The sequence below is a fragment of the Pseudomonas sp. NFPP12 genome (assembly GCF_900103205.1).
Classification (GTDB): Bacteria; Pseudomonadota; Gammaproteobacteria; order Pseudomonadales; family Pseudomonadaceae; genus Aquipseudomonas; species Aquipseudomonas protegens.
Genome location: NZ_FMWW01000005.1, coordinates 619,949 through 676,143 on the forward strand (window position 1 = coordinate 619,949; position 56,195 = coordinate 676,143).

The 56,195-nt window shown below is 63.5% G+C and carries 53 protein-coding genes and 1 pseudogene (1 of these 54 cut by a window edge); 19 read left to right on the top strand and 35 right to left on the bottom strand.

What is annotated here, in order from left to right:
- Positions 1-599 carry the 5' portion of an N-acetylmuramoyl-L-alanine amidase gene (locus BLS75_RS24005; protein WP_072451908.1) on the bottom strand. The gene continues 625 nt to the left of window position 1, outside the view, so the window shows 599 of its 1,224 coding nt (coding positions 1-599); its start codon is at positions 597-599; its stop codon lies beyond the left edge, outside the window.
- 129 nt (positions 600-728) lie between these two features.
- On the opposite strand from BLS75_RS24005, the gene folE2 reads away from it, so the two are divergent.
- Genes folE2 through thrS form a run of 8 tightly spaced genes read left to right on the top strand, consistent with a single transcriptional unit; the run spans position 729 to position 8,292 of the window.
- The gene (folE2, locus tag BLS75_RS24010; RefSeq protein WP_015637546.1) at positions 729-1,622 is read left to right on the top strand and encodes a GTP cyclohydrolase FolE2; all 894 of its coding nucleotides are present in this window, start codon (positions 729-731) and stop codon (positions 1,620-1,622) included.
- Positions 1,622-2,287 (top strand): metal ABC transporter ATP-binding protein, encoded by a 666-nt coding sequence (locus BLS75_RS24015; RefSeq protein WP_015637547.1) that lies wholly within the window; start codon positions 1,622-1,624, stop codon positions 2,285-2,287. Before folE2 ends, BLS75_RS24015 begins: the two co-directional genes overlap by 1 nt.
- Positions 2,287-3,153 (top strand): metal ABC transporter permease, encoded by an 867-nt coding sequence (locus tag BLS75_RS24020; protein ID WP_041120481.1) that lies wholly within the window; start codon positions 2,287-2,289, stop codon positions 3,151-3,153. The genes BLS75_RS24015 and BLS75_RS24020 overlap by 1 nt, the downstream gene beginning before the upstream one ends.
- A gap of 11 nt (positions 3,154-3,164) precedes the next feature.
- Positions 3,165-4,049: a metal ABC transporter substrate-binding protein gene (locus BLS75_RS24025; protein WP_019093406.1), complete on the top strand. Its 885-nt coding sequence runs from the start codon at positions 3,165-3,167 to the stop codon at positions 4,047-4,049.
- Entirely contained in the window at positions 4,046-4,489 is a 444-nt protein-coding gene (gene hisI, locus BLS75_RS24030) for a phosphoribosyl-AMP cyclohydrolase (protein WP_072451909.1), read from the top strand. The genes BLS75_RS24025 and hisI overlap by 4 nt, the downstream gene beginning before the upstream one ends.
- Positions 4,479-5,039, top strand: a complete 561-nt coding sequence (locus tag BLS75_RS24035; RefSeq protein WP_011064347.1) for a gamma carbonic anhydrase family protein — start codon at positions 4,479-4,481, stop codon at positions 5,037-5,039. Before hisI ends, BLS75_RS24035 begins: the two co-directional genes overlap by 11 nt.
- A gap of 2 nt (positions 5,040-5,041) precedes the next feature.
- On the top strand, positions 5,042-6,376 hold the full coding sequence (locus BLS75_RS24040; RefSeq protein WP_072451910.1) for a dihydroorotase: 1,335 nt from the start codon (positions 5,042-5,044) through the stop codon (positions 6,374-6,376).
- Positions 6,377-6,402: 26 nt separating this feature from the next.
- Positions 6,403-8,292: a threonine--tRNA ligase gene (gene thrS / locus BLS75_RS24045; RefSeq protein ID WP_072451911.1), complete on the top strand. Its 1,890-nt coding sequence runs from the start codon at positions 6,403-6,405 to the stop codon at positions 8,290-8,292.
- A gap of 35 nt (positions 8,293-8,327) precedes the next feature.
- Here the strand turns inward: thrS and BLS75_RS24050 are convergent, their stop codons facing one another.
- Positions 8,328-8,852 (bottom strand): DUF3617 domain-containing protein, encoded by a 525-nt coding sequence (locus tag BLS75_RS24050; protein WP_011064350.1) that lies wholly within the window; start codon positions 8,850-8,852, stop codon positions 8,328-8,330.
- 131 nt (positions 8,853-8,983) lie between these two features.
- Between BLS75_RS24050 and cls the strand changes: the two genes are divergently transcribed.
- Positions 8,984-10,423 carry a cardiolipin synthase gene (gene cls / locus BLS75_RS24055; protein WP_011064351.1) on the top strand — a complete coding sequence of 480 codons (1,440 nt, stop codon included), beginning with the start codon at positions 8,984-8,986 and terminating at the stop codon, positions 10,421-10,423.
- A gap of 9 nt (positions 10,424-10,432) precedes the next feature.
- On the opposite strand, the gene cfaB is transcribed toward cls, so the two are convergent.
- The 8 genes from cfaB to BLS75_RS24095 all read right to left on the bottom strand — a co-directional run bounded on the left by cfaB (position 10,433) and on the right by BLS75_RS24095 (position 19,689).
- On the bottom strand, positions 10,433-11,620 hold the full coding sequence (gene cfaB / locus BLS75_RS24060; protein ID WP_011064352.1) for a C17 cyclopropane fatty acid synthase CfaB: 1,188 nt from the start codon (positions 11,618-11,620) through the stop codon (positions 10,433-10,435).
- Between the two features lie 84 nt (positions 11,621-11,704).
- Complete coding sequence (locus BLS75_RS24065; protein ID WP_019093402.1) at positions 11,705-12,493, bottom strand: HvfC/BufC N-terminal domain-containing protein; 789 nt, start codon at positions 12,491-12,493, stop codon at positions 11,705-11,707.
- Positions 12,484-13,329: an MNIO family bufferin maturase gene (locus BLS75_RS24070; protein ID WP_072451912.1), complete on the bottom strand. Its 846-nt coding sequence runs from the start codon at positions 13,327-13,329 to the stop codon at positions 12,484-12,486. The genes BLS75_RS24065 and BLS75_RS24070 overlap by 10 nt, the downstream gene beginning before the upstream one ends.
- 65 nt (positions 13,330-13,394) lie before the next feature.
- Positions 13,395-13,646 carry a BufA2 family periplasmic bufferin-type metallophore gene (locus BLS75_RS24075; protein WP_011064355.1) on the bottom strand — a complete coding sequence of 84 codons (252 nt, stop codon included), beginning with the start codon at positions 13,644-13,646 and terminating at the stop codon, positions 13,395-13,397.
- A 118-nt stretch (positions 13,647-13,764) separates the two neighbouring features.
- Complete coding sequence (locus tag BLS75_RS24080) at positions 13,765-15,669, bottom strand: cation-translocating P-type ATPase (protein WP_015637557.1); 1,905 nt, start codon at positions 15,667-15,669, stop codon at positions 13,765-13,767.
- Positions 15,669-16,724 (bottom strand): protease modulator HflK, encoded by a 1,056-nt coding sequence (locus tag BLS75_RS24085; RefSeq protein WP_072451913.1) that lies wholly within the window; start codon positions 16,722-16,724, stop codon positions 15,669-15,671. The genes BLS75_RS24080 and BLS75_RS24085 overlap by 1 nt, the downstream gene beginning before the upstream one ends.
- Positions 16,721-17,743, bottom strand: coding sequence for a protease modulator HflC (locus BLS75_RS24090; RefSeq protein WP_072451914.1), 1,023 nt, complete (start codon positions 17,741-17,743; stop codon positions 16,721-16,723). Before BLS75_RS24090 ends, BLS75_RS24085 begins: the two co-directional genes overlap by 4 nt.
- The gene (locus tag BLS75_RS24095; protein WP_072451915.1) at positions 17,740-19,689 is read right to left on the bottom strand and encodes a protease modulator HflK; all 1,950 of its coding nucleotides are present in this window, start codon (positions 19,687-19,689) and stop codon (positions 17,740-17,742) included. The genes BLS75_RS24090 and BLS75_RS24095 overlap by 4 nt, the downstream gene beginning before the upstream one ends.
- A 245-nt stretch (positions 19,690-19,934) precedes the next feature.
- Here BLS75_RS24095 and BLS75_RS24100 point away from each other — a divergent pair, with 245 nt between their 5' ends.
- Genes BLS75_RS24100 through BLS75_RS24125 form a run of 6 tightly spaced genes read left to right on the top strand, consistent with a single transcriptional unit; the run spans position 19,935 to position 25,684 of the window.
- Positions 19,935-20,558 (top strand): CDP-alcohol phosphatidyltransferase family protein, encoded by a 624-nt coding sequence (locus tag BLS75_RS24100; protein ID WP_011064360.1) that lies wholly within the window; start codon positions 19,935-19,937, stop codon positions 20,556-20,558.
- 10 nt (positions 20,559-20,568) lie between these two features.
- Complete coding sequence (locus BLS75_RS24105; RefSeq protein ID WP_011064361.1) at positions 20,569-22,326, top strand: bifunctional alpha/beta hydrolase/class I SAM-dependent methyltransferase; 1,758 nt, start codon at positions 20,569-20,571, stop codon at positions 22,324-22,326.
- Complete coding sequence (locus tag BLS75_RS24110; protein ID WP_011064362.1) at positions 22,326-23,672, top strand: phosphatase PAP2/dual specificity phosphatase family protein; 1,347 nt, start codon at positions 22,326-22,328, stop codon at positions 23,670-23,672. The genes BLS75_RS24105 and BLS75_RS24110 overlap by 1 nt, the downstream gene beginning before the upstream one ends.
- A complete protein-coding gene (locus BLS75_RS24115; RefSeq protein ID WP_015637562.1) occupies positions 23,662-24,117 on the top strand; it encodes a hypothetical protein in 456 nt (151 codons plus the stop codon). Before BLS75_RS24110 ends, BLS75_RS24115 begins: the two co-directional genes overlap by 11 nt.
- A 9-nt stretch (positions 24,118-24,126) precedes the next feature.
- A complete protein-coding gene (locus tag BLS75_RS24120) occupies positions 24,127-24,750 on the top strand; it encodes a lysophospholipid acyltransferase family protein (RefSeq protein ID WP_053160534.1) in 624 nt (207 codons plus the stop codon).
- A 1-nt stretch (position 24,751) separates the two neighbouring features.
- Complete coding sequence (locus BLS75_RS24125) at positions 24,752-25,684, top strand: phosphatidate cytidylyltransferase (protein WP_011064365.1); 933 nt, start codon at positions 24,752-24,754, stop codon at positions 25,682-25,684.
- Positions 25,685-25,689: 5 nt separating this feature from the next.
- Here BLS75_RS24125 and BLS75_RS24130 read toward each other — a convergent pair whose 3' ends face one another.
- The gene (locus BLS75_RS24130; protein WP_011064366.1) at positions 25,690-26,163 is read right to left on the bottom strand and encodes an Lrp/AsnC family transcriptional regulator; all 474 of its coding nucleotides are present in this window, start codon (positions 26,161-26,163) and stop codon (positions 25,690-25,692) included.
- Between the two features lie 144 nt (positions 26,164-26,307).
- Here BLS75_RS24130 and BLS75_RS24135 point away from each other — a divergent pair, with 144 nt between their 5' ends.
- Positions 26,308-26,937, top strand: coding sequence for a LysE family translocator (locus BLS75_RS24135; protein ID WP_011064367.1), 630 nt, complete (start codon positions 26,308-26,310; stop codon positions 26,935-26,937).
- Between the two features lie 169 nt (positions 26,938-27,106).
- Here BLS75_RS24135 and BLS75_RS24140 read toward each other — a convergent pair whose 3' ends face one another.
- The 6 genes and pseudogenes from BLS75_RS24140 to BLS75_RS24165 all read right to left on the bottom strand — a co-directional run bounded on the left by BLS75_RS24140 (position 27,107) and on the right by BLS75_RS24165 (position 34,776).
- Positions 27,107-29,257, bottom strand: a complete 2,151-nt coding sequence (locus BLS75_RS24140; protein ID WP_072451916.1) for a hypothetical protein — start codon at positions 29,255-29,257, stop codon at positions 27,107-27,109.
- Complete coding sequence (locus BLS75_RS24145) at positions 29,244-30,446, bottom strand: DUF3142 domain-containing protein (RefSeq protein ID WP_072451917.1); 1,203 nt, start codon at positions 30,444-30,446, stop codon at positions 29,244-29,246. The genes BLS75_RS24140 and BLS75_RS24145 overlap by 14 nt, the downstream gene beginning before the upstream one ends.
- Before the next feature lie 217 nt (positions 30,447-30,663).
- Positions 30,664-32,703 carry a 2Fe-2S iron-sulfur cluster-binding protein gene (locus BLS75_RS24150; RefSeq protein ID WP_072451918.1) on the bottom strand — a complete coding sequence of 680 codons (2,040 nt, stop codon included), beginning with the start codon at positions 32,701-32,703 and terminating at the stop codon, positions 30,664-30,666.
- 23 nt (positions 32,704-32,726) lie between these two features.
- Positions 32,727-33,356: pseudogene (locus BLS75_RS24155) on the bottom strand (glutathione S-transferase).
- Between the two features lie 126 nt (positions 33,357-33,482).
- Positions 33,483-34,385: a LysR family transcriptional regulator gene (locus tag BLS75_RS24160; protein ID WP_072451919.1), complete on the bottom strand. Its 903-nt coding sequence runs from the start codon at positions 34,383-34,385 to the stop codon at positions 33,483-33,485.
- 70 nt (positions 34,386-34,455) lie between these two features.
- Positions 34,456-34,776, bottom strand: coding sequence for a hypothetical protein (locus BLS75_RS24165; RefSeq protein ID WP_011064373.1), 321 nt, complete (start codon positions 34,774-34,776; stop codon positions 34,456-34,458).
- Positions 34,777-35,127: 351 nt separating this feature from the next.
- Between BLS75_RS24165 and BLS75_RS32765 the strand changes: the two genes are divergently transcribed.
- The 3 genes from BLS75_RS32765 to BLS75_RS24180 all read left to right on the top strand — a co-directional run bounded on the left by BLS75_RS32765 (position 35,128) and on the right by BLS75_RS24180 (position 37,489).
- Positions 35,128-36,354: a PAAR domain-containing protein gene (locus BLS75_RS32765; RefSeq protein WP_015637569.1), complete on the top strand. Its 1,227-nt coding sequence runs from the start codon at positions 35,128-35,130 to the stop codon at positions 36,352-36,354.
- 5 nt (positions 36,355-36,359) lie between these two features.
- Positions 36,360-36,821, top strand: coding sequence for a hypothetical protein (locus BLS75_RS24175; protein ID WP_011064375.1), 462 nt, complete (start codon positions 36,360-36,362; stop codon positions 36,819-36,821).
- 281 nt (positions 36,822-37,102) lie between these two features.
- A complete protein-coding gene (locus BLS75_RS24180) occupies positions 37,103-37,489 on the top strand; it encodes a hypothetical protein (RefSeq protein WP_015637570.1) in 387 nt (128 codons plus the stop codon).
- A gap of 93 nt (positions 37,490-37,582) precedes the next feature.
- Here the strand turns inward: BLS75_RS24180 and glmS are convergent, their stop codons facing one another.
- The 18 genes from glmS to BLS75_RS24270 form a co-directional block, all read right to left on the bottom strand.
- Entirely contained in the window at positions 37,583-39,415 is a 1,833-nt protein-coding gene (glmS, locus tag BLS75_RS24185; RefSeq protein WP_072451920.1) for a glutamine--fructose-6-phosphate transaminase (isomerizing), read from the bottom strand.
- 10 nt (positions 39,416-39,425) lie between these two features.
- The gene (locus tag BLS75_RS24190; RefSeq protein ID WP_169892547.1) at positions 39,426-40,196 is read right to left on the bottom strand and encodes a DeoR/GlpR family DNA-binding transcription regulator; all 771 of its coding nucleotides are present in this window, start codon (positions 40,194-40,196) and stop codon (positions 39,426-39,428) included.
- A 160-nt stretch (positions 40,197-40,356) separates the two neighbouring features.
- On the bottom strand, positions 40,357-41,724 hold the full coding sequence (glmU, locus tag BLS75_RS24195) for a bifunctional UDP-N-acetylglucosamine diphosphorylase/glucosamine-1-phosphate N-acetyltransferase GlmU (RefSeq protein ID WP_072451921.1): 1,368 nt from the start codon (positions 41,722-41,724) through the stop codon (positions 40,357-40,359).
- A 115-nt stretch (positions 41,725-41,839) separates the two neighbouring features.
- The gene (locus BLS75_RS24200) at positions 41,840-42,265 is read right to left on the bottom strand and encodes a F0F1 ATP synthase subunit epsilon (RefSeq protein ID WP_011064380.1); all 426 of its coding nucleotides are present in this window, start codon (positions 42,263-42,265) and stop codon (positions 41,840-41,842) included.
- A gap of 45 nt (positions 42,266-42,310) precedes the next feature.
- The gene (gene atpD / locus BLS75_RS24205; RefSeq protein ID WP_011064381.1) at positions 42,311-43,687 is read right to left on the bottom strand and encodes a F0F1 ATP synthase subunit beta; all 1,377 of its coding nucleotides are present in this window, start codon (positions 43,685-43,687) and stop codon (positions 42,311-42,313) included.
- Between the two features lie 27 nt (positions 43,688-43,714).
- Entirely contained in the window at positions 43,715-44,575 is an 861-nt protein-coding gene (gene atpG, locus BLS75_RS24210) for a F0F1 ATP synthase subunit gamma (protein ID WP_011064382.1), read from the bottom strand.
- Between the two features lie 50 nt (positions 44,576-44,625).
- Entirely contained in the window at positions 44,626-46,170 is a 1,545-nt protein-coding gene (gene atpA / locus BLS75_RS24215) for a F0F1 ATP synthase subunit alpha (RefSeq protein WP_011064383.1), read from the bottom strand.
- Between the two features lie 21 nt (positions 46,171-46,191).
- Positions 46,192-46,728 carry a F0F1 ATP synthase subunit delta gene (locus BLS75_RS24220; RefSeq protein ID WP_011064384.1) on the bottom strand — a complete coding sequence of 179 codons (537 nt, stop codon included), beginning with the start codon at positions 46,726-46,728 and terminating at the stop codon, positions 46,192-46,194.
- 12 nt (positions 46,729-46,740) lie between these two features.
- A complete protein-coding gene (locus BLS75_RS24225) occupies positions 46,741-47,211 on the bottom strand; it encodes a F0F1 ATP synthase subunit B (RefSeq protein ID WP_011064385.1) in 471 nt (156 codons plus the stop codon).
- 57 nt (positions 47,212-47,268) lie between these two features.
- Positions 47,269-47,526 carry a F0F1 ATP synthase subunit C gene (atpE, locus tag BLS75_RS24230; RefSeq protein WP_002555987.1) on the bottom strand — a complete coding sequence of 86 codons (258 nt, stop codon included), beginning with the start codon at positions 47,524-47,526 and terminating at the stop codon, positions 47,269-47,271.
- A gap of 132 nt (positions 47,527-47,658) precedes the next feature.
- The gene (atpB, locus tag BLS75_RS24235; protein ID WP_011064386.1) at positions 47,659-48,531 is read right to left on the bottom strand and encodes a F0F1 ATP synthase subunit A; all 873 of its coding nucleotides are present in this window, start codon (positions 48,529-48,531) and stop codon (positions 47,659-47,661) included.
- Positions 48,532-48,547: 16 nt separating this feature from the next.
- The gene (locus BLS75_RS24240) at positions 48,548-48,955 is read right to left on the bottom strand and encodes a F0F1 ATP synthase subunit I (RefSeq protein ID WP_015637573.1); all 408 of its coding nucleotides are present in this window, start codon (positions 48,953-48,955) and stop codon (positions 48,548-48,550) included.
- A gap of 148 nt (positions 48,956-49,103) precedes the next feature.
- A complete protein-coding gene (locus tag BLS75_RS24245) occupies positions 49,104-49,976 on the bottom strand; it encodes a ParB/RepB/Spo0J family partition protein (protein ID WP_011064387.1) in 873 nt (290 codons plus the stop codon).
- 9 nt (positions 49,977-49,985) lie between these two features.
- The gene (locus BLS75_RS24250; RefSeq protein WP_011064388.1) at positions 49,986-50,783 is read right to left on the bottom strand and encodes a ParA family protein; all 798 of its coding nucleotides are present in this window, start codon (positions 50,781-50,783) and stop codon (positions 49,986-49,988) included.
- Positions 50,784-50,801: 18 nt separating this feature from the next.
- Positions 50,802-51,437 carry a 16S rRNA (guanine(527)-N(7))-methyltransferase RsmG gene (gene rsmG / locus BLS75_RS24255; protein ID WP_015637574.1) on the bottom strand — a complete coding sequence of 212 codons (636 nt, stop codon included), beginning with the start codon at positions 51,435-51,437 and terminating at the stop codon, positions 50,802-50,804.
- Between the two features lie 5 nt (positions 51,438-51,442).
- Positions 51,443-53,335 carry a tRNA uridine-5-carboxymethylaminomethyl(34) synthesis enzyme MnmG gene (gene mnmG, locus BLS75_RS24260; RefSeq protein WP_011064390.1) on the bottom strand — a complete coding sequence of 631 codons (1,893 nt, stop codon included), beginning with the start codon at positions 53,333-53,335 and terminating at the stop codon, positions 51,443-51,445.
- Between the two features lie 546 nt (positions 53,336-53,881).
- On the bottom strand, positions 53,882-54,703 hold the full coding sequence (locus BLS75_RS24265; protein WP_015637576.1) for a phytanoyl-CoA dioxygenase family protein: 822 nt from the start codon (positions 54,701-54,703) through the stop codon (positions 53,882-53,884).
- Positions 54,704-54,706: 3 nt separating this feature from the next.
- Positions 54,707-56,119, bottom strand: coding sequence for an amino acid permease (locus tag BLS75_RS24270; RefSeq protein ID WP_072451922.1), 1,413 nt, complete (start codon positions 56,117-56,119; stop codon positions 54,707-54,709).
- Positions 56,120-56,195: the final 76 nt, after the last annotated feature.

Genomic DNA, 56,195 nt, shown 5'->3' on the forward strand with positions numbered 1-56,195 from the left:
AGCCGCTTGGCCAGCAGGCGGGCGATGGCCAGCACCACATCCTTCTCCCGTTCGCCCCTGGCCCCCACGGCGCCCGGGTCCTTGCCGCCATGGCCGGGGTCTACTACCACGATGATGTCGCGCTTGGGATGGGGCTTGCCTGTCGTGGCCTCGGGCTTGGCCAGCGGCGCGGCGGCCGCAGCGATCGGCAGGGGCAGCCTGGTGGCATTGGACAGATCCAGCACCAGCCGATGGCCCTGGCCATCCTGGGGCGGCAGGAGAAAACTGTGGAGCTGCACCGGCTCGCGCAGGTCGAGGACGATCCGCGTATCGCCCTGGCCGAAGTGCCCGGAACGAATGGCGCGGATCACCGTGTTGGCCAGGGCCAGCTGGCTGAAATCACCGCTCAGGCGCGCGCCGTTCAGGTCGATGATCAAGCGCTCCGGGGCACTCAAGCTGAAGGTCTTGTATTGCACCGGGCCGCTCAGATCGAGCACCAGCCGCAACTTTTCTGCGTCCTTCCACAATCGTGCGTTGCGAATCTGCGCGGCGCGGACACTCCAGGGAAACATCAGGGCCGTACCGGCCAACAGCAGGTTGAGCAATTGACGTCTGTGCATGGCAAATACCGCGAAAAAAGGAGCGTCCCTACTCACAAGACAAGATAAACAACCGTCGAGGAAAAATTTCCCATCGAACGTATTGTTATAATATAACATGTGAAATCACTTCCCACGACGGACCTGTTCATGAACGCGCTGACTCTGCCGGATATCGCCGCGCAGGCCTCACGCCAAGCCTTGCCCCTGGAATGGGTGGGCATGTGCGGCATTGCCTTACCTGTAGTGATCAACAACCAGCCAAGCGCAGCCAAGGCCGATGCCGGTGTCAGCCTCGACGATGGCGAGGCCCGGGGCATTCACATGTCGCGCTTGTATCTGGCCCTGGAAATGCTGGAACAGGAGAACCTCACCCCCGCTCTGCTCCGGCGGATCTTGCAGCGCTTTCTCGATAGCCATGAAGGCCTGGCCCACAGCGCCTACCTGCGCATTCAGTTGGATCTGCTGTTGAAACGCCCGGCCTTGGTCAGCCCGTTGGCCGGCTGGAAAAGCTACCCGCTGAGTATCGAAGCGCGGCTGAAAAACGCGATGTTCCACGTGGAACTAAAAATCGACGTGCCTTATTCCTCCACTTGCCCCTGTTCGGCGGCGCTGGCGCGGCAGTTGATCCAGCAGCAGTTCATCGAAGATTTTGCCAACCGGCCGTTGCAACACGCCGACGTCCTGGCCTGGCTGGGATCGCCCCAGGGCATCGTCGCGACGCCCCATAGCCAGCGCAGCAACGCGGCATTGCATCTGCGCCTGGATGATTTCATCGACGAACTGCCGTTGATTGCCCTGATCAACGATGCGGAAAACGCCCTGGGCACCGCCGTGCAAACCGCGGTCAAGCGTGCCGACGAGCAGGCCTTCGCCCTGGCCAACGGGCAGAACCTGATGTTTTGCGAAGACGCCGCCCGCCGCTTGAACCTAGCCCTGCGCCGTTCCCCCGGAATCAACGCCTTTCAATTGCGGGTCGTGCACGCCGAAAGCCTGCATGCCCATGACGCCGTGGCCGAAAGCCGCTGGAACTGGGAGGCCTGATGATCCGCTGCGAACACCTGCGTTGGGGCGCTCCGGGGCAACCCCTGACTCCAGCCCTGGATCTGCACCTGCCCAGGGCCAGCCTGAGCGCGATCATTGGCGCCAACGGGTCGGGCAAGAGCAGCTTGTTGAAAGTCATCGCCGGGCTGCAGAAACCACTCGCGGGCAAGATCCACCTCGGCACTGCCCGAGGCGGCTTGTCCTTCTTGCCGCAGCAGCAACACCTGGATCGACAGTTCCCCATCAGCCTGGAAGAACTGGTGGCCGGCGGCTTCTGGGGCAAGCGTGAACCGGCCAGGGTCAGGGCAGAAAAGCTGCGCACGGTCCTCGAAGACTGGTGCCTGAGCGGCCTGGAAAAGCGCCCGTTGATGGCCCTTTCCGGTGGTGAATTACAACGTGCCCTGCTCGCCCGATTGAGCCTGACCGAAGCCCCCTTGCTGCTGTTGGACGAGCCCCATGCCGCCCTCGACGAAACCGGCCAGGCCCTGCTCTGGCGTCACTTGTACAACTGGCACGCTCAGGGCCGGACCCTGGTGGTGGTCTGCCATGACCTGGCCGCCGTGCGCCAGCACATCCCCCAGACCCTGCTGGTAAAAAGCAGTGGCTGCGTATTCGGCCCCAGCCTGGAGCTGATCGCCCCACAATCCTGCGCGCAGGTGGCTTGATGCACTTCGCCGCACATTTCTGGCAGCCGTTCAGCGAATTCATGTTCATGCGCCGGGCCCTGCTCGGCGGCCTGCTGCTGGCCTGCAGCACCGCGCCCTTGGGGGTGTTCCTGATCTTGCGGCGCATGAGCCTGATCGGTGACGCCGTGGCCCACGGCATTCTCCCGGGCGCCGCCCTGGGCTTCTGGTTCGCCGGGCTCAGCCTGCCGGCGCTGACCCTGGGCGGCCTCGGTGCCGGGTTGGGCATGGCCGGGCTGGCCGCCTGGATCACCCGGCGCACCGGCCTGCGGGAAGACGCCAGCATCGCCGCCATCTACCCCATTTCCCTGGCCAGCGGCGTGCTGATCCTCGGGCTGGCGGGCAAGCGCCTGGACCTCTTGCACCTGCTGTTCGGCTCGGCCCTGGCGGTGGATGGCCCGACCCTGAACGGCATGCTGCTGGTCTCGCTCTTCAGCCTGCTGGCCATGGCGCTGATCTACAAAGCCCTGCTGCTGGACACCCTCGACCCGCTGTTCCTGCACAGCGTCAGCCGCCTCGGCCCCCTGGCCCACGGCCTGTTCCTGACCCTGGTGGTGCTCAACCTGGTGATAGGTTTCCAGGCCATCGGCGCGCTGATGGTGGTGGGCCTGATGATGCTGCCGGCCGCCGCCTCGCGTTTCTGGAGCCGACGCCTGCCCGCCCTGATCGGCATCGCCGCGCTGTTTGGCTGCCTTTCGGTGTGGCTCGGCCTGCTGCTGTCGTTCCACTACTCGCTGCCCAGCGGCCCGGCCATCGTGCTGGTGGCCGGCGGCCTGTACCTGCTGTCCGTGGTGTTCGGTCCGGTGCACGGCTTGCTGCACCGCCCACCTTTGCTCACATCCCCATGAGGTGTTTCCCGATGCGCGCTCTACTCGTGCTGTTCAGCCTGCTGTTGCCCTTGTCGCTGCCTACTGCCCAGGCGGCGGACAAGCTGGCGGTGGTCACCAGCTTCAGCATCCTCGCCGACATGACCCGCCAGGTCGGCGGTGAGCATGTGCACATCACCAACCTGGTGGGTGCCGACGAGGATGCCCACACCTACGAGCCGAGCCCGGATGACGCCAAGGCCCTGCTCAAGGCCCGGCTGATCATCAAGAATGGCCTGGGTTTCGAACCCTGGCTGGACCGCCTGGTGGCCAGCACCGCCACCCAGGCGCAGGTTGTCACTGCCAGCCGCGGGGTTATTCCACGCACCCTGGAGGAAGACGGCGAAAGCGTTCCCGACCCTCATGCCTGGCACAACCTGGCCAACAGCGAGCTCTATGTGAGCAACATCACCAAGGCGCTGATCGCTGCCGACCCGGCCCACCAGGCCGACTACCAGCGCAACAGCCAGGCCTACCTGAAACAGATCTATCGCCTGCTGGCCGAGGCCAAGGCCAAGCTCGGTTCCCTGCCCCCGGGCAACCGCAAGATCGTCACCTCCCACGACGCCTTCGGCTACCTGGGCCAGGCCTACGGTATCGACTTCATGGCGCCCCAGGGCCTGTCCACCGAGCGTGAACCTTCCGCCGCCGAAGTGGCTGCGCTGATTACCCAGATCCGCAACGCCAAGGTCAAGGCAGTGTTCATGGAGAATATCAAGGACGCCCGCCTGCTCAAGCAGATCGCCGACGAAAGCGGCGCCCATATCGGCGGCACCCTGTACTCCGATGCGCTCTCGGCCAGCGGTCCGGCCAGTACCTTCACCGGCCTGTTCGAGTACAACCTCGACACCCTGTACCAGGCCCTGAGCCGACCATGATCCGCCGCCCACCGCTGTCGCTGCTGGATCTGGAAGCCGCGCCCCTGGGCAGCCGCTGGGCCTTGACCGCGGTGCTCGACGCCCTGCCCTGGAACAGCGACGGCCTGATCGCCGCCATTGCCCAGCAGCACGACAGCGGCGAGGTGCTGATGCTGGCCTGGATGAACCGCCAGGCCCTGGGCGAAACCCTGGCCAGCGGCCAGGCCTGCTACTGGTCGCGCTCGCGTCGGTGCCTGTGGCGCAAGGGCGAAAGCTCCGGGCATCGCCAGCGCCTGATCGAAGCGCGCCTGGACTGCGACGGCGATACCGTGCTGCTGCTAGTGGATCAGCAAGGACCGGCCTGCCACACCGGGCGCCCCAACTGTTTCTACAACGCCATTCGCGATGGCGCGGTGGAAGTCATCAGTTCCCCCTTGAAGGACTCGCGCCATGATTCGTAAAAACCCCTCCGGCGATCTGCCCGTGATCGCCGAATCCGCCTACGTCGACAAGACGGCCATCATCTGCGGCAAGGTGGTGATCGGCGACAACGTCTTCGTCGGCCCCTACGCGGTGATCCGCGCCGACGAAGTGGACGCCAGCGGCCAGATGCAAGCCATCACCATCGGCGCCAACTCGAACATCCAGGATGGCGTGGTGATCCACTCCAAATCCGGCGCGGCGGTGACCATCGGCCAGCACACTTCCATCGCCCACCGCTCCATCGTCCATGGCCCCTGCGTGGTCGGCGACCGAGTGTTCATCGGTTTCAACAGCGTGCTGTTCAACTGCGAAGTGGGCGACGGCAGCGTGGTTCGACACAACTCCGTGGTGGATGGCCGCGACCTGCCGCCGGGTTTCTACGTGCCCTCCACCACCCGCATCGGGCCCAAGACCGACCTGGCGCAGTTCCCTCCCGTGAGTGTCAGCGCCTCGGAGTTTTCCGAAGACGTGGCGCGCACCAACGTCGACCTGGTGCGTGGCTACAAGGCCCTGCAGAACGAGTTTTGAGCATGAGCCGAATCCTCATCCGCAACGCCCGCCTGGTGAACGAAGGGCGCGAATTCGACGCCGACGTGCTGGTGGCGCACGGGCGCATCGACACCATCGGCAGCCTGGACCACCTCAGCGCCGAGATCGAAATCGACGCCCGCGGCCAGTGGCTGCTGCCGGGCATGATCGACGACCAGGTGCACTTTCGCGACCCCGGCGCGCCGGACAAGGGCAGCCTGTACAGCGAGTCGCGGGCGGCGGTGGCCGGTGGCATCACCAGCTTCATGGACATGCCCAACACCTCGCCGGCGACCCTGGATCTTGCCGCCCTGAACGACAAGAAGCGCCGCGCAGCGAGCGTTTCGGTGGCCAACTATGGCTTTCACTTCGGGGTCAGCAACGACAACCTCGACCTCGTCGCCGCCCTGGACCCCACGGAGGTGGCCGGGGTCAAGGTGTTCATGGGGGCCTCCACCGGCAACATGCTGGTGGACGATCCCGAGGTGCTGGACCGGCTGTTCCGCCAGGTGCCGACCCTGCTCCTGGCCCACTGCGAACACACCCCCAGCATCCAGGCCCGGCAACAGCGCTGGCTGCAACTCTATGGCGAGCAGATTCCCGCCGCCGCCCACCCGCACATCCGCGATGCCGAGGCCTGCTTTCGCTCCTCATCCCTGGCGGTGGAACTGGCGAAGAAACACGGCACTCGCCTGCACGTACTGCACCTGACCAGCGCCCGGGAGCTGGCGCTGTTCGAGGACCGGCCCCTGGCGCAAAAGCGCATCACCGCCGAGGTCTGCGTGCATCACCTGCTGTTCGATGACCGCGACTACCCGCGCCTCGGCCACCTGATCAAATGCAACCCGGCGATCAAGACCCAGGCCGATCGCGATGCCCTGCGCCAGGCCCTGAACAGCCAGCGCCTGGATGTCATCGGCACCGACCACGCGCCCCATACCTGGGAGCAGAAACAGCTGCCTTACAGCCGCGCGCCCTCCGGCCTGCCGCTGGTGCAGCATGCATTGCCAGCGCTGCTGGAACTGGTGGCCGACCGGGTGCTGCCCCTGGCCACCCTGGTGGAAAAAACCAGCCACCGAGTCGCCGACCTGTTCGCCATTCCCGATCGCGGCTACCTGCGCGAAGGCTACTGGGCCGACCTGGTGCTGGTCCGCGCCGAGCCCACAGGCCTGGCCGTGGACAGCCAGCCGATCCTCGCCCACTGCGGCTGGACGCCCTTTGCCGGCCAGCGCTTTCGCCACAGCGTCAGCAGCACCCTGGTGTCGGGCCAGCTCGCCTGGCACCAGGGCCGCCTGTACGACGACTGTCAGGGCCTGCCCCTGCGCTTCACCCGTTAATAGCCCGACACCAAGGACCACCGAAGATGATCCGCATCACCCTGCCTGATGGCGCGTGCCGTGAGTACGACCAGCCGTTGTCCGTTTTCGAGGTGGCCGCCAGCATCGGCAGCGGCCTGGCCAAGGCCGCCGTGGCCGGGCGAGTGAACGGCCAACTGGTGGACTGTGACTATCTGTTGCACAGCGACGCCCGCTTGAGCATCGTCACCGCCCGCGACCCCGAGGGCCTGGAAGTACTGCGCCACTCCTGCGCGCACCTGCTGGCGATGGCGGTGAAACAGCTGTTCCCTTCGGCGCAGGTGGCCATCGGCCCGGTGATCGAGGATGGCTTCTTCTACGACTTCGCCCACGAGCGCCCCTTCACCCCAGAGGACCTGGAACTGATCGAGGCGCGCATGCATAGCCTGGCCGCCACCAATCATTCGGTGCGCCGCCGGGAATTGTCCCGGGAGCAGGCCCTGCAGCATTTCGCCGACCAGGGCGAGCACTACAAGGTCGAGCTGATCCGCGACTTGCCGCCAGATGCCGTGCTTTCGCTGTACCGTCAGGGGGATTTCGAAGATTTGTGCCGTGGGCCACACCTGCGTTCCACTGGCCAACTGCGCGCCTTCAAGCTGACCAAGGTGGCCGGTGCCTACTGGCGTGGCGACGCCCGCAACGCACCGCTGCAGCGGATCTATGGCACCTGCTGGGGCACCCGCCCGGAACTGGAGGCCTACCTGTTGCGCCTGGAACAGGCGCAACAGCGCGACCACCGCAAGCTCGGCCAGCAGCTGGATCTGTTCCATTTCGACGACTGCGCGCCGGGCTCAGTGTTCTGGCACGCCAAGGGCTGGACCCTGTTCCAGGAACTGATCGGCTACATGCGCAGGCGCCAGGAACAGGCCGGCTACCAGGAAGTGAACACCCCCGACGTGATGGACCGCGGCCTCTGGGAAACCTCCGGGCACTGGCAGAACTACCGCGACCACATGTTCACCACCACCACGCAAGACCAGCGCACCTTCGCCCTCAAGCCGATGAACTGCCCCGGCGCGGTGGCGATCTTCGGTCATGGCCGCAAGAGTTACCGCGACCTGCCACTGCGCATCGCCGAGTTCGGCAAAGTCCACCGCTACGAACCTTCAGGGGCCCTGCACGGCCTGTTGCGAGTGCGCCATTTCACCCAGGACGACGCCCACATCTTCTGCACCCCGCAACAGATGCAAAGCGAATGCGCCGCCACCATTGCCCTGGTATACGACATCTACAAGGAGTTCGGTTTCGACCAGGTGGCGGTGAAGCTCTCGACCCGCCCCGACCACCGCATCGGCAGCGATGAGGTCTGGGACCAGCTGGAAGAGGCCCTGGTCGGTGCCTTGCAGAGCATGCACATCGACTACCGGATCAACCCCGGGGAAGGTGCCTTCTACGGCCCCAAGCTGGAGTTCGTGCTGCGCGACGCCATCGGTCGCGACTGGCAGTGCGGCACCCTGCAGGTGGACCTCAACCTGCCCGAGCGCTTCGCCATCAGCTACATCGACGAGCGCGGCGAACGCTGCCAGCCGGTGATGCTGCACCGGGCGCTGTTTGGTTCCCTGGAACGCTTCATCGGCATTCTCCTGGAACACCATGGCGGCGCCCTGCCCCTGTGGCTGGCACCGCAACAAGCGGTGGTGCTGAACATCAGCGAAGCCCAGGCCGACTACGCCCGGGCCATCAGCGACAGCTTGCGCCGTCACGGGCTGCGGGCCAGCGCCGATCTGCGCAACGAAAAGATCGGCTACAAGATTCGCGAACACAGCCTGCAGAAAGTGCCTTACCTGCTGGTGGTCGGGGAAAAGGAAAAGGACGGAGGCTACGTCAGCCTGCGCAGCCGAAATGGCGAAGACCTGGGCCGCCTGAGCCTGGAGCAGGCCCTGGCCCGGATGCGCTAGGCGCTGCCCGGGGCACGGGCAGCGTCAGCCAAAAGTCAGGAGGCGCGGGGTTTGACCGTGCCGCAGTCCTGGCCCAGCCACACGGCGCGGGTGTCCATGCTGCCCTTCTGCTGCAGGCCGGTGGCGTTGAAGGTGCCGGCCACGTTGGTGGTGAACTCACGATCGCTGATGAACGTGGCCACTCCATTGCCCTGGGCCTTGGGGCAACTGAAGCGGAACTTCCATTGATTGCCACTGCGTTCGGTCACCTGCTGCTGGCAACCCGACTGCGGGTCCTGCAGCGGGATGGTGTCCGACTGCACCTGGGCCGGTGTCAGGCACACCCGAATCCCCTTGCCGCCCATGGTCACACCCTGTTTCTCCAGCATCGCCCGCTGTTGCGGGGTCATCTGCTGCTGCAACTGGCCGAGAATCAGCGACAGGTCCGGCATGTTCTGGTCGTCGATCTTCATGTTGCTGCTGGTCAGCTCCCACAACCCCGGCTGCAGCATCTGCGCCTGCGCCACCACCGGAAGCGCCAACCCCGCCGCCAAGGCCCAACCCAGTAAACGAAGTTTCATCGAATGACTCCTAGACAATAGTGGCCGTTAGACTTCAGCCGGGGCACGGTGTTGCATGCAGAATAAAATAGCGACATTCACCGTGGAACATGGTCTGTTAGGCATTGAATCTTCAGGAGCAAGGCTGCCCCATGGATTATTTTGGCCCGCACATCTTCGGCTATCTCATCGCACTGCTGCATTTTCTCGGGTTGATCGCCGCGATCCACGCGGTACTCACCGTCAGGACCGCCCAGGGCGCCATCGCCTGGGCCCTGTCGCTGCTGTTCATGCCCTACCTGACCCTGATTCCCTACCTGGTGTTTGGTCGCAGTACCTTCGACGCCTATATCCAGGCCCGGCGTCAGGCCAACGTGGAAATGCACAAGGCCATCAATGAGCTGAACTGGCGTCCCTGGGTGGAAGAAGCCCTCACCGCCCGCGCCTCCAAGGCCTACGCCTCGCTGCGGGCCATGCCCAAGCTGGGGCGCATGCCGTGCCTGGCCAACAATCAGGTGCGCCTGCTGGTCAACGGCGACGCCACCTTCGAAGCGATCTTCAACGCCATCCGCCGCTCCCACAAGGCGGTGCTGATCCAGTTCTTCATCATCCACGACGATGACCTGGGCCGGCGCCTGCAACGCCTGCTGCTGGAAAAGGCCGCCGAGGGCGTGTCGATCCACCTGCTCTACGACCGCATCGGCAGCCACTCCCTGCCCGCCAGCTACGTACAGACCCTGCGCGACGCCGGGGTCCAGGTGCACGCCTTCGCCACCCGCAGTGGCTGGCTCAACCGCTTCCAGGTGAACTTCCGCAATCACCGCAAGATCGTGGTGGTGGACGGCATGCTGGGGTTCGTCGGCGGGCATAATGTCGGCGACGAATACCTGGGCAAGAAGCCGCCCCTGGCGCCCTGGCGTGATACCCACGTGCAGGTCAGCGGCCCGGTGGTGGCCTGCCTGCAGGAGTCCTTTGCCGAAGACTGGTTCTGGGCCGCCCGGGAACTGCCGCCGCTGATCCTCCCGGACACCTACCCGGACGACGGCGTGCTCTGCCAGCTGCTGGCCAGCGGCCCGGCCGATGCCTACGAAACCTGCTCGCTGTTCTTTGTCGAGGCCATCCACGCGGCCACCGAGCGGGTGTGGATCACCAGCCCGTACTTCATTCCCGATGAGGCGGTGTTCGCTGCCCTGCGCCTGGCGGTGCTGCGGGACGTGGATGTGCGCATCCTGCTGCCCGCCCGCCCGGACCACCGCATCGTCTATGCCGCCTCCAGCCTGTACGCCTTCGAAGCGGTGCGCGCCGGGGTGCGGGTATTCCGCTATCAGCCGGGATTCCTGCACCAGAAGGTGGTGCTGATCGACAACGAAATCAGCGCCATTGGCAGCGCCAACCTGGACAACCGTTCGTTCCGCCTGAATTTCGAAGTGATGCTGCTGACGGTGGACGACGACTTCGCCACCGAAGTGGAACACATGCTGGAAGCCGACTTCGCCAAGGCCCGGGAAATCGCCAAGGAAGAAAGCCGCCAGACCCACCGCCTGCAACAACTGGGCATGCGGGTCGCGCGGCTGATTTCTCCGATCCTTTAAGGGCCAGGCTTATGGATGGTAGAGGTCATCCCGGGTCCAGGGCAGTTCATGGCTGCCATCGGCATGGGGCTTGACCGCAAGGATCTGGTGCAGGTTGATCCAGCCCTTGGCAAAGGCATAGGCGCAGCCCGCCAGGTACAGCCGCCAGATCCGTAGCGCCTGCTCCGGAACCTGCCTGGCGGCGGCTTCCAGATTGTCTTCCAGGCGTTCGCTCCAGTGATCCAGTGTCCGCGCGTAATGCATGCGCAGGCTCTCGACATCGACAATTTCCAGCCCCGCCTCGCTGATGAACGCCGAGATCATTGCCAGGTGCGGCAGCTCGCCATTGGGAAACACATAGCGCTCGATGAAGTCCCCGGCCCCGCGGCCCACCGGGCGGCCGTCGGTGTGCTTGGCGGTGATGCCGTGGTTCATCACCAACCCGCCCTCGCGCACGGCCCTGAACAGGGTCTGGCAGTACTCCGGCAAGTTGGCGTGGCCGACGTGCTCGAACATGCCGACACTGACCACCTTGTCGAAGCGGCCATCCTGGGGCAGGTCGCGGTAATCCAGCAGTTGCAGATCCACCAGGTCGTCCAGGCCTTCGGCGGTCACTCGCTCGCGGGCCAGGGCCAGCTGTTCCTTGCTCAAGGTGATGCCGAACACCTTGGCGCCGAACTCTCGGGCGGCGTAGCGGGCCAGCCCGCCCCAGCCGCACCCGACATCCAGCAGGTAGTCCCCCGGTTGCAGGCGCAGCTTGCGGCACAGATGGCGGAATTTGGCTTGCTGGGCCTGTTCCAGAGACTCGCTTCCAGTCTCGAAATAGGCGCAGGAATAGGCCATGTCGCTGTCGAGCCACAGTTGGTAGAAGGCGTTGGAAAGGTCGTAGTGATAGGAAATCGCGGCAGCGTCGGTCGCCTTGTCGTGCAGCGAGCGCACCGGCTGGTTGCCGTCGTCATCGTCGAGCAAGGCCTGGCTCAGTTCGTCGCAGACCCGGATGACTTCGCTGATGGAACCTTCCAGTTCCAGTTTGCCCTCGACAAAGGCGCCCCCCAAGGCGTCCAGGCTAGGGTGAGTCAGCTGCGCCACCAATTGCGGGTCCTTGACCACGATCGTGACGTTGGGCTCCGGCCCCAGATTGAATTCATGGCCGTCCCAGAGCCGCAGGCGTAAAGGCAAATGCAGATTCTGTAAGGCCGGTGGAAGTTGCGCGAGCATGGAAAATCCCCCCTTGTTTCAGACGTCTGAAATGAGGGTAGACCATCCTAGAAAATAGCAGGCTATCGATTTGATAGTGGTTTTCTATGATTCGCTGCGCATCACCAGGCCATCTTCGACCCACTGTTTCAACCAGGTAACCGCCTGCAGCGGGGCCCCCTCGGCATAAGTGACGGCCAGCCCGGCGCAGAGTTCCGCAAAATTCCACCGTTGCTCGATCATGCCCCGCAGCGCTGTGGCCTCTTCGGCCGGCAGGCTGCGATAACGGCAGACCCGGTCCGCTCGCCAAACCAGGCACAGCTGCTGCTGATCGAGTAAAGCACTGCGGGGGAAATCCGCCTGCTCCTTGACCGCACGCCACTGGGCCACGCTGTTGTAGCGGCAGTCTAGCCATTGCACACAGGGCGCCAGGCGCAGTTGCAGCTGCGGCCATTGCTCGACATCCAGCCCGGCCATGGCCGCCACCGTCAGCACTTGGGCGTCGGCAGCGTCGAAGGCCAGGGTGAAGGCCCACTCCAGACGCGCCAGTTCCGCCAGGGGGGCGCCCTGCTCCGGCACCAGATGGCCCAGGATGAATTCGGCAAAGCCCTGCCCCAGCCAGCGCAGGCTGAAATGCCGGGACGGGCACTGGCGAATGTAGGCCTGCGTCAGGGCCTGGAATTCTGTATCCCCCAGCCAGTGCCGGATGGCCGGGAAGTCGCTGGCCATGACCTCCTGCAACCGGGCCATGTAGGCATTGTGATAGATCGCCAGGCCGGTCTCGACATCCAGGGTCGGGCCACCGATCAGGCTGTCTTGCAGGACGGCGCGGGCCTGGGCCTGTTCGCCCAACAGATAGGCTTCAAAAGCCAGTTGCCAGTCGTTCAGGCGCATTGCTGCCTCCCGGCCAGGGTCTGTTGCCCGAGATCTCGGGCCTTGTGCAGTTCGCTGAGCAGCTCTTCCAGGGGCGGAAAATGATCATCGCGCTCCAGCAGGGTGGCCACCGGCCCCAGGTGTTCAAGGGTGCGTTGATACAGCGCCCACACGGGATCGCAAACCGGGTGGTCGTGAGTATCGATCACGTAGTCGCCATAATCCTGGTGCCCGGCCAGATGCAGTTGCCGCACGCGCTGGGCCGGCAGCGCCTGGATGAAGTGCCAGGGATCGAAACCATGGTTGCGCGAACTGACGTAGACGTTGTTCACATCCAGCAGCAGTTCGCAGCCGCTGAGCTGGCTCAAGGCGGCGAGAAACTCCCACTCGCTGAACTCGTCGGCCGCCGCCCGCACATAACTGGAGACGTTCTCCAGCACCAGGGGGCGCTCCAGAACGTCCTGCACCTGACGCACTCGCCCTGCCACGTAGTGCAGGCTCTCCTCGGTGTAGGGCAGCGGCAGCAGGTCGTGCAGTTGATGGGCGTTGCCCCGGCTCCAGCACAGGTGATCGGAGATCCACGCCGGGTTTGCCCGGCTGGCCAGTTGCCTGAGCCGCAGCAGGTAATCCCGGTCCAGGGCATGGGGCCCGCCGATGGACAGCGACACCCCGTGCATCACGATGGGGTAGCGCTCGGCAATCGCATCCAGGTAATACAGCGCCTTGCCGCCCTGCACCATGAAGTTCTCGGACACCACTTCAAACCAGTCGACGTCCGGCGCCTCGTCGAGAATCTGCTGGTAGTAGGCACTGCGCAAACCCAGGCCATAGCCCAGGCTGGACGAAAATTCAGACATCGCCAACTCCTTGCCAAGTGGCCGCAGTGGTTGCCAACCCCACTGCGGCAGCACTCGAACGCCGCTTACTCGCCGACTTTGCCGCCTGCTTTGTCACACGCGGCCTGGGTCATGGCCTTGAAGCCCTGGCCTTTGCAGGCGCCCATGCCCTTGCAGGCGTGGTCCTTGGTCTTGCAGTCGTTCTGCCCTTTGCAGGCGTTAACGCCGTAGCAGTGCACCTGGGCATCGGCAGCAGACGCTTGAGTCACGACACCGGCAAACAGCGTGGCGGCAGCAAAAGCCAGGGCAGCGCCGGCGGCGGTTTTCTTCATGTTCATTTTTGTTTCCTCAATAGTCGCAGGGGATCGGCGGGTGCTTGTGCAATCCCGTCATAGCACTAGAGAGAGGAAGCATCCCGGCGTTACAGCCGGGATGAAAAAAACTGCGCGGCAGCGTCTACAGCTTCAACAGCGGCTCCTGGAAACGCAGCAGGCGACCGGCATTGCCCAGCACCAGCAAGGTGCTCAGGTTGTGCAACACCGCAGCGATCATCGCCCCCGCCGCCCCCAGCCAGCCGAACGCGGCAAAGGCGACGATGGCCAGGGTCCAGCCCAGGCCGATGATCACGTTGACCTGCAAGGTCCGCCGGCATTCACGGCTCAGGCGCACGCAGGTGCCCAGGCGTCGCAGGTCGCTGCCGATCAGCACCACATCCGCCGAAGCCAGGGCGATGTCCGCACCACCGGCGCCCATGGCCACCCCCACCACCCCGGCCTTGAGAGCCAGGGAGTCGTTGATACCGTCGCCGACCACCATCGGCCGGAAGCCCTTGTCGATCTCCTCCAGTACCCGCTCAAGCTTGTCTTGCGGCAGGGCCTGGGCCTCGACGTCGGCGATTCCCACTTCCAGCGCCAGGCTGTCGGCCACACTCTGGCGGTCGCCGGTGAGCAGCAACTGCCGGCCCAACCCCAGTTCGCGCAACTCGCCCAGGGCATGCCGGGCCTCGGGTTTGACGCTGTCGGCCAGCAACAGCCAACCGAGAAATTCGCCATCAAGCGCCAGGCCGGCAATCGGCCCGTCGTGCCCCGGCACCGGGCTGGTGTCGATACCCAACTGGCGGAACAGCTCCGGACGGCCAAGGGCCGCTTCGCCCTCCTCGGTACGGGCCACCACCCCCAGGCCCTGGCGTTCATGAATGTCCCCCAGTGGCCATTGCTCTTCCTGGGGCACCAGCCCTGCCAGGGCCCGGCTGACCGGGTGGCTGCTGGCCGAGCCGAGGCTGGCGGCCAGAGTGAGCAGGCTTCGCTGGTCTTCCCGGGGGCTGTCGATGGCCTGCAAACGCAAGGTGCCGTACGTCAGGGTGCCGGTCTTGTCCACGACCAGGGAGGTCAGGTCCGCCAGCTCCTCGAGAAAGGCCGAACTGCGAATCAGGATGCCGTGGCGCGCGGCCACAGCGATTCCGGCGATGGCGGTGGCCGGCGCCGACAGCACCAACGCGCAGGGACAGGCCGCCACCAGCACCGCGAGCATGGCTTGGGCATCGTTGGTGATGAACCAGGTCACCGCCGCCAACAGCAACACCAGCACCATGTAACTGCCGGCATAGCGCTCCAGCAAACGGGTGATGGGCGGCTTGGCGCGCTCGGCGCTTTGCATCAGGGCAATCACCTTGCCCAAGGTCGACTCCTCGCCGGTACGGGTGACCTGCACACGCAACAGCCCATCGAGATTGATTGCGCCGCCAAATATCTGCATGCCCTGAACCGCTTCCAGGGGGACCGATTCGCCAGTGATCGGCGCGGTATCCAGGCTCGCCTGGCCGGACACCACCAGACCATCGGCGGGCACCCTATCGCCGGCGCGTACTTCCACCAGGTCGCCGGCCTTGAGGCTGGCGTTGTCCACTTCCACGACGCTGCCATCGGCCCGTACCTGTCGCGCCAGGCTGCGGGTCAAGCGGCCCAGGGCGTCGATGGCTTCCTGGGAGCCGATCACGCTGCGCTCTTCCAGTACGTGGCCGAAGATCATGATGATCGGCAACAGGGCCGCGGTCAGCAGGTCGCCAGTGGCCCAGGCGCCGAGCATCGCCAGGGCGATCAGTTGGTCGGTAATGCCGTGCAGGCTCGGGTAACGCAGGCTGAACCAGGCCGAGCGCATCACCGGCACCGCCACCAGCAGCGAGGCGACACCCAACAGCAACTGGCTGACGCCCACCTGCCCTGGGGCCAGCCAGCGCCAGACCAGGCCAAGGGCCAGAAGCCCCAGGGCGAGCATGGCCAGGGTCAACTGGCGGGCGGCGCTGCGTTGCTCGGCCGAGGTCAGCATGCTGGCGGGGGGCGCGGCATGGGTGGTGGCAGTCATTATTCGGCTCCCTGAATGATCAGGCGTGAATCGTCTTTGGGATTGACCGTGGTCACCGAACCGGCTTGCCCGAGAATCTTCGGCAGGCGTTCACGGTAGATACGCAGCAGCATTTCCGGGTCGGTGCCGTTGCGCTGCGCCTGGGCCAGGCTCTGCACCGTGGCAGTCTGGGCCCGGGCCAGGGCCAGCCGTTCGCTGGCCTGGGCATGGGCCACTTGCAGGCTGCGGTCCGCCTGCTGGTTGGCGCCCTGGGTCAGTTTTTCCGCTTCGGTGCGGGCGTTGGCGACCGCCTTGTCGGCTTGCTGGCTGGCAGTGAGCACCGCGTTGAAGGCGCTGACCGCCGGGCCGGGCAGGCTCGATTGCACATCCACCCGCGTTGCCTCGACGCCAATGCCCTGGCCGCTGGTGGTCAACTGCGCCAGGCGCTGGTTGATGCTTTGCAGCAGATCGCCCCGCAGCCGCTCACGACGCTCGGCGGCCTGGTTGTCGCTGCCGATCAGTTCCGGGCGCGCCACCAGGATGGTGTCCAGGTCACGGGCGGCGGTCAGGGCCACGGCACTGCGGGTCACCAGCCGATCCAGGGCCGGCAGCACGTGGTCAGCCTGGAGCACATAGGCGTAGGGATCGCTGACCTTGTAGAACACCCGCACGTCCAGCTGTACCACACCGGCATCGCCAGTCAGCAGGTAACCGGACCCGGCCAGGGTGTCGTTCAAAGGCGTGGCCTGGGTGGCAACCCGGTCCCCTTCCAGAGCCGCCTCGGAACGCAGCAAACCCTCCACCCGCCGCTCCAGTACCCGGTCGGCGGCGGGCAGCAGCACCACCTGCTCAAAAGGCTGGGGCCAGGCCAAGAGCAATCCGGCGCTCTGCACCCTTTCCAATTTGCCAAAGTGCAAGACCATGGCCCGGTTCTGCGGGTCTATCTGCCGCACATTGGAGAAGGCCCAGGCCAGCGCCGCCAGTACTGTCACCCCGTACAAGGCGATGAATGCCAGACGCCCGGCCTGGATCCACGGGCTGCTCAACTCATTTGTTCCACGTGGAACCTTATTCATGGTTGCGAACCAGCGGCTTTGCCCGGCAGGTTTGGCGGGCCATCCACCAGCACCCGGAAAGGCGCCGCGTCGGTGCGCAGGATCAACTTGGTGCCCGGAGTCACCACGGTGCCCAGGGTGTCCAGTGAGCGCAGCAAGTTGTACAGCTGCGGGGAACTGGCGTAGGCGCGGCCATAAATCTGCGCCGCTTCAACCCGGGATTGCGCCTCGATATCCGCGGCCTTCACCGTGGCATCGGCCTGGACGATCCGCGCATCGCGTTCGGCGCCAGAGCGGATTTGCGCCGCTTCGCGCTTGCCGATGGCGGTGCGTTCCGTGGCGATGGTTTCACGCTCGGCGCGCATGCGGTCCACGGTGGCGGTCAGGGTCACCGAGGGCAGGGTCAGACGCTCCACTCCCACCTGCACCACTCGCACTCCATAAGTGGAAAGCAATTGCTGTTCGATCTGCTGGCGCAGTTGCGCTTCGAAATCAGCGATGCGCACCTGGCTGGCATCGGTGTTCACCAGGTTGGCCAGATCGAAGCTGCTGGCGGTGGTTTCCAGGGCCGAACCGACAAAGGTGCGGATCTGCCGCGCCGCTTCGTCCGGCTGGTTCTGCACCGCCCGCATGAAACGCTGCACATTGTCCGCGTCGCCCTGGACCCGCCAGGCCACGTAGGCCTGGACGATAATCCGCAAACCGTCGCGGGTGCCCACATCCTGCAAGCCACTGGACGTGGTGCGCAGGCGCAGGTCCACCGGGATCGCCGCTTCAAAGGGTGCCGGCCAGCGCCAGTTCAGGCCCGGCTCCAGCAGCACCCGCGCCGGGTTGCCGAAGCGGGTGATCACCGTGGCTTCGCCGGAGCGCACTTGCACCAGGCTCGCCGCGGCCACGGCAAACAGCACCAGTAGCACGGCCCAGCCCATGCGCCGCCAGGGGAAAGGCCCGGCCTCGGCCGGCGCCCCATGATGATGGTGGTGATGGCCGTGCCCGTGGTCGTGGCCGGCGTGATCGTGGGAATGGGAGGACTGGCTCAATGGACGGCTCCTGGCTGAGCGGCTTTACGCGGCGCCGAAGGGTCGGCCGGCAAGGTGAACGTACGCAGGTCGAGGGTCGGCGCGCTGTCGCCCCCCAGACGATGATCAAGAATCAGCAGCTTGGCCTGGCTCAGGCCCTGGCTCAGCTGGCTCAGGTACTGCTCGAGGACGAAGGCCTGCCCCGCACTGGCGTAGGCTTTCTGTTCGGCGGCAAAGCGCAGGTCGGCAGCCTGGGCCGCCGCCTGCACTTCGCGCGCATCGGCCTGGGCCTGGTCGCGAGCCACGCTGGCTTGCAACTGCGCCTGGTTGGTCTGCTCGGCAGCCGCTCCACGTTCCCGGGAAATCAGCGCCTGGGCGCCAATCTGCGCCGCTTGCACACCGTGGTAGGCATTGGCCGCGCCAGCCGGTGGATGGATGGCCTCGACTACCGTGGCGAGAATCTCCACCCCGCTGTCGAGCCGGTCCAGATCGCCCTGCACGGCCCTGCCGATGTCATCGGCCAGCCCGGTGCGGTCCTGCCCCAGCAGGCCATCGAGGGTACGCGAGGCAAAGTCGTGCACCAGCACGCGGCTGGCGGTGCTGCGGATCAGCGTCGGCACATCGCTGCTGTTGTAAGTGGCGGCCAGCGCCGCAGCGTCGCCCAGGCCGATGCGGTAGACGAAGCGCACGTCCATGTTGACGATCTGAAAACTCTGTTGCTGGGCATTGCCGCTGGCGATCACCTGGGATTTGTCATTCACGTGGCTGGCATCCCACAGGCGGTTGGCAATGGCGGGGGCCGGGCCTTCGGCAGGGGCCGCTTGAAACGGCTGCGAGCTTTCGCCCACGCTGGTGGCCAGTTCATGGACCACGCCGTTTTCCACCGTCAGTACCCGCCCCAGGGGCCAGGGCAGGCCCAGATGCAGGCCCGGGCCAAAGACCTGTACCGGCTTGCCGAAACGCTCGTAAATACCGCGATTTTGCATGGAAAGTTCATGAACGCCGGTCAACAGCCAACCTACCGCCAACACCACCAGCAATACCGGTACAAAGGCCCGGCGCATATAGGCGAAGGCCCAGATCTGCCGCAGATCGATGCCAAAACGGTTGTGCAATTCATGCTGCAGGCTGAGCAGGGGTTGGGGCGGCCAACGCAGCATGTCGGCAACAAAACTGTGGGCCAGAAGCCGGGGCTCCAGCTGTTCGCGCTGTGGGCTGAACAGCGACAGCACCGCGCGCAACAACAACTCGCCGGCCACCAATGCCGGCAGCAGCCCCGTCAGCACCGCCAGTCGTACTGGCCACAAGGCCGTGTCGCTGCTGAACAACAGGCACAGGGCGCTCACCAGCAAACAGATAATCGCCGCCCGCAGCAGCTGCGCCAGGGCGCCGGCTTCCGGCCATTCCCCTGGGTGCTCCTGGGCCAGTTGGCGCTCCAGCACCAGCAGGGCAAACGCCAGCAGCAGAGCCAGCACCGCCACCACGCTGGCACTCAGGCCCAGGGCGGTGGCGGGCAACGACAGGTTGAACACCAGCACCACGCTATACAGGATCAGCAGCGACCAGCCACCAAGCCACAGGGTAGGCGCGCCGATCTGCTGCAACAGGCGCCGCCCGCGCAGGGTCAGGGCAGCCGCCAGCCGGCCCTGTGGCTGCCGATCCTCCCCGGCCTCGGGCGTGACAACCGGCGCCGGGGTGATCACCTCTTCGCGCCAGCGGCTGACCCAGCACGCCGATTGCAGCCCGGCCACCACCACCAGCAAGGCACACGAAAGGTTCACCAGCAGTGCCGGCCAGATGGTCAGCGCCGCAAACAGATCGACAAACACCGCCGCCACCAGCCCCAGCACCGCCAGGCCCAGCAAAGCGGCGCCCCAGCGCTGCAAACGCGCCGCATGGGACGCCGCCTGCTGAAACCGTGGCAAGGCAGCCACCTCGCCACCTTGCGTCTCAAGATCGACTTGCATACCACCCCGCCGCTCTGGTCCGGCCCTGTGGATAAACCCACGGGCCGAAGAAATTCGAAACAATTCGTTACTATATAACGAGCCGAGTGAAATTTTTGTCCCCCGCCATGCCTTTTCATCTATTGCGTACGTCGTAGACACAGAGACAGCTGTTTGCTCATGACAAAACTTCTGATGTCAGCCCCCTGGCATTTAAGGCAATAATCCAGCCCTGCTCACCGCGTGCGACAAGGAACCGTCCCATCATGCTCTCGATTTACCAGCTCAAACCGCGCTTTCAGAACCTGCTGCGGCCGTTGGTGCAGCGCCTGTACGACAACGGCACCACGGCCAACCAGATCACTGTCCTGGCCGCCGTCATCTCGGTCCTGGTCGGCACCGTCATCGCCCTGTTCCCCGGCCATGCCTGGCTGTTCGCCCTGATTCCCCTGTGGATGATCCTGCGCATGGCGCTCAATGCCATCGACGGCATGCTGGCGCGGGAATTCGGCCAGCAATCGCGCCTGGGGGCCTACCTCAACGAACTCTGCGACGTGGTCGCCGACAGCGCCCTGATCCTGCCTTTCGCCCTGTTGCCCGGGGCCAGCCTGCTGCTGGTGCTGGCCGTGACCCTGCTGGCGCTGTTCAGTGAATACGCCGGGGTGCTCGGGCCCATGGTCGGGGCCTCGCGGCGCTACGACGGGCCCATGGGCAAGAGCGACCGCGCCTTCATCCTCGGCGTGCTGGCCACCGGCATCGCCCTGGGCTGGCTCAGCGCCCTGTGGATAAACGGCGTGCTGGCACTGGTCGCCGCACTGCTGGTCTACACCCTGATCAATCGGGTCCGCCAGGGCCTCAAAGAAGTTCAGCACAATGCTCCCTCTGCATAAGGAAATGGCTATGCGCGACGCTCAACACCAGACGTTCCGAACCCATGACGGTGTCGAACTGTTCTACCGCCACTGGCCAGCCACTGAAGTGGCCCCTGGCGAACCGCGGCAAGCGGTGATGCTGTTCCACCGCGGTCACGAACACTCCGGGCGCATTGCCCACCTGGTGGAAGAGCTGAACCTGCCCCAGTTCGATTTCTTCGCCTGGGATGCCCGTGGCCATGGCCAGTCGCCGGGCGCCCGTGGCGACAGCCCGAGCTTCGCTACCAGCGTGCGCGACGTGCAGACCTTCTGTGATCACCTGGGCAGCGCCCACGGGATCGCCGAGGAAAACATCGCCGTGGTGGCCCAGAGTGTGGGCGCGGTGATCGCGTCCACCTGGGTCCACGACTACGCGCCGCGCATCCGCTCCCTGGTGCTGGCCTCGCCGGCGTTCAAGGTCAAGCTGTACGTGCCCTTCGCCCGGCCCGGCCTGGCCCTGATGCGGCGCTTTCGTGGCAACTTCTTCGTCAACAGCTACGTCAAGGCGCGCTTCCTGAGCCACGACCCGGAGCGGGTCCGCAGCTATGACAGCGACCCGCTGATCACCAAGGCGATCTCGGTGAATGTACTGCTGGGCCTGTATGAAGCGGCAGACCGGGTGGTAGCCGACGCCCAGGCGATCCAGGTGCCGACCCAGTTGCTGATCTCCGGCTCCGACTTCGTGGTGCATCGCAAGCCCCAGGAGCAGTTCTTCGAGCGCCTGGGCAGCCTGCACAAGGAAAAGCACATCCTCCCGGGCTTCTTCCACGACACCCTGGGGGAAAAGAACCGGGCGCCGGCCATGGCCAGCATCCGTCGCTTCATCCTGCAGAATTTCGAGCGCCCGCTGAACCGCCCTGCCCTGCTGGACGCCGACCGCCTGGGCGTTACCTGCGCCGAGTCCGAAGCCCTGGCCGCGCCGCTGCCGCACAATTCCCTGCGCGACCTGTACTGGCGCGCCACCCGCGCCAGCATGCGCCTGGGCAGCCAGCTGTCGGCGGGGGTCAAGCTGGGCTTCGACACCGGTTTCGACTCCGGCAGCACCCTGGACTACGTCTACCGCAACCGCCCCACCGGGCATTCCGCACTGGGCCGGATGATCGACCAGAACTACCTGAACTCCATCGGCTGGCGCGGCATCCGCCAGCGCAAGCTGCATGTGGAAGAACTGCTGCGCCTGGCCATGGAAAAACTCCGTGAGCAAAACAGCGAAGTGCGCATCGTCGATATCGCCGCCGGCCACGGCCGCTACATCCTCGAAGCCCTGCAAGGGGTCAGCCCGCTGCCGGAATCGATCCTGCTGCGCGACTACAGCGATATCAACGTGCGCGACGGCAGTGCGCTGATCCAGGAAAAAGGCCTGGGGGACATCGCCCGCTTCGTCAAAGGCAACGCCTTCGACCGCGAGGACCTCGCAGCCCTGGACCCGAAACCCACCCTGGCGGTGGTCTCCGGGCTCTATGAGCTGTTCGCCGACAACCAGATGGTCGGCGGCTCCCTGGCGGGCCTGGCCAGTGCCGTGGAGCCCGGCGGCTACCTGGTGTACACCGGCCAGCCGTGGCACCCGCAGCTGGAACTGATCGCCCGCGCCCTGACCAGCCACCGCGAAGGCCAGGCCTGGGTCATGCGCCGCCGCACCCAGGCGGAGATGGACCAACTGGTGGAGGCCGCCGGCTTTCGCAAGGTCACCATGCGTGTGGATGAATGGGGGATCTTCAGCGTATCCCTGGCGCAACGGGTGCAATGATGGCCGCAGGCGCCTTGCCGGCCCGGGAGCCGGGCCTGCTGAAACCCGCGGTGCTCTGGCTGCTGTTGCTGGCACCGCTGTTCTTCAGCACCTACGGCTTCGCCACCTGGGTCACCGCCCAGCGCGACGACGTCGGCAGCATGGTCTTCGACTGGGAACGGCACATGCCGTTCTGGGCCTGGACCATCGTGCCCTACTGGTCCATCGACCTGCTCTACGGCTTCTCCCTGTTGTTGCCGCGCAGCCGTGACGAGCTCAAGCGCCACGCCCTGCGCCTGCTCACCGCCCAGGTGATCGCGGTCAGTTGCTTCCTGCTCTGGCCATTGAGCTTCACCTTCTCCCGGCCGGAACTGGACGGGGTTTTCGGCTGGCTGTTCGCGGTGCTGGCCGGCTTCGACAAGCCCTTCAACCAGGCGCCGTCGCTGCATATCGCCCTGCTGGTGGTGCTCTGGGTCTGCTACGCACGGCATACCCAGGGCTTCTGGCGCTGGCTGGTGCATGGCTGGTTCGCACTGATCGGGGTCTCGGTGCTGAGCACTTATCAACACCACTTCATCGATGTACCCACAGGCGCCCTGGCCGGCTGGCTGTGTGTCTGGCTATGGCCGCTGGACCGTCCCAGCCCATTGTTCAGTGCCCGTGCGGCCCAGGACCCGAAGCGCCGCCAGCTGGCCCTGCGCTATGGCCTGGGTGCGACGCTGTTCGCCGGGGCAGCCTTTGCCTGGGGCGGCGCCGCGCTGTGGCTGATCTGGCCCGCCGTGGCGCTGTTGCTGGTGGCCTTGAACTACGCCCTGCTGGGTGCCGAGGGTTTCCAGAAGCGCCAGGACGGCAGCCTCAGCCCCGCTGCGCGCTGGTTGCTGGCGCCTTACCTGGCGGCGGCCTGGATCAACTCGCGGCTGTGGACAAGAAAACATCCACAGCCGGACCCGGTTGTGGATAACGTCTGGCTCGGGCGCCTGCCGACACCGGCCGAGCTCAAGGACAGCCCGTTCGACGCCGTGCTCGACCTGTGCGCCGAGCTGTCCCTGGACAGCCGCGGGCTGCGGGCCTACCAGAGCCTGCCGGTGCTGGACCTGTGCGCCCCCAGTGCCGAGCAGTGCCTGGCCGCCGCCCACGCCATCGAACGCCTGCGCCAGCAAGGGCCGCTGCTGGTGTGCTGCGCCCTGGGTTATTCGCGCAGCGCCACGGCGATTGCCGCCTGGCTGCTGCACAGCGGCCGCGCAGCCACGGTGGATGCCGCCATCGTGCAGATCCAGCGGGCCCGCCCGCAGATCGTCCTGCACCCCGCCCACCGCCAGGCGCTGCAAGCCCTGAGCAGCGCCGGGAGAACGGCCCATGTCCACTGAAATGCAGCTCTACAGCGTGGCCAGCCTGCTGCGCCGGGGCCGCGCCCTGGATCAGTTATCCACAGGCCTGACCCTGCTCGGCGCGCTGTATGGCCTGGGCCAGTACCTGCTGACCAGCGTCACCCTGGGCGGGCTGCTGGTCAGCCTGGCCCTGGTGCTGCTGGGGCTTGTGGAAAAGTACCTGGCGCTGCGGGTAGCCTTCGACGCCGACCTGTTTCAACGCGTGGCCGACGCCCCAACTACCCTGGAACACAGTACCCAGGCCCTGGACCAGGCCCTGAGCGCCCTCGGCCTGCAACCCGCGCAGCGCGGCGGCCGGCCCTGGGACCAACGCAGCCGCGGGGCCCTGGGCCTGCTGCGCCGCCAGGCATTACTGCTGGCAGCACAAGTGCTGGTGATACTGAGCGTGATCCTGGTCAGCCCCTGGCTGACCTTTGCCGGATAAGGAATGCCCATGTTCGAACCCCTGGTCGCCAATCTCATTACCTCCGCCGCCCGCAGCATCACCGGCGCCCGCAGCCTGTGGCTGGGCTCGGCACCGCGCGCGGTGCAGCGGATCTACTTCGCCAACCACAGCAGCCACGGCGACTTCGTACTGCTCTGGGCCTCCCTGCCGCCGGCCCTGCGCAAACTGACGCGGCCCGTGGCCGGCGCCGACTACTGGCAGAAAAGCAACCTGCGCCGCTACATCATCAATCGGGTGTTCAACGGCGTGCTGATCGACCGCGAGCGCAAGGAGGCTGTGGATAACAACCCCCTGCAACCCATGATCGATGCCCTGGAGAACGGCGACTCGCTGATCATCTTCCCGGAAGGCACTCGCAACCCCGAAGACGGCCTGCTGCCGTTCAAGAGCGGGATCTACCACCTGGCCAAACGTTATCCACAGGTTGAGGTGATTCCGGTGTGGATCGCCAACCTCAACCGGGTCATGCCCAAGGGCCGCTTCCTGCCCCTGCCGCTGCTGTGCACCACCAGTTTCGGCGCCCCCCTGACCCTGGAAGAAGACGAAAGCAAGGAACACTTCCTCGAACGCAGCCGCGCCGCGCTGCTGGCCCTGGCCCCGGAGCACGCCTGAGATGGATAAGCAGACCCTGATGTTATTCGGCGGCATCGGCGCCATTCTGGTGCTGGCCTCGCTGATCGGTTTCATCCTCCAGTGGCGCACCCGTGGCGCGCCCAACCCGGTGATCGACAACCTCAATGCGCGGATCAATGCCTGGTGGGTGATGGTGCTGGTGATCGGTATCGCCTTCTGGCTCGGCACCGCGGCGGTGATCCTGCTGTTCTATGCGGTGTCGTTCTACGCCCTGCGGGAATTCCTCACCCTGACCCCGACCCGGCGCAGCGACTACCCGGCCCTGGTGGCGGCCTTCTACCTGGCCCTGCCCCTGCAATACCTGCTGATCTACTCCGACTGGTACGGGCTGTTCTCGATCTTCATTCCGGTCTACGTGTTCCTGCTGCTGCCGATCCTCGCGTCGCTCGGTGGCGACAGCACGCACTTCCTGGAGCGTGCCTCCAAGGTCCAGTGGGGGCTGATGATCGCGGTGTTCTGCGTGTCCTTCGTGCCCGCCCTGCTGACCCTGGACATCGCCGGCTATGAAGGCCGCAACCTGCTGCTGATCGCTTACCTGGTGATCGTGGTGCAGCTCTCGGACGTGCTGCAGTACGTCTGTGGAAAACTCTTCGGCAAGCGCAAGATCGCCCCCAACCTGTCGCCGTCCAAGACCGTGGAAGGCTTTGTCGGCGGCATCCTGCTGGCTTCGATGATCGGCGGGGCGCTGTTCTGGATCACCCCGTTCAATGTCTGGCAGTCATTCCTCATCGCCCTGCTGATCAACCTGCTGGGCTTTGCCGGCGGCATCGTCATGTCGGCGATCAAGCGCGACCGCGGGGTCAAGGACTGGGGGCACATGATCGAGGGCCACGGCGGCATGCTCGATCGCCTGGACTCGGTGTGCTTTGCCGCGCCGATCTTCTTCCACCTGGTGCGCTACTGGTGGACCTGAACCCTTCAGCCCGGTAGATGCCCCAATGGCAGGGGCCCCGGGGTTTTCACCGTGTGAATCGCGAAGTTGCTGCGGATGTCGCTGACCCCGGGGATCTTCAGCAAGTGGCCGGTCAGGAAGCGGTCATAGCCACGCAGGTCCGGGACCACCACTTGCAGCAGGAAATCCGATTCACCCGATACCAGGAACGCCGAGATCACCTCCGGCAACTGCAATACCGCCTGGCGGAAGGCTTCGGCCTCGGCATCGTTGTGGCGCTCCACCTTGACCCCGACGAACACGGTCAGCCCCAGGCCCACCTCGTCGCGGTCCAGGGTGGCCTGGTAGCCACGGATCACCCCGGCCTCTTCCAGCATGCGCACCCGACGCAGACAGGGTGACGGCGACAGGCCGATCTCTTCGGCCAGTTGCACGTTGCTCAGGCGACCATCGCGCTGCAGCGCGGCGAGGATCTTGCGGTCATAGGCATCAAGTTTCATGTTTGGCATATCCAGATGGTGATTCCGTTCATTAGTGGAACATTATGCCAATTTCAGCTTTCCCGTTGGTTGATTACGCAAGCACCTGCCCTGCCCTGTGGCCCTAAACTGGGCGCACCGACTCGACAACGAAGGGGGTGCAAGGTGGCGCAACTGTGGATGTATTTCCTGGCTCTGGCGGTGGTCTACCTGCTGCCCGGCCCCGACATGATCCTGCTGCTGCAAACCGGCGCCCGCCAGGGCAAGGCCCAGGCTCTGGCCACCGCGCTGGGCCTGGCCCTGTCCCGCGGCTGCCATGTGGCCCTGGCCGCACTGGGCCTGGCGGCGCTGTTCAAGGCCGCGCCCTGGACCTTCGACCTGGTACGCCTGGCGGGCGCCGCCTACCTGCTGTGGATTGGTATCCAGTGCCTGCGGGCGAACCTGTTGCCCAACCTTGAGCCCGGCACCGCCGCAGCCACGCCCCTGCGCTGGCGCGAGGCGATCCAGCGCGGCCTGTTGACCAACCTGCTGAACCCCAAGGCATTGCTGTTCTGTTCGGTACTGCTGCCGCAGTTCGTCGATCCCCAGGCCGGTGCGGTGGTCCCGCAATTCATGACCCTGGGGGTGCTGCTGGTGGCCGTGGGCGGCCTGTTCGACTGCTGCTACGCCCTGGCCGGTGCCGGGCTGGGCCGCTGGATGCAGCGCAGCCCGTCGGCGCAACGAGTGCAGCAATGGCTGTTCGGCAGCCTGCTGATCGGCTTCGCCCTGCGCCTGACGTTCGTCCAGCAGGCCTGACGGCACCTGTAGCCGCTGCCGAGCCTCGGCGAAGCTGCGCGAAGGTCCGCAGGAGCCTGGCGATCCCCGGCAAAATATTCGCCCCACAAATCGCCGCGACCGCTGCGTCGGAGTGCCGCCCAGCTCGTACGCAGCCTGCGGCAGCGGCTACAGGATCCTGGGCACGCCTTTATGTCGCCTTGTGCGAGGACACCGCGCGGCGGCGTCGGAACAGGTAGGCCGCCCCCAACAGCAGCACGCCGGCACCGGCGCCGGCAGCCAGCCTGTGCTCGGCCACCGCGGAACGGGATGCGTCCAGCCACTGGGTCAGGTAGCGCTTGTTGGCGCTGCCGAAATCCGGTTCCTCACAGTTCATGCCGAAGTTGCCGGCCCACTCCACAAAGGGACCGTTCTGCACATAGCGCTGGTAGTACTCGATCTCGGCATCGCTGCCCCGGGTCCAGCGCGCCGCCTTGCACAGCACCGCGGCATAAGCCTGGCTGGTGTGGGGCAGGAAGTCCGCCGCCTGGTTGCCCAGCTCGCCGGCCACGTAGCGATAGTGGTAGCGCACATCGGGTTCGGCAGTGGTGGCCTGCTGGCGCTGCACTTCGTCGGCGCTGATCAGCGGGCCAGCCTGTACCGGCGGGATTTCCAGGCTGTAGCTGCCCCACAGGCTGTGGTAGTCCGGACCCATCTCGTAGCCGAGGATCTCCATCCCCGATGCCCGTGCCAGCTTGCCCGCCTGGTAATAGGCCTCGGCTCGCCGGGTTGGCAGCCAGGCCGACTCGGCACTGCGCCGGTACTCGCCGTAGGCCTTGGCGATCGCCTGGCGCTCGGGGGTGTAGAAGTAGCCCCAGCCCTCTTCGTAGCGGCCCTCGCGCAACAGCCGCCGGCCCAGCAGTTCGCGTACCTGGGCGGCAATCGGCAGGCTCTCGTAGTAGGCATCGGGCTGCTGGGGGACGAGCGGCGGCGCCGGAACCTGGGCGTCGACGAAATGCTTGAGTTCATCCAGGGTCAGCACCCGCTCAGCCACGGTTGCCGCGTCGTGCCAGTAAATGTCGCCACTGCGGTAGAGCAGCTCGAACGCCTGCACATAGTCGCCACGGTCCAGGGCCAGCAAGGCGCTTTCGCCTTCTACCCGGCAGCCCGGCTTGAGGTCTTCATAGTTGCCGTCGTAGTCGCCGCGAAAGCCCCAGCTCTCGTCCCGGGGGAAAGCCGCGGCGGCCTTGGCGTAAGCGGCTGCGGCCGCCGCCTTGTCGCCGTCGCGCACGGCCAGCTTGGCCCGCAGCCACCAGGCCAGGCCACCGTCGCCGGCATGCTCGAGCAGCAACCGGGTGGTGGCGAAATCGCCGTTCTGGTAATTCAGCGCCGCCAGGCGATCGGCGTTGTCGAACGTGCCGGCGGTGCCCTGGCTCAGCAGCTTGATCAGTTTTTGCTCGGCCTCCGGCTTTTCACCGAAGGACCAGCCCTGGTGCGAAACCAGCGAAGCCGTGAGCAAGCGCGCCACCAAGGGCTGCTTGAGCTGCTCCAGCAATTGCGCGTCCGACAGGCCGCCCAACTCGCCCACCACCTGCTTCAGCGAGCTGTAGCCGACCTCCGACCCCAGCAGGTTCTGGCTGGCATACAGATCGATGGCCTCGCTCCAGTGGTTCTGGTTCTTCAGAATGCGCGCCTCTTCTCCCAGGCTGGCGATGCCCAGCTCCAGGGGGTCGCTGAAGCCGTCGATGCTCAGTTGGCGGGTCTGGACGAAGGCCTGGCGCGCCGCCAGCAAGGTGTCGCTGCGCCCCTGGTCGTCCAGCTCGTTGGCCTCTTCACTGATGGCTTGCAGGGCCCGGCCCAGGGAGTAGGCGGCCCAGGTACTGCGCAGCGCCCGCTGCTCGGCGGGCAGCGCCAGCACCTTGCGGAAATACTCCGCCGCCAGCTCATGATCCCCGGCGCCGAAGGCCACCGCGCCCGCGGTGTAGAGGTTGATCTGCGGCGGCAGGCTGGCCCCTTGCTGCTCCGCCACGCGCCCGTCATTGAGCATGCGCAACTGCCCGACCAGGGCTTTCTGGGCGTCGTCCAGCCCTTGCTGTTCCGCCCAGTTGCGCGCCTGTACCTCGTAGCTGTCAGGCAGGTTGTAATCGCGGCTGAAGGCATCCTTGACCACTGGCTTGAGCCCGACGATGGGCTTGCCCAGGCGGGACACTTCGAACTGGAAGCTGCCTTCGGGCAACTGCGCCAGGGTCTGCGGGCGATCCTCCAGCAGGCGCATGGGGAAGGTCGGACCGCAGGCCAGGGCCGGGGCCAAGGGCAGGCACAGGCTCAGGCACAGCAGGTAGCGGGATCTAGGGACGAACATGTGCAGCTCCTTGGTCAATTTTTGTACAGCGGGCCCAGCCCACGGCCCGGGTGCCGCCCGCCGCCAGACGGCCGGCCTGCTGGCGGGTCAATAGCAGCTGGCCGTCACGCAGCTCGGCGGAATAACCGCTCAGCCCGTCGAATCCGTCGCATTGGGCAACGGCCAGGGTCAGTTGTTCAGGCAAAGGGCGGTCGAGATTGCCCGGGTTGTCCAAGCGGATATCGAAGAGACCGTCCTGCTCCTGCAGGCTGATGCCCAAGCGGCTGTCCAGCACGTCTCCACGGGCCACCGCGCGCAGGGTATCCAGGCTCCAGGCGCGGACATCGCCCTTGAGCGGCAGGCGAAACCAGATCAGCCCGGCCAGATGGGCCGGCGGATCATTGCGCAGGGTCTTGGCCAGTTGGCTCAGTTGCTCGGGGTCGGCCATCAGCTCCCGGCGCTGGCCCCGGCGCGCAATGGGCGCCTCGCTTTCCACCACTGGAGCCTGGGCGGTGCCGGGCAGCAAGGCCACGCCGTAGGCAGGCAGGGCCAGGTAGAACGGCTTGTCGCTAACCCCAGCCCAGCGCCTGGCCCATTGTTCAGCCTGGTGCGGGTCGAACAGCCCGCGCCGGGGGTCGCTGACCGCATGCACCTGGAGCACGCTGCTGTCGACCTGAGCCAGCAGCCCGGGCAACTCGCGGCTGTCGAGCCAGGCGGGCAGCGCGGTGATGCTCAGGGCCAGCTGCTGCGGCAGCACCTCGCGCAGCCGCCGCAGGAGCCCGGCATAGGCCGGCAGCCGGGCGCTGCCGGCATCGTGGTCGATCTCCAGGCCGGCCAGGGTCAGGCCCTGCCCTTGCCAGTCGGCCAGCAGTTGCTGCACCTGCTGGAGGATGTCGTCCTGGTTCAGGGACGGCAGTTGGCCATCCAGGCGCACCACCGCAATCAGTGGGCGACCGTCTTGCTTGAGCAAGGCGGCGTCGATCCGCGCCCGGCTCCAGCCGGCCTGTGGAAAAGCCTGCAGGGCCAGCACCCGGACGGTGGAAAAGTCCGCCCGCGAGCCTGCCAGGGCGTCGGCGTGGGCCGGGGTCCACTGGCGTTGCCAGATATAGAGCTGCTGATCCAGGGGCGGCCCCTCTTCATGACGACAGGCATTGAGCAGCAGCCCGCAGACCAGCACGGCGCAAAGACGGAGCAAAAACCGGGGGAGCATGAATCGTTGATTCCCTTTAACGCAAAAGCCCCGGAATACCGGGCGCCATACACCTGATCGACATCGCCTGTAGCCGCTGCCGGGCCCGCGAGGCAGCGAAAAGAACCGCAGGGCCTTCCCCCCTCACTTACAACCCTCAGCTACCGCGACAAAGCAGCCGCCAGCCTACGCAGCAGCGCGGTTGGCAGCAATCGCCGCAAGGAGTTTTTTCCCGCTTCTACAGGTCCAGTACCAACGCTGGCACCAGGTTATCCACAGCCGCCGGCACCGCGCAGCAGATCAGCACCTGCCCCGGTTCCGGTAACTGTGCAGGCACCTGTGGATAATTCACCTGGCCGCTGATCAACCGGGTCTGGCAAGTGCCGCAGGAGCCGCCACGGCAACTGAATGGCGGATGCAGGCCGGCACTCTCCGCCAGTTGCAGCAGGCTGCCGCTGGCCGGCTCCCAGGACAGCTCCCGGCCGGCCTGCTGGAACCGCACCGCCACGGCCCGGGTGGCGGCAGGCGGTTGGGCAAAGGGCACGGCCTCGGGGTCCGGCCGGCGGCGCAGGGTCGAAGGGCCGAAGGTTTCGGCATGGATCTGCCGGTCGTCGATATCCAGGTCCCGCAGGCTGTCGTACAGGCCCTGGGTAAAGGCCCCGGGGCCGCAGAGCACGAAGTCTGCGCGGTCAAGATCCAGGTCCGGTTGCGCCAGCAGCAGTTGCACATCGATGCGCCCGCAATGATCAAAGCCAGCACCCGGCCGGGCCCCGGCTTCCGGCTGGCTGAGCAGGCGCAGCAGCCGCACTGAATCCCCAGCCTGCGCCAGCAGGGTTTGCAGCTCCTTGGCAAAGGGTTGCTCGGCAAGCGTGCGCGAACCCTGGATCAACCAGGTGGGCCGGGTATGCCGGGTGCGCAGGCCCTGGTACAGCACCTCCCGCAGCATCGACAGCAACGGTGTGATGCCGACCCCGGCCGCCAGCAGCACCAGTGGCTGTGACGACAGCGCATCAGTAGTGAAACGCCCCTGTGGGGCGCGGGCCTGCAGCAAGTCGCCGACCTTGAGTGCCTGATGCAGGTGGCGGGAAACCTGGCCCTCGCGCTTGACGCTGATACGCAGAAAATCATCGGAAGGCGCGCTGGACAGGCTGTAGGTGCGAATCAGCGGCTGGCCGTCGAGCACGACCTGCACGGGCAGGTGCTGGCCGGGCACAAAGCTCGGGCCGCCGGCTGCATCCGCCGGTTCCAGGTAGAAGGAGCGAATGCTGCTGCTTTCGTCCTCGATCCGGGTCACCCGCAATGGCCGCCACTGCTGGCCCAGGGCCGTGGCGCGCAGCCGAGCCTCGGCTTGCGGCCAACTGCCGGTCAGCAGGCTGTTGGGGGAAAAACCCTGCAACTGCCAACGCAGGGACAGCGCCGCCGGGCGCCGTACCAGCCGCTCCACGGTAAAGCGCCACAACCGCTCGGCGCCCTGGAAGGCCTTGACCAGCGGCCCGTCGTGGATGATTTCGGTGCGGCCGCTGAGCTGCAGCAACTCACCGCTGTGAAAGTCGATGAACAACAAGCCGGCCCGGGGGTTGAGCAGCAGGTTGCCCAGGGTATTGAAGTGCAGGTTGCCGGCAAAATCCGGGATGGTCAGGCAATTGCCCTCGACCCGGACGAACCCGGCCTGGCCGCCACGGTGGGACACATCCACCGAGCGCTGGCCGTCCAGGTCGACGTAGCTGGCGACAAAGAAGGTGTCGGCGCCACCGATCAGGGCCCGAGCCTCAGGATCCAGGCCGTCGCGATACTGTGCCGGCCGGCTGGCGGGGTCGCTCAAGGGCACCTGCTGCAGCTCGCGCTGCTGGATGTATTGCGGGCAATTGCCGAACGCCTGTTGCACCGTCACGCTGAAGCCGTGGCGGTCCACAGCACTGACCCGGCCATTGAGGCGGTTGCGCCGCCGGGTGTGCAGTTCAATGCCCAGCAAGCCCAGGGCCGCACCTTCCTGCAACTGCACGGGGTCGTCGGCGGCCGGCAGGCTGCCCAGGCGCAGCCGGGTCGCCTCGGGGGCCTGGGCGAAACCGGGCGGGCCTTCGAGAATGCTCGCCCAGGGGTTGCCCTGGGCATCCACCGCGCCCACCAGGATGAACGGCAACTGCCCGTAGAACTGCCGGTGCTGATCCGGCATCGCCTGGCGGATCACCTTGGTGCCAAAGGCCTCCATGCGCTCGGCCACTCCGGCCCGGGCCTGCAACTGCCGCTCGCCGGCATGCCAGGGGGAACTGCTGCTCATGGTGCTGCCTCCGCAGGTGCGCCTCAGGCGCTTTTGAGCCCCGCCGCCGTGGACGGCATGGGCACGAAGCCCGGCAAGGCCTCGATCCGCGCCAGTCAGGCCCGCACGTTGGGATAATCGGCCAGGGACACGTTGCCCTCCGGCGCGTGGGCGATATAGCTGTAGCCGGCGACGTCGGCGATGGTCGCCTGTTCACCCACCAGGAACGGCCGGTTCGCCAGTTCCTGGTCCATGACCTTGAGCAGGCCGTGGGCCCGGGCAATGACCTCCTCGGCATTGAAGGTGGCGCCGAACACCGTGATCAGTCGCGCCGCCGCCGGACCGAAGGCGATCGGCCCCGCCGCCACCGACAACCAGCGCTGTACCTGCGCCGCGCCCACCGGGTCGGTGGGCAACCAGCGGCCGCGGCCATAGCGTTGCGCCAGGTACACCAGGATCGCGTTGGAGTCCGCCAGCACCGTGCCCTGGTCATCGATCACCGGTACTTGGCCAAAGGCGTTGAGGGCCAGGAACTCGGGCTGCTTGTGGGCACCCTGGGCCAGGTCGACAAAGATGGTTTCGGTAGGCAGGTCCAGCAGCGACAGCATCAGCTCGACGCGGTGAGCGTGGCCGGACCGGGGAAAGTTGTAGAACTTGATGGGAAGCAGGGACATGCTCGACTCCGCAGGCTGGGACGCGGTCGAAGGGCCGCGCTGGCAGGGCCATCTTGGTCCATGACGCAAAACAACAGAATCACCAGAAATCGCAATCCGGCATTTCAGCCAGCGCAATAAAGCTGATCAAGTATTGAGCGATGGATGCTCGCGCAGGGCCTGCACGGCGAAATCGACAAAGCTGCGTACCCGCGCCGGCGCCTTGCGACCGCCCTGGTACACCACGTGGATCGGCAAGGGCGGCAGCTCGAAATCCGCCAGCACGATCTGCAGCTGGCCGGCAGCGACCTGATCGGCCACCTGATAGGACAGCACCCGGGTCAGGCCCAGCCCCAGGCAGGCGGCACTGATGGCGGCCTGGTTGGCGCTCACCAGCAGCCGCGGTTCCGGGCGCAGGCTCAGAGCGCGCCCGGCGTCGTTGAATTGCCAGTGGCGCGCCTGGCCGGTGGAGGATGGCGCAATCAGCGGAGCCTGGCGCAGGTCGTCGGGGTGCTGGGGGCAACCATGGGCCGCCAGGAATCCGGGGGCTGCACAGACCACCCGGCGCACCTGGCCTACTCGGATGCTGTGCTGGCCGCTGTCCGGCAATTCGCCGATGCGCACCGCCACATCGATGCCTTCATCCACCATGTTCGCCACTCGGTCCACCAGCAAGGCGTTGACGCTGACCTGTGGATAACGTTGCAGATAGCGCACCAGCAGCGGTGTGACGAACAGATCGCCGAACAGCACCGGCGCAGTCAGGCTCAGTTGCCCCCGTGGCTGGGCGTGGATGCCGGCGGCCGAGGCCTCGGCATCCTGGACCTCGGCGAGAATGCGTCGGCAGTCCTCCAGATAACGTTGCCCGGCTTCGCTCAGGTGCACCTTGCGGGTGGTGCGCACCAGCAACTGGGTGCCGATGCGCTGTTCGAGGGCTGCCACGGCCCGGGTGACGCTGGCCGCCGACAGGTTAAGGCGCCGCGCAGCCGCGGCGAACCCCTGCTCCTGGGCGACACAGACGAACACCTGCATTTCCTGAAACCTGTCCATGTCTTATCTCACCTGGCAGCGCCCGCCCGACAGGCGCCCCGCACGCGCAGCATAATCCACGGCCACGACGTCAGGGAGCGCACCAGGTCTGCACCTCGTGCTTGTCAAATCCGGGGCAACGGTTGGTTTTGGCAATCAACCGGTAAGGTTGGTCTTGGGCGTAGGAAAAATAGAAGTAGTACTGCTGATCTTCACCGTATAGCCAATAGGAAGAGGAACCCTGGTTGATCAGGGTCGGTTCAAAGGTCCAGATGGACGATTCAGCAGGAATGAAATTGGTTCGGTCCATCAGCAGCAAGAGGCTGTTGGAGAGCACTGGGGTCAGGACTCCCAGGCCCAGGACAGCCACCATCAGAACGATCATCCATCCATGAATCAGGCGAAGTGTCATTGGTTTTCCATTAGCGCGCTAAAAAATTCCGGCCTGTGCACAAGTCGGGATTCGCCGGGGCGTCCACTGGCACTCGCAGTGGATTCGCAGAACCAAAACTGTCGCACAAAAATAACGCTCTGATTTCAATTGTTTTTCGAAGATCCAACGCGGACAGGCGAGCAAGGACAAGGGTGCACCCCAGCCGTTTGGTTCCTTCCCGCCGGCGGCGTGAAGCGCGAGTGGTCCCCTGTGACGACAGACTGCCTTCCAGCTCTTGCCGCGCCCCCGGTTACTCTTTGATAATCCGCCGCTCGGGCCACCCACTGGCCCCAGGGAAGATGCGTATCGCATCGCAGGCGGAGTCTCAGCATGGATGTACAGGCCGCAGCGCGGTTGGGCGACGACATCGCCCATGGATTCGGAGTTGCTGCCATGCTCGCCGGCGCGGTCGCAGGCGCTCTCATTGGCGCGGCCATCATTGCGGCGACCGCGGCAACAGGCGGCCTGGCGGTGGTGATCCTGGCGGGTTCGGTCGCCGCCGGTGGCCTGTCGATGTTCCAGCTGGTGAAGGGGCTGTCGACCATCTTCGATCTGCCCGAGCCAACCACCGGTGAACTCATAAGGGGCAGTCCCAACGTATTCGTCAACTTGCGCAATGCCATGCGTGCCGGCGAGGACGTGTCCAGTTCCTGTACCGGCTTTCCTGTGGCGCATCCCCCCTGGCCCTTCCCGGTCACCATCGCCGAAGGCAGCGCTACCGTGTATATCAACGGCAAGCCGGCGGCGCGACTGAGCAGCAAGATGACCTGCGGCGCGCATATCAAGTCCGGTAGCCCGAACACCTTCATCGGCGGTCCGACGCTGCAGGTGGAATTCGTGCTGGATATCGAGGGCTGGCTGCATACCGGCCTGGAGGCGCTGGGCCTGGTCGCCGCCGCCGGCGCGCTGGTGCTGGCCGCCATGGCCGGCCTCGCGGCCCTGCTGACCACCGTGGCGGTGGGGGCCGCGATCTATGGCGGCATGGAGTTGCTGGGCCAGCTCGGCGACCGGCTCGGCCCGGGCTACCGTGACCTGCTGCAAGGTATCGCCGGCCTGGCGCTGCTCGGCGCCGGGCCGAAAATGGCCAAGTTGAGCGCCGAACGCAATGCCGCGCGACTGGCCAACCAGTCGCAGGTGCTCGAGGTGCGCACGGCCGCCCAGGTCAACGAGGCGATGGTCGCCGAGGGCAATTTGCCGGCTTGGCTGGAAGGCACCCAGGTCAAGACCGAAATAGTGCCACCGGGAAGGCAATACCAGATGGTCGTCGCCAAGGGCCAGGCCGAAGCCATCATGCAGGGCAAGCCAGCCTTCGGAGGTTTCGCCGCCCCCGAGCCGATTCCCAGCCAGGCCTACGCTCGGGATAAACTGGTGATCCTCGATCGATTCAAGACAGACGTATCCCATGTGATCACCGTCGAAACCACCGCACCGCAAAAGATTCACAGTGGTATCACCGGCCCGCTGGAGAACTACAAGGGCGGCGTGCAGCAGGTGGAGTTCGTCGGTGACAGGAATCTGAAAATTGTCGGCACGCCTGGTGTGCTGCCTGTGGAGTGAAAGTTGTGATTAGTGATTTCGAGCGGATCCGCGAAGACGGCAAGGTCATCGACGAAAACATGACGGTGGACCAGATGATCGCCCTGGGGTGGTCTCCTTGCCGGGTCGTCGAGGCTCGCTGGCGCTGGCAGGAACAGCTCCTGAGCGTGGTCAACAGCCGCGGCCTGCTGGCGATCGTGGTGCCGGATCGGCAACACCTGGCCATCCTGTGGAACGATGACGATACGGGCGTGGCCGCAACCCTCTACGTGGTCTCCGGCGACCGCCAGCAACAGATCAGGATTGCCGACCAGTTACTGATCAATGGCCAGCTCGAAGCAGGTATCTACAGCTGGTTCGAGCAGTTCCCGCAGGTTTCGCCCAGCATCTTTACCTGCATGTTCAGCCGTCAGCGTGACCAGGCAATGTTCAGGGTGGATATCGACGCGTCGACTGGCGACATTGTTTCGATACAGCATTCGCGCTGAGCGCTGTTCAGCGCCGCCACGCCTGAGCGACGAGCGCTGCAGGCAGGCAAAGGAAAAGAACAAAGAGGGGAGCCCGGCTGGGCTCCCCTCTTGCTGTGTCAGCTTCGATGATCCAGGACCATCACTTGAGTGATAGTGAGGATTAAAGACTGTCTCGCCGGCCCAAGAAAATATCGCCCCGAATGCTGTCGCGGAATTGTTTCCTACTGATGCTGGCAGCGGCATGGCGCTGAGATGGGCTTGCCAATTTGGCAACCCATCACAGTAGAGAGAGGCTTGATATGCCCACTTTGAATCCTGCAATCACGCTGGTCGGCAACCTTGACCAATTCAACCATGATGGTTTCGAGATCGAAGCCATGAACTTCCTCTTCGATCGCCTTGATCGTGGCAACCTGACGGTGGATGGCGAGCCCCTGTACATTGGCAATCAAGCTGTCCATCACTACACCTGGCGCGACAAACAACGTAACCGCACCTGCTCAATGTTCTACACGTATGGCAATACCCCGAGCAGTCATCTTTCGGTTTATGGCCTGGGCAAACACGTTGGTGACAGCGACAAGGAATACGCGCTCTACACCTGGATCGACAAGAAAGAACAGCTGTACACCCTGGCCCCAACCCGCAGCGATTCACGCTTTCGCTCGCTGCTAGCGCCCAACTGAGTCGGCGCCATGTGAAGCAGCCCCCTGCAACAAGGCGCTCATCTGGAGCGCCTTGTTGCAAGAGCGAGCACCTGGGCGGTCACTGTGGATAACTCACTCCACGGTCACCGACTTGGCGAGGTTGCGCGGCTGGTCGACGTCGGTGCCCTTGAGCACGGCCACGTAGTAGGACAGCAGCTGCAGCGGGATGGTGTAGAGGATCGGCGAGAGGATGTCGTGGATGTGCGGCATCTGGATCACGTGGGTACCTTCGCCATTGGTCATGCCGGCCTGCTCGTCGGCGAACACGATCAGTTCGCCGCCACGGGCGCGCACTTCCTGCAGGTTGGACTTGAGCTTTTCCAGCAGCTCGTTGTTCGGTGCCACGGTAACCACCGGCATGTCGTTATCCACAAGCGCCAGGGGGCCGTGCTTGAGCTCGCCGGCCGGATAGGCTTCGGCGTGGATGTAGGAAATCTCCTTGAGCTTGAGCGAGCCTTCCATCGCCACCGGGTACTGGGCACCACGGCCGAGGAACAGGGTGTGGTGCTTGTCGGCAAACAGCTCGGCCGTTTTTTCCACCACACCATCCATGGCCAGGGCTTCGCCCAGGCGGATCGGCAGGCGACGCAGCTCTTCCACCAGCTCGGCTTCCACGCCGGCGGCCAGGGTGCCACGTACCTGGCCCAGGGACAGGGTCAGCAGCAGCAGGCCCACCAGTTGGGTGGTGAAGGCCTTGGTCGAGGCCACGCCGATCTCGCGACCGGCCTGGGTCAGCAGGGTCAGGTCCGATTCACGCACCAGGGAGCTGATGCCGACGTTGCAGATCGCCAGGCTGGCGAGGAAGCCCAGCTCCTTGGCATTGCGCAGAGCGGCCAAAGTGTCGGCGGTTTCGCCGGACTGGGAGATGGTCACGAACAGGGTGTCGGGCTGCACCACCACCTTGCGGTAGCGGAACTCGCTGGCCACTTCCACCTGGCAGGGGATACCGGCCAGTTCTTCCAGCCAGTAACGGGCGACCATGCCGGCGTGGTAGCTGGTGCCGCAGGCGACGATCTGCACATTGCGCACCTTGGCGAACAGCTCGGCGGCTTGCGGACCGAAGGCCTGGACCAGTACCTGGTTGGCACTCAGGCGGCCTTCCAGGGTGCGCTGCACCACGGATGGCTGCTCGTGGATTTCCTTGAGCATGAAGTGGCGGAACTCGCCCTTCTCTGCCGCTTCGGCGCCGTCGCGGTACTGCACCGCCTCGCGCTCAACCGCTTTGCCGTCGATGTCCCAGATCTGCACGCTGTCGCGGCGGATTTCGGCGATATCACCTTCTTCCAGGTACATGAAGCGGTCGGTGACCTGGCGCAGGGCCAGTTGGTCGGAGGCGAGGAAGTTTTCCCCCAGGCCCAGTCCGATCACCAGCGGGCTGCCGCTGCGGGCCGCGACCAGGCGGTCCGGCTGGCTGGCGCTGATCACGGCCAGGCCGTAGGCACCGTGCAGCTCCTTGACGGTGGCCTTTAGAGCCACCGTGAGGTCGCCCAGGTCCTTGAGCTTGTGGTTCAGCAAGTGGGCGATGACTTCGGTGTCGGTGTCCGAAGTGAACTCGTAACCCAGGGCGCCGAGCTGAGCGCGCAAGGTTTCGTGGTTCTCGATGATGCCGTTGTGCACGATCGCCAGGTCGCCGGAGAAATGCGGGTGGGCATTACGTTCGCATGGCGCACCGTGGGTGGCCCAGCGGGTGTGGGCGATGCCCAGGCGGCCGACCAGCGGCTCACTGGCCAGGGCCTGCTCCAGTTCGCTGACCTTGCCCGGGCGCCGCATGCGCTCCAGCTTGCCGGCATTGGTATAGACCGCCACACCGGCGCTGTCGTAGCCGCGGTATTCGAGGCGCTTGAGGCCTTCCAGCAAAATGGCGGTGATATTGCGTTCAGCAACGGCGCCAACAATTCCACACATGGTTTCTCTCCTAGCTGACAGCCGCGCAAATCAGAGTTATGCCGCGGGCCTGGATCTGGTCGCGGACCTCTAAGGGCAGGCGATCATCGGTAATAAGGGTATGGACGCTGCTCCACGGCAGCTCCAGGTTGGGAATCTTGCGGCCGATCTTGTCGGATTCGACCATCACCACCACTTCCCGGGCCACTTCGGCCATGACCCGGCTCAAACCCAGCAGTTCGTTGAAGGTGGTAGTGCCACGGGCCAGATCGATGCCATCGGCACCGATAAACAGCTGGTCGAAGTCGTATGAGCGTAGAACCTGCTCGGCCACTTGGCCCTGGAAGGACTCGGAATGCGGGTCCCAGGTGCCACCGGTCATCAACAGCACCGGTTCGTGCTCCAGCTCGCTCAGGGCGTTGGCCACATTCAGCGAGTTGGTCATGACCACCAGGCCAGGCTGCAGGCCCAGCTCGGGGATCATCGCGGCGGTGGTGCTGCCACTGTCGATGATGATCCGGGCATGCTCACGGATACGCTGCACCGCAGCGCGGGCAATGGCCTGCTTGTATAGGGATACTGGCTGGCCAATATCGCTGACCAGTTCCTGGGGCATGGTGATCGCTCCACCGTAGCGGCGCAGCAGCAAGCCATTGCTCTCCAGGGCGGCCAGGTCCTTTCGAATCGTAACTTCAGAGGTTTCGAAACGCTTGGCCAACTCGTCAACGCTCACTTCGCCCTGTTCATTGAGCAAGGCGAGGATATTGTGGCGACGTTGAGGTGTGTTGCGTTTTGACATGATGGCTTTAAGTTTCGATTCGAAAGATAACGGAAGCAATAAAAACCCAAGATCGAAACTTCGTCAAGCGCGCAGGTGAAAAAAATCGCCGGCAAGCCGGCTCCTACAGATGGGTGTAAGAGCCAGCTTGCCGGCGAACAGGGTTCCGCGGTTGTGGATAACCTCAGTCCTTCTTGATCTTCTCCGGCCGTTTCCAGCCGTCGATGTTCTTCTGCCGGGCGCGACCGACCGCCAGTTGAGCCGGGGCCACATCCTGGGTGATGGTGGAACCGGCAGCCGTGGTGGCGCCGGAGGAGATATCCACAGGTGCTACCAACGAGTTGTTGGAGCCGATGAACACGTCTTCGCCCATGATCGTCTTGTGCTTGTTCACCCCATCGTAGTTGCAGGTGATGGTGCCGGCGCCAATGTTGGTGCGCGCACCGATCACCGCGTCGCCCAGGTAGGTCAGGTGGCCGGCCTTGGCACCCTGGCCCAGGTGGGCATTCTTCAGTTCGACGAAGTTACCCACATGAGCCCTGGCTTCCAGCACGGTACCGGGACGCAGCCGGGCGAACGGACCGGCATCGCTGCCCTCGCCCATCACCGCGCCATCGAGGTGGCTGTTGGCCTTGATCACCGCGCCCTTGCACAGGGTACTGTCCTTGATCACGCAGTTGGGGCCGATCACCACGTCGTCCTCGATCACTACCCGGCCTTCGAGAATCACGTTGATGTCGATCAGCACATCACGGCCAACGATGACTTCGCCACGCACATCAAAACGTGCCGGGTCGCGCAAGGTCACGCCCTGGGCCATCAACCGGCGGCCGGCCCGCAGCTGGTAGTGCCGCTCCAGCTCGGCCAGTTGCTTGCGGTCGTTGGCGCCCTGCACTTCCATGGCGTCGTGAGGCTGCTCGGTGGCGACGATCAGGCCGTCGCTGACCGCCATGGCGATCACGTCGGTGAGGTAGTACTCGCCCTGGGCGTTGTTGTTGGACAGCCGGCCGGTCCAGTCGCCCAGGCGCTTGCCGGGCACTGCGAGAATGCCGGTGTTGCCTTCGGTGATGGCGCGGGTGGCTTCGTCAGCATCCTTCTGCTCGACAATGGCGACGACTTTGCCGTCGGCATCACGAACGATGCGCCCGTAGCCGGTAGGGTCGTCCAGCTCGACGGTAAGCAGGCCCAGTTGCTCCGGCCCCACCTGCTTGAGCAGGCGCTGCAGGGTCTCGACTTCGATCAGCGGCACGTCGCCGTAGAGGATCAGTACGGTATCGGCGCTAATGAAGGGCACCGCCTGGGCCACGGCATGGCCGGTACCCAGTTGCTTGTCCTGCAGCACGAAATTCAGGTCGTCGGCGGCCAGCCGCTCGCGCACCGCATCGGCACCGTGGCCAATCACCACGTGGATGCGCTGTGGATCGAGTTGCCGGGCGCTGTGGATAACATGCCCGAGCATGGAGTTGCCGGCGACCGGGTGAAGAACCTTGGGCAGCGCCGAACGCATGCGGGTGCCCTGGCCTGCGGCGAGGATAACGATTTCGAGAGACATGACTGGCTACCAATCCTGGAAGGTCAGACTGCGACCAAGAGGGGGGTGAATGGCGGAAAATAAAAAGGGTAGCCGAGGCTACCCTTTTTAATCAATCACACAGAAAGCCTGCGACTTAGCCGCCGAACTTCTTGCGGATCTGCTGGACGGTACGCAGCTGAGCTGCGGCCTCGGCCAGACGTGCAGCAGCAGAACCGTAGTCGAAATCTGCGCCTTTTTCATTCAGGGCCTTCTCAGCAGCCTTGACGGCTTCCTGAGCGGAGGCTTCGTCCAGGTCGGCAGCACGTTGCACGGTGTCGGCAAGAACCTTGACCATGTTCGGCTGAACCTCGAGGAAACCACCGGAGATGTAGAACACCTCGGCTTCCCCGCCCTGCTTGATCAAGCGGATCGGACCTGGCTTCAGGTTGGTGATCAGCGGTGCGTGACCCAGAGCGATACCAAGATCACCCAGTTCACCGTGCGCAACCACCATCTCCACCAGACCGGAGAAGATTTCCCCTTCCGCGCTGACGATATCGCAATGGACTGTCATAGCCATCTGCTTGCCTCAACCTAAATTAGCGCCCGTTGCCGGGCGCCGGGATTACAGTTTCTTGGCTTTCTCGATCGCTTCGTCGATGCCGCCGACCATGTAGAACGCTTGTTCTGGCAGGTGGTCGTAGTCACCGTTGAGGATGCCTTTGAAGCCAGCGATGGTGTCTTTCAGGGAAACGTATTTGCCTGGAGAACCAGTGAAGACTTCAGCCACGAAGAACGGCTGCGACAAGAAGCGCTGGATCTTACGAGCGCGGGATACCAACTGCTTGTCGGTTTCCGACAGCTCGTCCATACCCAGGATCGCAATGATGTCCTTCAGCTCTTTGTAACGCTGCAGTACGTACTGAACGCCGCGAGCGGTCTCGTAGTGTTCGTTGCCGATCACGTTCGGGTCCAGCTGACGGGAGGTCGAGTCCAGTGGGTCTACCGCTGGGTAGATACCCAGGGAAGCGATGTCACGGGACAGAACGACGGTGGCGTCCAAGTGGGCGAAGGTGGTCGCTGGCGACGGGTCGGTCAAGTCGTCCGCAGGTACGTATACCGCTTGGATCGAGGTGATCGAGCCTTGCTTGGTCGAAGTGATACGTTCTTGCAGAACGCCCATCTCTTCAGCCAGGGTCGGCTGGTAGCCTACTGCGGAAGGCATACGGCCCAGCAGTGCGGATACTTCGGTACCGGCCAGGGTGTAACGGTAGATGTTGTCGACGAACAGCAGAACGTCGTTACCTTCGTCACGGAACTTCTCGGCCATGGTCAGGCCGGTCAGGGCTACGCGCAGACGGTTTCCCGGCGGCTCGTTCATCTGGCCGTAGACCAGTGCCACTTTGTCCAGAACGTTGGAGTCCTTCATCTCGTGGTAGAAGTCGTTACCCTCACGAGTACGCTCACCCACACCGGCGAACACGGAATAACCGCTGTGCTCGATGGCGATGTTACGGATCAGTTCCATCATATTTACGGTCTTGCCTACACCGGCACCACCGAACAGACCGACTTTACCGCCCTTGGCGAACGGGCAAACCAGGTCAATTACCTTGATCCCGGTTTCCAGCAGGTCGTTGCCGCCTGCCTGTTCTGCGAAGGAAGGTGCTGGACGGTGGATGCCCCAACGCTCTTCTTCACCGATAGGACCGGCTTCGTCGATTGGGTTGCCCAGTACGTCCATGATCCGGCCCAGGGTCGCTTTACCGACCGGTACGGAGATGGCTGCGCCAGTGTTGTTGACGTCCAGACCGCGCTTCAAGCCTTCGGTGGAGCCCATCGCAATGGTACGCACCACGCCGTCGCCCAGCTGCTGCTGAACTTCCAGAGTGGTTTCGGCGCCTTGAACCTTCAAGGCGTCGTAGATGCTCGGTACGCTGTCGCGTGGAAATTCCACGTCGATAACGGCGCCGATGATTTGAACGATACGTCCGCTACTCATAGCTGGATCCTCTGAATATTTGAACCGTTAAACCGCGGCAGCGCCGCCGACGATTTCCGAGATCTCTTGGGTGATCGCAGCCTGACGCGCCTTGTTGTAGATCAGCTGCAAATCGCTGATCAAATCACCGGCGTTGTCGGTAGCGTTCTTCATTGCGATCATCCGCGCCGCTTGTTCAGCTGCGTTGTTCTCGACCACCGCCTGGTAGACCTGCGACTCCACGTAACGGACCATCAAGCCGTCCAGCAGCTCCTTGGCATCCGGTTCGTAGAGGTAGTCCCAGTGGTGCTTGAGTTCTTGATCCGGGGTTGCCTCCAGTGGAATCAACTGCTCCACGGTCGGCTGCTGGGTCATGGTGTTGATGAACTTGTTGGATACCACGGACAGGCGGTCAATCCGGCCTTCCAGGTATGCATCCAGCATCACCTTGACGCTGCCGATCAGATCATTGATCGACGGCTCTTCACCCAGATGGCTGATAGCTGCAACGACGTTACCGCCGAAGTTGCGGAAGAAGGCCGCACCCTTGCTACCGACCACACACAGATCGATCTCGACGCCTTGTTCGCGGTTTACCGCCATGTCCTTGACCAGGGCCTTGAACAGGTTGGTGTTCAAGCCACCACACAGACCACGGTCACTGCTCACCACAACGTAACCGACGCGCTTGATAGCACGGTCGATCATGAACGGGTGACGATATTCCGGGTTGGCGTTGGCCAGATGACCAATAACCTGGCGGATGCGCTCCGCATAAGGACGGCTAGCAGCCATGCGCATTTGTGCCTTGCGCATTTTGCTGACCGCCACTTTTTCCATGGCGCTGGTAATTTTTTGCGTGCTTTTGATGCTCGCAATCTTACTGCGAATCTCTTTTGCGCCTGCCATGTAACACCTATCAGGTTAGCAAGCGGGAGCCTTGCGGCTCCCGCTGCGGCTTACCAGGTTTGGGTGGCTTTGAACTTCTCGATACCGGCTTTCAGGCCAGCGTCGATTTCGTCATTGAAGTCACCCTTCACGTTGATCTTCGCCATCAGGTCGGCGTGATCGCGGTTGAAGTAAGCAATCATGGCCTGTTCGAAGCTACCAACTTTGGCAATCTCGACGTCCGTCAGGAAGCCACGTTCAGCGGCATACAGGGACAAGGACATGTCGGCGATGGACATCGGCGCATATTGCTTCTGCTTCATCAGCTCGGTAACGCGCTGACCATGCTCAAGTTGCTTACGGGTCGCTTCGTCCAGGTCAGAAGCGAACTGGGCGAATGCCGCCAGTTCACGGTACTGAGCCAGAGCGGTACGGATACCACCGGACAGCTTCTTGATGATCTTGGTCTGAGCGGCACCACCCACACGGGATACCGAAACACCGGCGTTCACAGCAGGACGGATCCCGGAGTTGAACATGGCCGATTCCAGGAAGATCTGACCGTCGGTGATGGAAATCACGTTGGTCGGAACGAACGCGGAAACGTCGCCAGCCTGGGTTTCGATGATCGGCAGAGCGGTCAGGGAACCGGTCTTGCCAGTCACTGCGCCGTTGGTGAACTTCTCTACGTACTCTTCGGAAACGCGGGATGCGCGCTCCAGCAGACGGGAGTGGAGATAGAACACGTCACCTGGGTAGGCTTCACGGCCTGGTGGACGGCGCAGCAGCAGGGAAATCTGGCGGTAGGCCACTGCTTGCTTGGACAGATCGTCATAAACGATCAGCGCGTCTTCACCGCGGTCACGGAAGTATTCGCCCATGGTGCAACCGGAGTACGGAGCCAGGAACTGCAGTGCTGCAGATTCCGAAGCGCTCGCTGCAACGATGATGGTGTTAGCCAGTGCACCGTTTTCTTCGAGCTTGCGAACCACGTTGGCGATGGTCGATTGCTTCTGACCGATAGCCACGTAGACGCAGAAAATGCCGCTGTCTTTCTGGTTGATGATCGCGTCGATCGCCAGAGCGGTCTTACCGATCTGACGGTCACCGATGATCAGCTCACGCTGGCCACGGCCGACTGGGATCATGGCATCGACAGCCTTGTAGCCAGTCTGTACAGGCTGGTCTACCGACTTACGCCAGATCACGCCTGGAGCAACTTTCTCGACCGCGTCGGTCTCGGTGTTGTTCAGCGGACCTTTGCCGTCAACTGGGTTACCCAGTGCGTCGACTACGCGACCCAGCAGTTCCTTACCAACCGGAACCTCCAGGATGCGGCCAGTGCACTTGGCGCTCATGCCTTCAGCCAGACTGGTGTACGCGCCCAATACAACGGCACCTACGGAGTCTTGCTCCAGGTTGAGGGCCATACCGTAGACGCCGCCCGGAAACTCGATCATCTCGCCGTACATAACGTCGGCCAGACCGTGAATCCGCACGATGCCGTCAGATACGCTGACGACAGTGCCTTCGTTACGGGCTTGGGAGGTCACATCGAGCTTTTCGATGCGGCCCTTGATAATTTCACTTATTTCGGAAGGATTGAGTTGCTGCATTGCTCTGCTGCCCCTTCAAACTCAAGATTTCAATGCTTCGGCAAGGTTCGCGAGTTTGCCGCGAATCGAGCCATCGATAACCAGGTCGCCGGCGCGGATTACGACGCCACCAATAAGGCTGGCATCCTCCGCAGCGTGCAGTCGCACTTCCCGGCCGAGCCGTGCACTGAGAACCTTGGCGAGTTTGTCTTGCTGTTCTTGGTTCAATGCGAACGCACTGGTCACATCCACATCCACCGATTTCTCTTGCTCGGCCTTGTACAGGTCGAACAGAGCGGAGATCTCCGGCAACAGCAGGAGACGGTCGTTTTCGGCGGCAACGTGAATGAAATTCTGTGCCTGTGCATCAAACTTGTCGCCACACACTTCGATAAAAGTGCTGGCCTTTTCTGCGCTCGTCAGTCGCGGGGCCTTAAGCACGCGCTGCATGGTGTCATCTTGTGACACCGCTGCAGCCAGGCCGAGCATGGCTGACCAAGAGGCCAGCTGCTGGTGGGCCTGAGCGTGCTCGAAGGCCGCCTTAGCGTAAGGTCGGGCCAACGTGGTCAGTTCTGCCATGATCGCCCTCGCTTAAATTTCAGCAGCCAGTTTGTTAACCAGCTCTGCGTGCGCGTTTTGATCGATTGTGGCACCCAGGATCTTCTCTGCGCCGTTGACTGCCAGGCTGCCCAGTTGGGCGCGCAGCGCGTCTTTGACGCCGTTCAGTTCCTGTTCGATCTCGGCCTGAGCCTGAGCCTTCACACGTTCAGCTTCGACACGAGCCTGTTCACGGGCTTCGTCGACGATCTGAGAACCGCGCTTCTTGGCTTGCTCAATGATTTCAGCTGCCTGAGCTTTAGCTTCGCGCAGTTGCTGACCCGCTTTATCTTGGGCCAGTTCCAGGTCACGAGCTGCTCGGCTGGCAGCGTCCAGTCCATCCGCGATCTTCTTTTGACGTTCGTGCAGAGCTGCAATGACCGGAGGCCAAATGAACTTCATGCAGAACAATACAAAAATTAAGAACGCAACGGACTGGCCAATCAGGGTTGCATTAATGTTCACGCCAACACCTCGCTCGTTCGTTGTCCGTCACACCAATCAACTCGAAGAATCGAGTGATTAGCCAGCGAGTTGACCAACGAAGGGGTTTGCGAAGGTGAAGAACAGAGCGATACCAACACCGATCATGGTTACGGCGTCGAGCAGACCGGCAACGATGAACATTTTAACTTGCAGCATTGGAACCATTTCTGGCTGACGCGCTGCGCCTTCCAGGAACTTGCCGCCCAGCAGGCCGAAACCAATTGCGGTACCCAGTGCGCCCAGGCCGATCAACAGTGCAACAGCGATAGCGGTTAGACCAACTACAGTTTCCATCTTTCCTCCCGACTTTTACGTCGTATGGTTTAGGTTTTTTAGATTAAAGCGGTAAAACAAATCGTTTCATTGACCCGAGACGGGCCCCCTCTCGCCGCAACGAGAGGGACATCAGACTAGTCGAGACTGGTCTTAATGGTTCTCTTCGTGCGCCATCGACAGGTAGACGATGGTCAGCATCATGAAGATAAAGGCCTGCAGGGTGATGATCAGGATGTGGAACACAGCCCACGCCCATTGCAGAACCACACCCATGCCGCTGAGCCACAGCAGGCCGCTGCCGAACATCACAGCGATCAGGATGAACACCAGTTCGCCGGCATACATGTTGCCGAACAGACGCAGTGCCAACGAGATCGGCTTGGCAACCAGGGTCACGAATTCAAGCAGGAAGTTCACCGGAATCAGCAGCGCCTGAACCAGGATGTTCTTGCTGCCGAACGGGTGCAGGGTCAGTTCGCCGATGAAGCCGCCGATGCCCTTGACCTTGATGCTGTAGAAAATGATCAGCGCAAACACCGACAGGGCCATGCCCAGGGTGGCGTTCGGGTCAGTGGTGGATACGGCACGGAACGGAATGTGCTGGTCGCCGGAGATCAACATGGCCAGTTGTGGAATCCAGTCCACCGGTACCAGGTCGATGGCGTTCATCAGGAACACCCAGACGAAAATGGTCAGTGCCAACGGTGCGATCACCGGGCTGCGGCCGTGGAAACTGTCCTTCACGCTGCCATCGACGAAGCCAACCATGACCTCAACGAAGTTCTGCAAAGCGCCCGGCACGCCGGAAGTCGCCTTCTTGGCCGCCATGCGGAACAGAAGAATGAAGATCACACCCAGTGCGACAGACCAGCCGAGGGTATCGACGTGGAATGCCCAGAAGCCCATTTCCTTGGCTTCTGCTGCGGAGTGGGCAAAGCCCCAGCTCCCATTGGGTAGCTGACCGAAGGTCAGGTTCTGCAAGTGGTGCTGGATATAGCCCGAAGCGGTTGTTTCTGCTGACATGGTTGCCTCAAACGCCCTAAGGTCTCGAAAGTCTTGTTCTCATTAGCAGGGGAGCGAACCAGCTGACCAGTTGGGTCAGCACGAAGACGCCGAATACAGCCAGCGGCGCCAATGGCTTCACACCTGCAAACGTCAGTGCAAACAGCACCGCCGTCAAAATCAGTTTGCCCGCCTCACCGGCATAAAAAGACCGGACGATGGCTTGGGCCGCTCGGGCGCCGGAAAACCGAAATGCCCTGTGAGCGAAATACACATTGGGTAGCAAGGCTATCAGTCCTCCGCAAAGGCCTGAGTATCCGGCTACGACTCCACGCCATTGCCAGAGCGCCAGAGCGGCTATCAGTAAAATGATCAACTGAGCCAGTAAAACCGGAAAAACCGCCAAGCGATGAAACGGCAAGCGGTTTGGCGTGCGGGTTTCCATCGCTCTTGCTCCTCAAGGGTCGGCTGCCAGAATTCATTAACTTGGCATAATTTGTGCCGACAAAATGCGCGCAGAGTATAGGGGCGGTTCAGCCCCTATTCAACTGCCGGGTAGTGATTTCCGACTGCGCGCTACATAAGGAAATGTTTCAGCGGATGTGAGCGAGGACGCCTTGCAGCTCATCCAGGGAGTTGTAGCCGATCACCAACTGACCTTTACCCTTCTTGCCGTGGCGAATCTGCACCGCAGAGCCCAGGCGCTCGGCCAGACGCTGCTCGAGACGGGCGATATCCGGGTCTGGCTTGACCGGTTCAGCAGGTTCCTGTTTGCCGCTCAGCCACTGGCGAACCAGGGCCTCGGTCTGGCGCACGGTGAGGCCTCGTGCGACAACGTGTCGCGCCCCTTCAACCTGTTGATTTTCCGGCAATCCGAGCAATGCACGGGCATGACCCATTTCCAGGTCGCCGTGGGACAGCATGGTCTTGATCACCTCAGGCAGGGCGATCAGGCGCAGCAGGTTGGCCACGCTGACGCGGGACTTGCCCACGGCTTCGGCGACCTGTTGCTGAGTCAGCTGGAATTCCTGCTGCAGGCGCTGCAGGGCCACCGCCTCCTCGATGGGGTTGAGATCTTCACGCTGGATGTTCTCGATCAGAGCCATGGCGATAGCGGTTTCATCCGGCACATCGCGGACCATCGCCGGGATGGTTTCCTGGCCGGCCTGCTGGCTGGCGCGCCAGCGGCGCTCGCCGGCAATGATCTCGAAACGACCACCACCGATGGGCCGGACCACGATCGGCTGCATCACGCCCTGGCTCTTGATCGAATTCGCCAGTTCTTCCAGCGCTTGCGGGTCCATGTCCCGACGCGGCTGGTACTTGCCACGCTGGATCAGGTCCAGGGGCAGGTGTTGCAGCTCACGCTGGTCGGCCTGCACCGCTTGTTCTTCCAGTGCGCTGACAGTCGGACCACTCAACAGTGCATCCAGTCCACGTCCGAGACCTCTTTTCTTGACGGCCATGGGGATTCCTTAAGTTGGCTGGGCGGCTGCGACGCGCGATTGTTTACGTTGCCGGCGAACCATCTCGCCCGCCAGGGCCAGGTAGGCCAGCGCGCCACGGGATTGTTTGTCGTACGCCAACGCCGGCATACCGTAGCTCGGCGCTTCGGCCAAACGGATGTTGCGCGGAATCACGGTGTCATACAGCTGATCGCCGAAGTGTTCCTTGAGCTGCGCGGAAACATCGTTCATCAGGCTCAGGCGCGGGTCGAACATGGTGCGCAGCAAGCCTTCGATCTTCAGCTCCGGGTTGAGCAGTTCGGCGATGCGCTTGATGTTATCCACAAGGTCGCTCAAACCTTCCAGCGCGTAGTACTCGCACTGCATGGGGATAATGACCCCATCGGCGGCGACCAGGGCGTTGAGGGTGAGCATCGACAGCGACGGCGGGCAGTCGATCAGGATGTAGTCGTAGTTTTCACGGATTGGCGCCAGGGCGCTGCGCAGACGGCTTTCCTTCATCTGCATTTCCAGCAGCACCACCTCCGCGGCCGTCAGGTCGCGGTTGGCCGGCAGCAACTGGTAACCGCCGTGCTCGGAGAAATGCATGGCCTGGGCCAGGTCGCACTCACCGATCAGCAGGTCATAGACCGAGTTTTCCAAACCGTGTTTATCCACACCGCTACCCATGGTGGCGTTGCCCTGTGGATCAAGATCGATCAACAGCACCCGGCGCTTGGTCGCTACCAGGGATGCTGCGAGGTTGATGCAGGTGGTGGTCTTGCCCACGCCACCTTTCTGGTTCGCTATCGCGAATACCTTAGCCATTCTTGCTTGTGTTCCCAATCATGCCGTGCGGCGCAGTATCAGCAGATGGCGTTGGCCTTGGCAACCGGGTACGGCCAAGGCGTGTTCGCTATCGAGGTGGAAGTCTGCCGGCAATGCTAACAGCTCATCCGAGGGATGGACGCCCTTCATTGCCAGCCAGCGTGTATCGCGGTCGCCCAGGTGGCGGGTCCAGCTGGTGAAGTTCTCCATGCTGCTGAACGCCCGGGAAATGATCCCGTTGAAAGGCTGCTCAGGGGTGAAGGCTTCGACCCGACTGTGGATAACTTGCAGGTTTTCGAGCTTGAGTTCGAGTTTGACCTGGGTCAGGAAGCGGGTTTTCTTGCCGTTGCTGTCCAGACAGGTGACTTGCGACTCGGGAAACAGGATCGCCAGCGGGATGCCGGGCATGCCGCCACCGCTGCCGACGTCCAGCCAGCGGCCGTTTTCGATGAACGACATCACGCTCAGGCTATCGAGCAGATGGCGGGAGACCATTTCATCGGGATCGCGCACCGCAGTGAGGTTGTAGGCCTTGTTCCACTTGATCAACAGGGCCAGGTAACCCAGCAGCAATTGGTGCTGGGTCGGGCTCAGCTCGACGCCGAGCTGGCGAGCGCCTGTGGATAACTCATCCGCGTGTTGTGGGGTGACCATAGAACTCAAGCGCTTTGCTCCAACTGACGGCCCGCGCCGCGTTTTTTCAAGTGAATCATCAACAGGGAGATCGCTGCCGGGGTCACACCGGGAATCCGCGAGGCCTGGCCCAGGGTTTCCGGGCGGGTCGCGCCGAGCTTGCTCTGGATTTCCTTCGACAGGCCGGAAATACCGCTGTAATCGATATCCACAGGCAATTTGGTGTCTTCACTGGCGCGCAGGCGAGCAATTTCGTCCTGCTGGCGATCGATGTAGCCGGCGTACTTGGTCTTGATCTCGACCTGTTCGGCGACCTGCGGATCTTCAGCGCCCTGCCCGGTCACTTCGACCAGACCAGCGTAGTCGATTTCCGGACGGCTCAGCAGGTTCAGCAGGTTGTATTCGTGGGTCAGCGGCGTGCCGAATTTTTGTGCAATGGCATCACCCTGCTCGGTACCCGGACGAACCCAGGTGGACTTCAAACGTTGTTCTTCCTGGGCAATGCCTTCGCGTTTCTTGCAGAAAGCGGCCCAGCGCACGTCATCCACCAGCCCCAGTTCGCGACCTTTTTCGGTCAGACGCAGGTCGGCGTTGTCTTCACGCAGGATCAAGCGGTATTCCGCCCGGGACGTGAACATCCGGTACGGTTCCTGGGTGCCCAGGGTAATCAGGTCATCCACCAGTACCCCGATATAGGCCTCGTCGCGACGCGGGCACCAGCTGTCTTTGCCCTGAGCACGCAGTGCCGCGTTGGCCCCGGCCAGCAAACCTTGGGCACCGGCTTCTTCATAGCCGGTGGTGCCATTGATCTGGCCTGCGAAGAACAGGCCACCGATGACTTTGGTTTCCAGGCTGTACTTCAAGTCCCGCGGGTCGAAGTAGTCGTACTCGATGGCATAGCCCGGGCGCACGATATGGGCGTTTTCCATGCCGCGAATCGACTGCACGATCTGCAGTTGCACGTCGAATGGCAGGGAGGTGGATATCCCGTTCGGGTACAGCTCGTGGGTAGTCAGGCCTTCGGGCTCGATGAAGACCTGGTGGCTTTCCTTGTCGGCAAAGCGATGGATCTTGTCTTCGATCGACGGGCAGTAACGCGGGCCAATGCCTTCGATCACCCCGGAATACATCGGCGAACGGTCGAGGTTCGAAGCAATGATTTCGTGGGTGCGGGCGTTGGTGTGGGTAATCCAGCAACTGACTTGCGGTGGATGCTGCTCTTTCGACCCCAGGAACGACATCACGGGAATCGGGGTATCGCCGGGTTGCTCGGTCATTACCGAGAAATCCACAGAACGGCCATCAATACGCGGCGGTGTGCCGGTTTTCAGGCGGCCGACACGCAGAGGCAGTTCCCGAAGTCGTTGCGCCAGGGCAATCGAGGGCGGATCACCAGCACGACCGCCGGAGTAGTTCTGCATACCGATGTGGATAAGTCCGCCGAGGAAGGTACCGGTGGTCAACACCACGGATTCGGCGAAGAAACGCAGGCCCATCTGGGTCACAACACCACGGACCTGATCCTGTTCAACGATCAGGTCGTCAGCTGCCTGTTGAAATATCCACAGGTTGGGCTGGTTTTCCAGAATCTCGCGAACAGCTGCCTTATACAGAATGCGGTCGGCCTGGGCGCGGGTAGCGCGCACGGCTGGGCCTTTGCGGCTGTTCAACACGCGAAACTGGATGCCGCCCTTATCTGTAGCCATGGCCATCGCGCCGCCCAGGGCATCGATTTCCTTGACCAGGTGGCTCTTGCCAATGCCGCCGATCGCGGGATTGCAGCTCATGGCACCGAGGGTTTCCACGTTATGCGTCAGCAACAGGGTTTTTGCCCCCATGCGTGCTGATGCAAGTGCTGCCTCGGTACCGGCATGACCGCCGCCGATGACGATCACTTCAAAACGGGAAGGGAAATCCACCACGCACCTCGTGCCTGCTTCAAGTAGGAGTAATTAGGAGTAGTTGTCGGGTTGGTTTTTGGACCAAGGCGGCAAGTATAGGGACTTCGACCTTTCTAAAGAACCCTTTGCACAAAATTTAACCAGCTGTGGATGACTGGCGGACAATAGAAATTAAAAGAGAGAGATTTATTAAAACCTTGTTTTTATGTTTATTCTTATACAGCACCCTATCTGTGGATAGATCTCTGTATCCCTTTATTTACAATGTGTACAGAGATTTTAAAGTCTGTGGTTAGGTGGCAATGAGGCCCTTGGATAACCGGTTTAAGCCTGTGGATGAATGGGGTGGTTATCCACAGAGGTGGTTTTCCTCAGTTTTGGAGCCCGGTTATCAACTGAGCTGAAGGGCAGTTATTCACAGGGCTTAATCCACAGAAAAACCTGCTTTCCGCTGATAGACGCCCACAGCTCTCCCCCTTCGCCCAGGGCAAAGAACGAAAATGGAAGCTGGATAAGGCGAAAAGACAGGCCGCGAGCGCGACCTGCCGGTGGATAAATGACCGTTCAGGCCAGGTCGCGAGGCCACAAGCGTGGAAACAGCTCATGCTCCAGAGCGGCGCCGGCGGCCAACTGTTCGACCAGGCCGGGGAACTCCGGTGAGGTTCGCCATGGTCTCGGGGCATGGCGCATGTCTTCTCCGAGAAAACGCAGGGAAAACGCCCGCCGCCGTCTATTTCCTCCTACACCGCCGGCCCCATGCAGGGTCAGCATGTGGAAAAACACTGCGTCGCCGGGCTGCAGTTCCCAGCCCAGAATGTTCCATGCTGAACGATCGGCCTCGATGTCCGGAAGATCAGCCAGGCTGCCCTCGGGGAACCACCTGGCCTGGTTGTCGAGAAAGGTTCGCGGCATCAGCCAGGGCCCCAGGTGCGAGCCGGCAATGAACTCCAGGGTCGATTCCCGGGCCACCGGGTCCACCGGCATCCACATGCTGCAGTTCTGCCGGCCTTCGACGTTGTAGTACGGCTGGTCCTGGTGCCAGGGCGTGCGTTGCCGGGTATTGGGTTCCTTGACCAGCAGGTGGTCGTGATACAGGCGAGCCTGGTCGCTGCCCATCAGTTGCGCAGCCACATGGCCAACCCGGCTCTGGAAGATGAACTGCCGATAGGCCGGGTTCTCTTGCCAGTTGCAGAAGTCCTCGAAGAACCAGCCAGGGTCGTCCGGACGGCTGGCGACCTTGGCCCGTTCGCTGGGAAACGCCAGGTTGTGCTCGATCCCCCGCTCCAGCAGGCCGACTTCATCGCTGCTGAACAGTTGGCGAATGCACACAGCGCCATCGCGCTGAAAGGCTTCAATGGTTGTAGGTGGCAACTCGAACGATCCCATGGGTTATCCCTTTTCCTGAGTTCCGATACCGGGCTCGGCGGCGGCCGAGCCGGTGGTATCCGGTTTGATCCATATCCAATAGGCCAGCGACAGCAGCACCAACCAGGCCAGCCCCACATACAGAGCCAGGCGCGTATCGGCAAATGCGCCCAGCACACCGAAGATGAACAACATGAAAACCACGGCACAGGCCTGACCCGCAGTGCCCAGGGGCACCGGGAACTTCAGTTCGTGGATTTCCCTGGCACTCATGCCACGACGCATGGCCATTTGTGATAGCAGGATCATCAGCCAGACCCAGACCACGGAAAAGGTCACCAGTGAGGCAAAGATCAGGAACAGTTCCTGCGGGATCCAGTAGTTGAGCAGCACCCCCAGCAGCAACGCCACCGACATGACCAACACCGTCATCCAGGGCACGCCGAAGCGGGAGGTCCTGGCGAACACTGCCGGCGCCTGCCCGATCGCCGCCATGCCATACATCATTCGCCCGGCACTGAAGATATCGCTGTTGATGGCCGAGACCACGGCGGAAATCACTACGATATTCAGCACCGTGGCCGCCGAACTGATCCCCAGGCTGCTGAAGATCTGCACGAACGGGCTGCCATGGCTACCGATGCTCGACCAGGGCGCCAGGGTCAACAGAATCAGCAAGGTCAGTACGTAGAAGATCAGGATCCGCAGCGGTACCGAGTTGATGGCCTTGGGGATCATGCGCTGCGGGTCCTTGGCCTCGCCGGCGGTGATGCCGATGACTTCGATTCCACCAAAGGCGAACATGACGATGGTGAAGGAGGCGATCATGCCCTCCACGCCATTAGGGAAAAAGCCGCCGTATTCCCAGAGATTGGCCAGTCCTCCCCGGCTTTGTTCCTCCCCAAGCTGGATGCCGAAGAACAGCAGGGTAAAGCCGCCGACGATCATGGCCACAATGGCGCCAACCTTGAGCAGCGACAGCCAGAACTCCAGCTCGCCGAACACCTTTACGCTGCACAGGTTCAAGGTGCCAATGCCCAGGACAATGCTCAGCACCCAGATCCAGCGGGGAGTATCGGGAAACCACAGGCCCATGTAGACGCCAAATGCGGTGACGTCAGCCAGGCACACCATGAGCATGGAAAAGGCGTAGCTCCAGCCGGTGAGAAACCCCGCAAAACGTCCCAGATAACTGCTGGCGTAATGTCCGAAAGAGCCTGAAACAGGAGTCCTGACTGCCATCTCTCCCAGGGCGCGCATGGTCAGGTAGATGGCTGCGCCGCCAATCAGATAGGCCAGCAGGACCGAAGGCCCCGCCCGTTGAATGGCGGCCGCCGAACCGTAGAACAAGCCTGTGCCGATGGCAGAGCCCAGGGCGATGAAGCGGATGTGCCGGGTGCTCAGGCCACGCTGTAGAACAGTGCCCGCGTCAGCCATTTCAGCTCCTTGAATGCAGGTTCATGAAGACCAGCCGGCTTCCAACCGTCGGCCCAGGCGACGCATGCCGGGGGAT

What these genes read in the sequence shown, in the direction of transcription:
- BLS75_RS24070 (WP_072451912.1), bottom strand. Translation starts at nt 13,329, where the DNA reads ATGTCTGAATTTTCGTCCAGCCTGGGCTATGGCCTGGGTTTGCGCAGT.
- BLS75_RS24265 (WP_015637576.1), bottom strand. Translation starts at nt 54,703, where the DNA reads ATGGGATCGTTCGAGTTGCCACCTACAACCATTGAAGCCTTTCAGCGC.
- cfaB (WP_011064352.1), bottom strand. Translation starts at nt 11,620, where the DNA reads ATGCTCGCGCAACTTCCACCGGCCTTACAGAATCTGCATTTGCCTTTA.
- thrS (WP_072451911.1), top strand. Translation starts at nt 6,403, where the DNA reads ATGATCCGCATCACCCTGCCTGATGGCGCGTGCCGTGAGTACGACCAG.
- BLS75_RS24065 (WP_019093402.1), bottom strand. Translation starts at nt 12,493, where the DNA reads ATGCGCCTGAACGACTGGCAACTGGCTTTTGAAGCCTATCTGTTGGGC.
- atpE (WP_002555987.1), bottom strand. Translation starts at nt 47,526, where the DNA reads ATGGAAACTGTAGTTGGTCTAACCGCTATCGCTGTTGCACTGTTGATC.
- BLS75_RS24040 (WP_072451910.1), top strand. Translation starts at nt 5,042, where the DNA reads ATGAGCCGAATCCTCATCCGCAACGCCCGCCTGGTGAACGAAGGGCGC.
- hisI (WP_072451909.1), top strand. Translation starts at nt 4,046, where the DNA reads ATGATCCGCCGCCCACCGCTGTCGCTGCTGGATCTGGAAGCCGCGCCC.
- BLS75_RS24150 (WP_072451918.1), bottom strand. Translation starts at nt 32,703, where the DNA reads ATGAGCAGCAGTTCCCCCTGGCATGCCGGCGAGCGGCAGTTGCAGGCC.
- BLS75_RS24105 (WP_011064361.1), top strand. Translation starts at nt 20,569, where the DNA reads ATGCGCGACGCTCAACACCAGACGTTCCGAACCCATGACGGTGTCGAA.
- glmU (WP_072451921.1), bottom strand. Translation starts at nt 41,724, where the DNA reads ATGTCTCTCGAAATCGTTATCCTCGCCGCAGGCCAGGGCACCCGCATG.
- BLS75_RS24110 (WP_011064362.1), top strand. Translation starts at nt 22,326, where the DNA reads ATGGCCGCAGGCGCCTTGCCGGCCCGGGAGCCGGGCCTGCTGAAACCC.
- BLS75_RS24095 (WP_072451915.1), bottom strand. Translation starts at nt 19,689, where the DNA reads ATGCAAGTCGATCTTGAGACGCAAGGTGGCGAGGTGGCTGCCTTGCCA.
- rsmG (WP_015637574.1), bottom strand. Translation starts at nt 51,437, where the DNA reads ATGGTCACCCCACAACACGCGGATGAGTTATCCACAGGCGCTCGCCAG.
- atpD (WP_011064381.1), bottom strand. Translation starts at nt 43,687, where the DNA reads ATGAGTAGCGGACGTATCGTTCAAATCATCGGCGCCGTTATCGACGTG.
- BLS75_RS24165 (WP_011064373.1), bottom strand. Translation starts at nt 34,776, where the DNA reads ATGACACTTCGCCTGATTCATGGATGGATGATCGTTCTGATGGTGGCT.
- BLS75_RS24085 (WP_072451913.1), bottom strand. Translation starts at nt 16,724, where the DNA reads ATGAATAAGGTTCCACGTGGAACAAATGAGTTGAGCAGCCCGTGGATC.
- BLS75_RS24240 (WP_015637573.1), bottom strand. Translation starts at nt 48,955, where the DNA reads ATGGAAACCCGCACGCCAAACCGCTTGCCGTTTCATCGCTTGGCGGTT.
- BLS75_RS24125 (WP_011064365.1), top strand. Translation starts at nt 24,752, where the DNA reads ATGGATAAGCAGACCCTGATGTTATTCGGCGGCATCGGCGCCATTCTG.
- atpG (WP_011064382.1), bottom strand. Translation starts at nt 44,575, where the DNA reads ATGGCAGGCGCAAAAGAGATTCGCAGTAAGATTGCGAGCATCAAAAGC.
- BLS75_RS32765 (WP_015637569.1), top strand. Translation starts at nt 35,128, where the DNA reads ATGGATGTACAGGCCGCAGCGCGGTTGGGCGACGACATCGCCCATGGA.
- BLS75_RS24100 (WP_011064360.1), top strand. Translation starts at nt 19,935, where the DNA reads ATGCTCTCGATTTACCAGCTCAAACCGCGCTTTCAGAACCTGCTGCGG.
- BLS75_RS24020 (WP_041120481.1), top strand. Translation starts at nt 2,287, where the DNA reads ATGCACTTCGCCGCACATTTCTGGCAGCCGTTCAGCGAATTCATGTTC.
- BLS75_RS24245 (WP_011064387.1), bottom strand. Translation starts at nt 49,976, where the DNA reads ATGGCCGTCAAGAAAAGAGGTCTCGGACGTGGACTGGATGCACTGTTG.
- glmS (WP_072451920.1), bottom strand. Translation starts at nt 39,415, where the DNA reads ATGTGTGGAATTGTTGGCGCCGTTGCTGAACGCAATATCACCGCCATT.
- atpB (WP_011064386.1), bottom strand. Translation starts at nt 48,531, where the DNA reads ATGTCAGCAGAAACAACCGCTTCGGGCTATATCCAGCACCACTTGCAG.
- BLS75_RS24025 (WP_019093406.1), top strand. Translation starts at nt 3,165, where the DNA reads ATGCGCGCTCTACTCGTGCTGTTCAGCCTGCTGTTGCCCTTGTCGCTG.
- BLS75_RS24015 (WP_015637547.1), top strand. Translation starts at nt 1,622, where the DNA reads ATGATCCGCTGCGAACACCTGCGTTGGGGCGCTCCGGGGCAACCCCTG.
- cls (WP_011064351.1), top strand. Translation starts at nt 8,984, where the DNA reads ATGGATTATTTTGGCCCGCACATCTTCGGCTATCTCATCGCACTGCTG.
- BLS75_RS24035 (WP_011064347.1), top strand. Translation starts at nt 4,479, where the DNA reads ATGATTCGTAAAAACCCCTCCGGCGATCTGCCCGTGATCGCCGAATCC.
- BLS75_RS24080 (WP_015637557.1), bottom strand. Translation starts at nt 15,669, where the DNA reads ATGACTGCCACCACCCATGCCGCGCCCCCCGCCAGCATGCTGACCTCG.
- BLS75_RS24130 (WP_011064366.1), bottom strand. Translation starts at nt 26,163, where the DNA reads ATGAAACTTGATGCCTATGACCGCAAGATCCTCGCCGCGCTGCAGCGC.
- BLS75_RS24180 (WP_015637570.1), top strand. Translation starts at nt 37,103, where the DNA reads ATGCCCACTTTGAATCCTGCAATCACGCTGGTCGGCAACCTTGACCAA.
- BLS75_RS24145 (WP_072451917.1), bottom strand. Translation starts at nt 30,446, where the DNA reads ATGCTCCCCCGGTTTTTGCTCCGTCTTTGCGCCGTGCTGGTCTGCGGG.
- BLS75_RS24120 (WP_053160534.1), top strand. Translation starts at nt 24,127, where the DNA reads ATGTTCGAACCCCTGGTCGCCAATCTCATTACCTCCGCCGCCCGCAGC.
- BLS75_RS24200 (WP_011064380.1), bottom strand. Translation starts at nt 42,265, where the DNA reads ATGGCTATGACAGTCCATTGCGATATCGTCAGCGCGGAAGGGGAAATC.
- BLS75_RS24220 (WP_011064384.1), bottom strand. Translation starts at nt 46,728, where the DNA reads ATGGCAGAACTGACCACGTTGGCCCGACCTTACGCTAAGGCGGCCTTC.
- BLS75_RS24250 (WP_011064388.1), bottom strand. Translation starts at nt 50,783, where the DNA reads ATGGCTAAGGTATTCGCGATAGCGAACCAGAAAGGTGGCGTGGGCAAG.
- BLS75_RS24160 (WP_072451919.1), bottom strand. Translation starts at nt 34,385, where the DNA reads ATGGACAGGTTTCAGGAAATGCAGGTGTTCGTCTGTGTCGCCCAGGAG.
- atpA (WP_011064383.1), bottom strand. Translation starts at nt 46,170, where the DNA reads ATGCAGCAACTCAATCCTTCCGAAATAAGTGAAATTATCAAGGGCCGC.
- BLS75_RS24115 (WP_015637562.1), top strand. Translation starts at nt 23,662, where the DNA reads ATGTCCACTGAAATGCAGCTCTACAGCGTGGCCAGCCTGCTGCGCCGG.
- BLS75_RS24270 (WP_072451922.1), bottom strand. Translation starts at nt 56,119, where the DNA reads ATGGCTGACGCGGGCACTGTTCTACAGCGTGGCCTGAGCACCCGGCAC.
- BLS75_RS24140 (WP_072451916.1), bottom strand. Translation starts at nt 29,257, where the DNA reads ATGTTCGTCCCTAGATCCCGCTACCTGCTGTGCCTGAGCCTGTGCCTG.
- BLS75_RS24050 (WP_011064350.1), bottom strand. Translation starts at nt 8,852, where the DNA reads ATGAAACTTCGTTTACTGGGTTGGGCCTTGGCGGCGGGGTTGGCGCTT.
- BLS75_RS24075 (WP_011064355.1), bottom strand. Translation starts at nt 13,646, where the DNA reads ATGAACATGAAGAAAACCGCCGCCGGCGCTGCCCTGGCTTTTGCTGCC.
- folE2 (WP_015637546.1), top strand. Translation starts at nt 729, where the DNA reads ATGAACGCGCTGACTCTGCCGGATATCGCCGCGCAGGCCTCACGCCAA.